Origin of the sequence: uncultured Halopseudomonas sp. (assembly GCF_963977355.1) — a bacterium.
Lineage (GTDB): Bacteria > Pseudomonadota > Gammaproteobacteria > Pseudomonadales > Pseudomonadaceae > Halopseudomonas.
The window spans coordinates 1-56,136 of record NZ_CAXBOV010000026.1 but is presented as its reverse complement, the minus strand read 5'-3'; the positions used below and the strand labels follow the sequence as shown (position 1 = coordinate 56,136).

General features: G+C 57.7%; 58 protein-coding genes, 1 pseudogene and 1 riboswitch (1 of these 60 only partly in view). Of the genes and pseudogenes, 21 read left to right on the top strand and 38 right to left on the bottom strand.

Annotation, left to right across the window (positions count from 1 at the left end; genetic code table 11):
- Positions 1-868 carry the 5' portion of an AAA family ATPase gene (locus AAC076_RS14140; RefSeq protein WP_339846810.1) on the bottom strand. 611 nt of this gene lie to the left of the window's left edge, so only the first 868 of its 1,479 coding nucleotides appear in the window; it begins with the start codon at positions 866-868; its stop codon lies off the left edge, out of view.
- 93 nt (positions 869-961) lie between these two features.
- Here AAC076_RS14140 and AAC076_RS14135 point away from each other — a divergent pair, with 93 nt between their 5' ends.
- Together AAC076_RS14135 and coq7 are read left to right on the top strand one after the other, a co-directional pair.
- Complete coding sequence (locus AAC076_RS14135) at positions 962-1,300, top strand: histidine triad nucleotide-binding protein (RefSeq protein ID WP_339846808.1); 339 nt, start codon at positions 962-964, stop codon at positions 1,298-1,300.
- A gap of 60 nt (positions 1,301-1,360) precedes the next feature.
- A complete protein-coding gene (gene coq7, locus AAC076_RS14130) occupies positions 1,361-2,008 on the top strand; it encodes a 2-polyprenyl-3-methyl-6-methoxy-1,4-benzoquinone monooxygenase (protein ID WP_339846806.1) in 648 nt (215 codons plus the stop codon).
- Positions 2,009-2,047: 39 nt separating this feature from the next.
- Here coq7 and AAC076_RS14125 read toward each other — a convergent pair whose 3' ends face one another.
- Positions 2,048-2,470 (bottom strand): OsmC family protein, encoded by a 423-nt coding sequence (locus AAC076_RS14125; protein WP_339846805.1) that lies wholly within the window; start codon positions 2,468-2,470, stop codon positions 2,048-2,050.
- Between the two features lie 167 nt (positions 2,471-2,637).
- Between AAC076_RS14125 and crp the strand changes: the two genes are divergently transcribed.
- The 3 genes and pseudogenes from crp (at position 2,638) to AAC076_RS14110 (ending at position 5,425) form a co-directional block, all read left to right on the top strand.
- Positions 2,638-3,282 carry a cAMP-activated global transcriptional regulator CRP gene (gene crp / locus AAC076_RS14120; RefSeq protein ID WP_339846803.1) on the top strand — a complete coding sequence of 215 codons (645 nt, stop codon included), beginning with the start codon at positions 2,638-2,640 and terminating at the stop codon, positions 3,280-3,282.
- A gap of 65 nt (positions 3,283-3,347) precedes the next feature.
- A pseudogene (locus AAC076_RS14115) lies at positions 3,348-4,729 on the top strand (adenosylmethionine--8-amino-7-oxononanoate transaminase); the annotation flags it as partial.
- Entirely contained in the window at positions 4,703-5,425 is a 723-nt protein-coding gene (locus AAC076_RS14110; protein ID WP_339846828.1) for a 16S rRNA (uracil(1498)-N(3))-methyltransferase, read from the top strand. The pseudogene AAC076_RS14115 and the gene AAC076_RS14110, both read left to right, overlap by 27 nt.
- A 28-nt stretch (positions 5,426-5,453) precedes the next feature.
- On the opposite strand, the gene AAC076_RS14105 is transcribed toward AAC076_RS14110, so the two are convergent.
- A complete protein-coding gene (locus AAC076_RS14105) occupies positions 5,454-7,649 on the bottom strand; it encodes an EAL domain-containing protein (RefSeq protein ID WP_339846801.1) in 2,196 nt (731 codons plus the stop codon).
- A 199-nt stretch (positions 7,650-7,848) separates the two neighbouring features.
- Complete coding sequence (locus AAC076_RS14100; protein ID WP_339846800.1) at positions 7,849-8,607, bottom strand: alpha/beta fold hydrolase; 759 nt, start codon at positions 8,605-8,607, stop codon at positions 7,849-7,851.
- 129 nt (positions 8,608-8,736) lie between these two features.
- Here AAC076_RS14100 and AAC076_RS14095 point away from each other — a divergent pair, with 129 nt between their 5' ends.
- The 5 genes from AAC076_RS14095 (at position 8,737) to AAC076_RS14075 (ending at position 14,893) form a co-directional block, all read left to right on the top strand.
- Complete coding sequence (locus AAC076_RS14095; protein ID WP_339846799.1) at positions 8,737-9,510, top strand: sulfite exporter TauE/SafE family protein; 774 nt, start codon at positions 8,737-8,739, stop codon at positions 9,508-9,510.
- Positions 9,511-9,576: 66 nt separating this feature from the next.
- Entirely contained in the window at positions 9,577-9,816 is a 240-nt protein-coding gene (locus tag AAC076_RS14090; protein ID WP_339846797.1) for an exodeoxyribonuclease VII small subunit, read from the top strand.
- Positions 9,813-10,700: a farnesyl diphosphate synthase gene (locus AAC076_RS14085; protein WP_339846795.1), complete on the top strand. Its 888-nt coding sequence runs from the start codon at positions 9,813-9,815 to the stop codon at positions 10,698-10,700. The genes AAC076_RS14090 and AAC076_RS14085 overlap by 4 nt, the downstream gene beginning before the upstream one ends.
- Positions 10,701-10,788: 88 nt before the next feature.
- Complete coding sequence (dxs, locus tag AAC076_RS14080) at positions 10,789-12,672, top strand: 1-deoxy-D-xylulose-5-phosphate synthase (RefSeq protein ID WP_339846793.1); 1,884 nt, start codon at positions 10,789-10,791, stop codon at positions 12,670-12,672.
- A gap of 49 nt (positions 12,673-12,721) precedes the next feature.
- Positions 12,722-12,938: riboswitch (cobalamin riboswitch) on the top strand.
- Between the two features lie 140 nt (positions 12,939-13,078).
- Complete coding sequence (locus AAC076_RS14075; protein ID WP_339846791.1) at positions 13,079-14,893, top strand: TonB-dependent receptor; 1,815 nt, start codon at positions 13,079-13,081, stop codon at positions 14,891-14,893.
- Between the two features lie 151 nt (positions 14,894-15,044).
- Here the strand turns inward: AAC076_RS14075 and AAC076_RS14070 are convergent, their stop codons facing one another.
- Complete coding sequence (locus AAC076_RS14070) at positions 15,045-16,115, bottom strand: helix-turn-helix domain-containing protein (RefSeq protein ID WP_339846788.1); 1,071 nt, start codon at positions 16,113-16,115, stop codon at positions 15,045-15,047.
- Positions 16,116-16,405: 290 nt separating this feature from the next.
- On the opposite strand from AAC076_RS14070, the gene AAC076_RS14065 reads away from it, so the two are divergent.
- Both AAC076_RS14065 and AAC076_RS14060 read left to right on the top strand, forming a co-directional pair.
- Positions 16,406-18,232, top strand: a complete 1,827-nt coding sequence (locus tag AAC076_RS14065) for a DUF1302 domain-containing protein (RefSeq protein WP_339846786.1) — start codon at positions 16,406-16,408, stop codon at positions 18,230-18,232.
- Between the two features lie 33 nt (positions 18,233-18,265).
- Positions 18,266-19,630 (top strand): DUF1329 domain-containing protein, encoded by a 1,365-nt coding sequence (locus AAC076_RS14060; RefSeq protein ID WP_339846827.1) that lies wholly within the window; start codon positions 18,266-18,268, stop codon positions 19,628-19,630.
- 54 nt (positions 19,631-19,684) lie between these two features.
- Here the strand turns inward: AAC076_RS14060 and AAC076_RS14055 are convergent, their stop codons facing one another.
- The 15 genes from AAC076_RS14055 to AAC076_RS13985 all read right to left on the bottom strand — a co-directional run bounded on the left by AAC076_RS14055 (position 19,685) and on the right by AAC076_RS13985 (position 32,182).
- Positions 19,685-20,542 (bottom strand): cobalamin-binding protein, encoded by an 858-nt coding sequence (locus AAC076_RS14055; protein ID WP_339846784.1) that lies wholly within the window; start codon positions 20,540-20,542, stop codon positions 19,685-19,687.
- Positions 20,542-20,967, bottom strand: a complete 426-nt coding sequence (locus AAC076_RS14050) for a hypothetical protein (RefSeq protein ID WP_339846782.1) — start codon at positions 20,965-20,967, stop codon at positions 20,542-20,544. Before AAC076_RS14050 ends, AAC076_RS14055 begins: the two co-directional genes overlap by 1 nt.
- Positions 20,967-21,578 carry a GTP cyclohydrolase II gene (ribA, locus tag AAC076_RS14045; protein ID WP_339846779.1) on the bottom strand — a complete coding sequence of 204 codons (612 nt, stop codon included), beginning with the start codon at positions 21,576-21,578 and terminating at the stop codon, positions 20,967-20,969. The genes AAC076_RS14050 and ribA overlap by 1 nt, the downstream gene beginning before the upstream one ends.
- Before the next feature lie 117 nt (positions 21,579-21,695).
- Positions 21,696-22,349 carry a TIGR02281 family clan AA aspartic protease gene (locus AAC076_RS14040; protein WP_339846777.1) on the bottom strand — a complete coding sequence of 218 codons (654 nt, stop codon included), beginning with the start codon at positions 22,347-22,349 and terminating at the stop codon, positions 21,696-21,698.
- Between the two features lie 23 nt (positions 22,350-22,372).
- Complete coding sequence (locus tag AAC076_RS14035; protein ID WP_339846775.1) at positions 22,373-22,858, bottom strand: phosphatidylglycerophosphatase A; 486 nt, start codon at positions 22,856-22,858, stop codon at positions 22,373-22,375.
- The gene (thiL, locus tag AAC076_RS14030; RefSeq protein ID WP_339846773.1) at positions 22,851-23,849 is read right to left on the bottom strand and encodes a thiamine-phosphate kinase; all 999 of its coding nucleotides are present in this window, start codon (positions 23,847-23,849) and stop codon (positions 22,851-22,853) included. The genes AAC076_RS14035 and thiL overlap by 8 nt, the downstream gene beginning before the upstream one ends.
- 25 nt (positions 23,850-23,874) lie before the next feature.
- Positions 23,875-24,354, bottom strand: coding sequence for a transcription antitermination factor NusB (nusB, locus tag AAC076_RS14025; protein ID WP_339846771.1), 480 nt, complete (start codon positions 24,352-24,354; stop codon positions 23,875-23,877).
- Positions 24,351-24,830, bottom strand: coding sequence for a 6,7-dimethyl-8-ribityllumazine synthase (ribE, locus tag AAC076_RS14020; RefSeq protein WP_150279325.1), 480 nt, complete (start codon positions 24,828-24,830; stop codon positions 24,351-24,353). Before ribE ends, nusB begins: the two co-directional genes overlap by 4 nt.
- 58 nt (positions 24,831-24,888) lie before the next feature.
- Positions 24,889-25,983: a bifunctional 3,4-dihydroxy-2-butanone-4-phosphate synthase/GTP cyclohydrolase II gene (gene ribBA, locus AAC076_RS14015; protein ID WP_339846769.1), complete on the bottom strand. Its 1,095-nt coding sequence runs from the start codon at positions 25,981-25,983 to the stop codon at positions 24,889-24,891.
- A gap of 37 nt (positions 25,984-26,020) precedes the next feature.
- Positions 26,021-26,686 carry a riboflavin synthase gene (locus AAC076_RS14010; RefSeq protein WP_339846766.1) on the bottom strand — a complete coding sequence of 222 codons (666 nt, stop codon included), beginning with the start codon at positions 26,684-26,686 and terminating at the stop codon, positions 26,021-26,023.
- 31 nt (positions 26,687-26,717) lie between these two features.
- Positions 26,718-27,977, bottom strand: coding sequence for a sodium:proton antiporter NhaD (nhaD, locus tag AAC076_RS14005; protein WP_339846763.1), 1,260 nt, complete (start codon positions 27,975-27,977; stop codon positions 26,718-26,720).
- 13 nt (positions 27,978-27,990) lie between these two features.
- Positions 27,991-29,124 (bottom strand): bifunctional diaminohydroxyphosphoribosylaminopyrimidine deaminase/5-amino-6-(5-phosphoribosylamino)uracil reductase RibD, encoded by a 1,134-nt coding sequence (gene ribD, locus AAC076_RS14000; RefSeq protein WP_339846760.1) that lies wholly within the window; start codon positions 29,122-29,124, stop codon positions 27,991-27,993.
- Positions 29,117-29,590: a transcriptional regulator NrdR gene (gene nrdR / locus AAC076_RS13995; protein ID WP_339846759.1), complete on the bottom strand. Its 474-nt coding sequence runs from the start codon at positions 29,588-29,590 to the stop codon at positions 29,117-29,119. The genes ribD and nrdR overlap by 8 nt, the downstream gene beginning before the upstream one ends.
- Positions 29,591-29,711: 121 nt before the next feature.
- A complete protein-coding gene (locus AAC076_RS13990; protein ID WP_339846758.1) occupies positions 29,712-31,196 on the bottom strand; it encodes an AMP-binding protein in 1,485 nt (494 codons plus the stop codon).
- Positions 31,193-32,182, bottom strand: coding sequence for a nitronate monooxygenase family protein (locus AAC076_RS13985; protein ID WP_339846757.1), 990 nt, complete (start codon positions 32,180-32,182; stop codon positions 31,193-31,195). Before AAC076_RS13985 ends, AAC076_RS13990 begins: the two co-directional genes overlap by 4 nt.
- 129 nt (positions 32,183-32,311) lie before the next feature.
- On the opposite strand from AAC076_RS13985, the gene AAC076_RS13980 reads away from it, so the two are divergent.
- From AAC076_RS13980 to AAC076_RS13950, 7 genes are all read left to right on the top strand, one after another.
- Positions 32,312-33,217, top strand: a complete 906-nt coding sequence (locus AAC076_RS13980; protein ID WP_339846755.1) for a LysR family transcriptional regulator — start codon at positions 32,312-32,314, stop codon at positions 33,215-33,217.
- Positions 33,218-33,279: 62 nt separating this feature from the next.
- Positions 33,280-33,933, top strand: coding sequence for a 50S ribosomal protein L11 methyltransferase (locus AAC076_RS13975; RefSeq protein WP_339846754.1), 654 nt, complete (start codon positions 33,280-33,282; stop codon positions 33,931-33,933).
- A gap of 81 nt (positions 33,934-34,014) precedes the next feature.
- A complete protein-coding gene (gene trxA, locus AAC076_RS13970; protein WP_339846752.1) occupies positions 34,015-34,896 on the top strand; it encodes a thioredoxin in 882 nt (293 codons plus the stop codon).
- An 86-nt stretch (positions 34,897-34,982) separates the two neighbouring features.
- Complete coding sequence (locus AAC076_RS13965; RefSeq protein WP_339846749.1) at positions 34,983-35,636, top strand: DUF2796 domain-containing protein; 654 nt, start codon at positions 34,983-34,985, stop codon at positions 35,634-35,636.
- Between the two features lie 82 nt (positions 35,637-35,718).
- The gene (locus AAC076_RS13960) at positions 35,719-36,432 is read left to right on the top strand and encodes an ATP-binding cassette domain-containing protein (protein ID WP_339846746.1); all 714 of its coding nucleotides are present in this window, start codon (positions 35,719-35,721) and stop codon (positions 36,430-36,432) included.
- Positions 36,432-37,694 (top strand): ABC transporter permease, encoded by a 1,263-nt coding sequence (locus AAC076_RS13955; protein WP_339846744.1) that lies wholly within the window; start codon positions 36,432-36,434, stop codon positions 37,692-37,694. The genes AAC076_RS13960 and AAC076_RS13955 overlap by 1 nt, the downstream gene beginning before the upstream one ends.
- A 28-nt stretch (positions 37,695-37,722) precedes the next feature.
- Complete coding sequence (locus tag AAC076_RS13950; protein ID WP_339846741.1) at positions 37,723-38,244, top strand: DUF3299 domain-containing protein; 522 nt, start codon at positions 37,723-37,725, stop codon at positions 38,242-38,244.
- A 28-nt stretch (positions 38,245-38,272) separates the two neighbouring features.
- On the opposite strand, the gene AAC076_RS13945 is transcribed toward AAC076_RS13950, so the two are convergent.
- From AAC076_RS13945 to AAC076_RS13920, 6 genes are read right to left on the bottom strand one after another with little or no spacing between them, the layout of a single operon-like run.
- On the bottom strand, positions 38,273-39,358 hold the full coding sequence (locus AAC076_RS13945) for a tetratricopeptide repeat protein (protein WP_339846738.1): 1,086 nt from the start codon (positions 39,356-39,358) through the stop codon (positions 38,273-38,275).
- On the bottom strand, positions 39,358-40,062 hold the full coding sequence (locus AAC076_RS13940; RefSeq protein WP_339846735.1) for an energy transducer TonB: 705 nt from the start codon (positions 40,060-40,062) through the stop codon (positions 39,358-39,360). Before AAC076_RS13940 ends, AAC076_RS13945 begins: the two co-directional genes overlap by 1 nt.
- Entirely contained in the window at positions 40,062-40,484 is a 423-nt protein-coding gene (locus AAC076_RS13935) for a biopolymer transporter ExbD (protein WP_339846733.1), read from the bottom strand. Before AAC076_RS13935 ends, AAC076_RS13940 begins: the two co-directional genes overlap by 1 nt.
- 10 nt (positions 40,485-40,494) lie before the next feature.
- Positions 40,495-41,010 carry a MotA/TolQ/ExbB proton channel family protein gene (locus AAC076_RS13930; protein ID WP_339846731.1) on the bottom strand — a complete coding sequence of 172 codons (516 nt, stop codon included), beginning with the start codon at positions 41,008-41,010 and terminating at the stop codon, positions 40,495-40,497.
- A complete protein-coding gene (locus tag AAC076_RS13925) occupies positions 41,003-42,346 on the bottom strand; it encodes a MotA/TolQ/ExbB proton channel family protein (RefSeq protein ID WP_339846729.1) in 1,344 nt (447 codons plus the stop codon). Before AAC076_RS13925 ends, AAC076_RS13930 begins: the two co-directional genes overlap by 8 nt.
- Positions 42,343-43,104 carry a DUF3450 domain-containing protein gene (locus tag AAC076_RS13920; protein ID WP_339846727.1) on the bottom strand — a complete coding sequence of 254 codons (762 nt, stop codon included), beginning with the start codon at positions 43,102-43,104 and terminating at the stop codon, positions 42,343-42,345. Before AAC076_RS13920 ends, AAC076_RS13925 begins: the two co-directional genes overlap by 4 nt.
- A 200-nt stretch (positions 43,105-43,304) precedes the next feature.
- Between AAC076_RS13920 and AAC076_RS13915 the strand changes: the two genes are divergently transcribed.
- Positions 43,305-43,970: an OmpW family outer membrane protein gene (locus AAC076_RS13915; protein WP_339846725.1), complete on the top strand. Its 666-nt coding sequence runs from the start codon at positions 43,305-43,307 to the stop codon at positions 43,968-43,970.
- 43 nt (positions 43,971-44,013) lie between these two features.
- On the opposite strand, the gene AAC076_RS13910 is transcribed toward AAC076_RS13915, so the two are convergent.
- The 4 genes from AAC076_RS13910 to AAC076_RS13895 all read right to left on the bottom strand — a co-directional run bounded on the left by AAC076_RS13910 (position 44,014) and on the right by AAC076_RS13895 (position 47,822).
- Positions 44,014-44,919 carry a sugar nucleotide-binding protein gene (locus AAC076_RS13910; protein ID WP_339846723.1) on the bottom strand — a complete coding sequence of 302 codons (906 nt, stop codon included), beginning with the start codon at positions 44,917-44,919 and terminating at the stop codon, positions 44,014-44,016.
- Between the two features lie 53 nt (positions 44,920-44,972).
- On the bottom strand, positions 44,973-45,650 hold the full coding sequence (locus AAC076_RS13905; protein ID WP_339846721.1) for a histidine phosphatase family protein: 678 nt from the start codon (positions 45,648-45,650) through the stop codon (positions 44,973-44,975).
- Between the two features lie 249 nt (positions 45,651-45,899).
- On the bottom strand, positions 45,900-46,397 hold the full coding sequence (ssb, locus tag AAC076_RS13900; protein WP_339846719.1) for a single-stranded DNA-binding protein: 498 nt from the start codon (positions 46,395-46,397) through the stop codon (positions 45,900-45,902).
- A 3-nt stretch (positions 46,398-46,400) separates the two neighbouring features.
- Positions 46,401-47,822 carry an MFS transporter gene (locus AAC076_RS13895; RefSeq protein ID WP_339846717.1) on the bottom strand — a complete coding sequence of 474 codons (1,422 nt, stop codon included), beginning with the start codon at positions 47,820-47,822 and terminating at the stop codon, positions 46,401-46,403.
- 212 nt (positions 47,823-48,034) lie between these two features.
- On the opposite strand from AAC076_RS13895, the gene uvrA reads away from it, so the two are divergent.
- The gene (gene uvrA / locus AAC076_RS13890) at positions 48,035-50,866 is read left to right on the top strand and encodes an excinuclease ABC subunit UvrA (RefSeq protein ID WP_339846714.1); all 2,832 of its coding nucleotides are present in this window, start codon (positions 48,035-48,037) and stop codon (positions 50,864-50,866) included.
- A 309-nt stretch (positions 50,867-51,175) separates the two neighbouring features.
- On the opposite strand, the gene rplQ is transcribed toward uvrA, so the two are convergent.
- From rplQ to rplO, 8 genes are all read right to left on the bottom strand, one after another.
- Complete coding sequence (gene rplQ / locus AAC076_RS13885; protein WP_339846711.1) at positions 51,176-51,559, bottom strand: 50S ribosomal protein L17; 384 nt, start codon at positions 51,557-51,559, stop codon at positions 51,176-51,178.
- Between the two features lie 26 nt (positions 51,560-51,585).
- Positions 51,586-52,587 carry a DNA-directed RNA polymerase subunit alpha gene (rpoA, locus tag AAC076_RS13880; RefSeq protein WP_150279298.1) on the bottom strand — a complete coding sequence of 334 codons (1,002 nt, stop codon included), beginning with the start codon at positions 52,585-52,587 and terminating at the stop codon, positions 51,586-51,588.
- 25 nt (positions 52,588-52,612) lie between these two features.
- Positions 52,613-53,233, bottom strand: coding sequence for a 30S ribosomal protein S4 (gene rpsD / locus AAC076_RS13875; RefSeq protein ID WP_339846707.1), 621 nt, complete (start codon positions 53,231-53,233; stop codon positions 52,613-52,615).
- Between the two features lie 13 nt (positions 53,234-53,246).
- A complete protein-coding gene (gene rpsK / locus AAC076_RS13870) occupies positions 53,247-53,636 on the bottom strand; it encodes a 30S ribosomal protein S11 (RefSeq protein WP_022962893.1) in 390 nt (129 codons plus the stop codon).
- A 20-nt stretch (positions 53,637-53,656) separates the two neighbouring features.
- Positions 53,657-54,013 carry a 30S ribosomal protein S13 gene (gene rpsM / locus AAC076_RS13865; RefSeq protein WP_150279296.1) on the bottom strand — a complete coding sequence of 119 codons (357 nt, stop codon included), beginning with the start codon at positions 54,011-54,013 and terminating at the stop codon, positions 53,657-53,659.
- 170 nt (positions 54,014-54,183) lie between these two features.
- A complete protein-coding gene (gene rpmJ, locus AAC076_RS13860; RefSeq protein WP_150279295.1) occupies positions 54,184-54,300 on the bottom strand; it encodes a 50S ribosomal protein L36 in 117 nt (38 codons plus the stop codon).
- Between the two features lie 24 nt (positions 54,301-54,324).
- A complete protein-coding gene (secY, locus tag AAC076_RS13855) occupies positions 54,325-55,656 on the bottom strand; it encodes a preprotein translocase subunit SecY (RefSeq protein WP_339846704.1) in 1,332 nt (443 codons plus the stop codon).
- The gene (gene rplO, locus AAC076_RS13850; protein ID WP_339846701.1) at positions 55,657-56,091 is read right to left on the bottom strand and encodes a 50S ribosomal protein L15; all 435 of its coding nucleotides are present in this window, start codon (positions 56,089-56,091) and stop codon (positions 55,657-55,659) included. It abuts the gene before it with no gap.
- Positions 56,092-56,136: the final 45 nt, after the last annotated feature.

Sequence of the window (56,136 nt, the reverse complement as noted above, 5' to 3'; positions counted from 1 at the left end):
CCCAGACGCCGGCGACAGCCTTGGCTGCCAGGCTCTTCCCGGCTCCCTGCACCCCCACCAGCATTACCCCCTTGGGCGCATCCTCGATATGTGCGGCGCTGAGGAACGCTGTTTGGCGTTCCATTAACCAGCGCTTGAAATGCTGCAACCCACCCACCTCCGCAAAGTGGGCGGTATTCTGCTCAAAACTTAAAACCCCCTGCATATCCAACAGGCCGAATTTTGCCTTGTTCAAGGCCGGAACATCTTCCTGGGTAATAGCGCCATCATCGGTAATCAGCTTGCGAGCCAGACGTCGCGCTTCCTCGTGGGTAGTGCCACGCAGATTGCGCACGACCTGTTCCAGCGTGCGGTTGTCCGTACGCACCTTGAGACCTTTATTCTGCTCCGTCCAGGCTGCCGCCTCCTCCCGGATAATGGCTGACAACTGCTCATCAGAGGGCATGCTCAATTCCACGCGGGCAGCCAGCCTGCTCAACTCCGGCGCCAGCTTGACCTCGTGACTGACCAGCATGATGGTGGGAGCCTGCTGGTCCGTATTCATCGCTATGAGCTTGAGCAGCCGAACAACCCTGGGATTTTCCAGAAACGGGTGCAAATCGCAGAACACATAGATGGACTGCTGGTTGTCCTTGCGCACACATTGCAGTGCCTTCTCGGGATCACAGGTATCCACTTCCTCGATTTCTTCCCCAAAGCCGAGTCTTTGCAACCCGTCAACGTGGTCCCAGGTAAACCAGGTACGCGCCCGCTTGACCGCTAACGCCGCCATGGTTTCCAGGACTCGTTGCTCTTCCCAGCTTTCGGTGATGATCAACTTGACGCGGCTGTCGAGCAGCAGACCCAGATCATGTATGTCGTTTTTCACCAGCGAATCCTTTTGCAGCAGTTCGATGTGATGCCATTCTAGCGCCAGATGGTTACACTGGAAGCACTTTAGAGATCAGCCAAGGAGTAGTGCATGGACTGTCTGTTCTGCAAGATCGTTGAGGGCAAGATCCCTGCCAGCAAGATTTACGAAGATGACCAGGTTATCGCCTTCAATGACATCAACCCCCAGGCACCCGTACATTTTCTGGTTATCCCGAAGCGGCACATCGCCTGCATCAGCGACCTGACCAAGGACGACCGGGATCTGGTTGGCCATATGGTTTTTATTGCCCAACAGGTAGCTGCTGAGCAGGGTTGCGACAACGGCTTTCGCACCGTTTTCAATTGCAACCAGGATGGTGGTCAAACGGTCTACCATATTCACCTGCATGTACTGGGCAAGCGCCAGATGACATGGCCGCCAGGCTGATCCAGCACTGACTGGCGCCTTGTGGCGCCCTGTTCCGATTTCCTGCACAGGAGCGATTCAATGAATACACCCCGTCGATACAGTGCCCTGGATCGCCTGCTTACCCAGGCGGATCAGTCATTGCGAACATTGGTGCCAGGCGCAGCCCAGGCGAACCGTCCGTCTCCATCACAGCATATGCCCAATGTGCCGATGGACGAACACGAGCGCCAGCATATAGCCGGCCTGATGCGTATCAACCATACCGGTGAAGTCTGCGCTCAGGCGCTATACCAGGGGCAGGCGTTGACCGCCAAACTTCCGGATGTGCGTGCCAAGATGGAGCATGCCGCCGCCGAAGAGATTGATCATCTGGCCTGGTGCGAACAGCGACTGAAGGAACTGAAAAGCCAACCGAGCGTGTTCAACCCGCTGTTTTACGGCCTCTCATTTGGCATGGGCGCTGCAGCGGGACTGATCAGTGACCGAATCAGCCTGGGCTTCGTTGCGGCAACTGAGCAGTTGGTTGAGCGCCATCTTGATGATCATCTGTCCCAACTGCCGGAGGAAGATATCAAGTCACGGGCCATTCTCGAGCAGATGCGCATCGATGAAATTGAACATGGCGCGCAGGCACTAGAGGCAGGCGGCATGATCTTTCCAGAGCCGGTAAAAAAGGCCATGACCCTGCTTTCCGGATTCATGACCAAGGCAACCTATAAAATCTGATGCGCGGCACAGGGCGGGCCCGTGTAGCACGGGTCTCGCTCAATCTACCTCGACAATTTCGTAGTCATGGGTGATCTCTACACCCGCACGACCCAGCATGATCGACGCAGAGCAGTATTTTTCCGCTGACAACTCTACCGCACGCTTTACCTGCGCTTCCTTTAGCTGTTTGCCAGCCACCACGAAATGTACATGGATGCGGGTGAAAACCTTGGGCTCGGTCTCTGCGCGTTCGGCGTCGAGCGATACCTGTACATCGCGTATATCCTGCCGCGATTTTTTCAGAATGCTCACCACGTCGTAACTGGCACACCCGCCAAGACCGATCAGCACTGTTTCCATGGGACGCACGCCCATGTTTCTACCCCCGGCATCGGGTGGACCATCCATCACAATTGTATGGCCGCTGCCCGACTCTCCAAGGAACATGGCACCGTCCACCCACTTGATTTGCGCTTTCATCTATATCTCCGGCAGGACAATCTGAGGCCGTGCAGAATAACACAGGCTTTAACCACTGAGACGTACACTGGCCATCATCGCAAAAACTGGACATAATCACTTTTGGTCTCGATTTGAGGCTTCCACAATTGCTCCGGCAACACTGCTTCGCACGACAGGATAACTACATGGTCGTAAACGCCCTGACGCCCCGTATAAAGAACCTCGACAGCTATCTGGCACATTGTCATTTGCGCACTTTCAACGCCCGCAGCACGATCATTCATGCGGGCGATCATTCCGACAGTCTGTTCTATATCATCAAGGGCAGCGTCACTATCCTGATCGAAGACGAACAGGGTCGGGAGATGATTATTGCCTATCTTAACCAGGGCGATTTCTTCGGCGAAATGGGGCTGTTCGACGATGTTAAACCTCAGCAGGATCGTAGCGCCTGTGTACGCGCCAAGTGCGAATGTGAAGTAGCCGAAGTCAGCTATAGCAAGTTTCGCGAGTTGAGCCAGCAAGACCCGGATCTGTTTTATGCTGTCGGCCGGCAGATGGCGGAGCGCCTGCGCAACACGACTCGCAAGGTAGGCGATCTGGCCTTTCTCGACGTGACCGGCCGGGTCGCTCGCACCCTGCTGGACCTGTGCCGCCAACCCGATGCCATGACCCATCCCGATGGCATGCAGATCAAGGTCACTCGGCAGGAGCTGGGCCGTATCGTCGGATGCTCCCGGGAAATGGTTGGCCGTGTTCTCAAGACGCTTGAAGAGCAGGGTCTGATCAACGTCAAGGGCAAGACGATGGTGGTTTTTAACACGCGCTGAGACACTGCAGCCCGGAACCGGCTGAGGTACAATCGCCTCCTTATTCAAATCTCGGAGAGGCGATAATGGGCTTGAACAATCAATGGATGCAGCGCGACCTGTCTGTACTCTGGCACCCATGCACCCAGATGAAAGATCACGAACACATGCCGGTTATTCCGATCCAGCGTGGCGAGGGTGTATGGCTCCACGACTTCGAGGGCAATCGTTATCTGGATGCTGTCAGCTCCTGGTGGGTCAATATCTTTGGCCACGCCAACCCGCATATCAATCAACGGATCAAGGATCAGCTCGACAGTCTCGAGCATGTAATTCTCGCGGGTTTCAGCCATCAGCCAATCATCGAACTCTCCGAGCGCCTGGTTGATATCACCCCTGCACCGCTGACGCGTTGCTTCTATGCCGACAACGGCTCTTCCTGTATCGAAGTTGCGCTAAAGATGAGCTTTCACTACTGGCTCAATACTGGCAAACCACAGAAGAAACGCTTCATTACCCTCTCCAACAGTTACCACGGCGAGACGCTGGCCGCCTTGGCAGTTGGTGACGTGGCGCTGTACAAGGAAACTTATCAGCCCTTGTTGATGGAAGTGATTACCGTCCCGTCACCTGACTGTTACGACCGAGAAGAAGGCGCCAGCTGGGAGGAGCACAGCCGCAAGATGTTCGAACACATGGAGCGCGCCCTCGAGGAGAACCACGAAGAGGTTGCTGCGGTTATCGTAGAGCCGCTTATCCAGTGCGCTGGCGGCATGCGCATGTATCACCCGGTGTACCTGAAACTCCTGCGTGAAGCCTGCGATCGTTACGACGTGCATCTGATTCACGACGAAATTGCTGTCGGCTTTGGTCGGACCGGCAGCCTGTTTGCCTGCGAGCAAGCCGATATCAGCCCTGACTTTCTCTGTCTGTCCAAGGCCCTGACCGCTGGCTACCTGCCGATGGCGGTATGCATGACCACCGACAAGATGTACGAGGCGTTCTACGACGACTACGTGACCATGCGTGCATTCCTGCACTCGCACAGTTACACCGGCAATCCGCTGGCCTGCGCAGCTGCATTGGCGACGCTGGACCTGTTCGAGCAAAATAACGTGATAGAAGCCAACAAATCCCTGTCAGCGCACATGACCCGCGCCACCGCCCATTTCGCCGATCACCCGCACGTAGCTGAAGTTCGCCAGACCGGCATGGTACTGGCCATCGAGATGGTCCAGGACAAGGCGAACCGTACCCCCTACCCGTGGCAGGAACGGCGTGGCATCCGGGTATATGAGCACGCGTTGAAGCACGAAGCACTGCTGCGCCCGCTGGGCAGCGTGGTGTACTTCATGCCTCCCTATGTGATTACGCCGGATCAGATTGATCATCTGGCCAGTGTCGCCTATGAAGGCATACAACTGGCCACACGGGACTGACGATGCGGGTCTCACGCTTTCATCTGGATGCACCGCTGGAGGCCGGCGAGCATCAGCTCGAGGGTGACCTGGCGCACTACATAGGCCGGGTTCTGCGCCTCGCGCCGGGCGCTGCGATTCAGGTATTCAACGGCTCCGGGCACGAGTGGCCGGGCGAAGTCACCGCGGTAGCAAAGAAGCAGGTTACCGTTCGCCTTGAACCTGCGCAGCCGGGGTTGTCGGAATCGCCGCTGAAGGTGCATCTGGGCCAGGCAATGTCCCGCGGTGAACGCATGGACTGGGCGATTCAGAAAGCCGTTGAGTTGGGCGCGAGCGAGATCACCCCCCTGTTTACCGAGCGCTGCGAGGTAAAACTTCAGGGTGAGCGCGCTGACAAACGACAGGCACATTGGCAACAGATTGCGATCAGCGCCTGCGAGCAATGTGGACGCAGCGTGGTACCCAAGGTGCATCCACCCACTGCTCTGAATGTCTGGCTCGCAGATCTTCAGGCGGACCTCAAACTGGTATTGCACCACCGTACCGAGCAAAGCCTGGAAAGTCTGCAGCGACCAGATGAGCTCGCCCTGCTGATTGGTCCCGAGGGTGGGTTGAGCATTGAAGAGATTGAATGGGCACACCATAGCGGATTCAAGTCGGCCCGCTTCGGCCCGCGCGTGCTGCGCACCGAGACAGCGCCCGTTACTGCGCTTACGCTTGTCCAATATCTGTGGGGCGATCTCTAGGTATCGCTGCGAGGAGCTGCGCCGGCGGTCAACGACTGATCATCAGGTCCATAGCGGCTACGTCCAGTGGACGCGCCAGCAGGAATCCCTGACCAAACCGGCAGTTTTCGGCAAGCAAAAAATCCACCTGCTCGAGGGTTTCTATTCCCTCTGCCACAACATCCAAACCCAGTGTGGCGCTCAGACTGATGATCGCTCGACAAATAGCCTGCTGGGTGGGGTTGTCGTGGGCTTCAACCAGAAAACTCCGATCGAGCTTGATGATGTGAATCGGAAAGCGATTCAGATAGCCCAGCGAGCAGAAACCCGTACCAAAATCATCCAGGGCGATTCGCACTCCCATGGCAGCCAGCTCTCTGAGACTGGACACACTGTGCCCCTCGGCATCCACCAGCAGGCTCTCGGTAATTTCCAGCACCAGGGACGTTGATGGCAGCCCTGTCTGATCCAGAATTTCTCTGACCCTCTGGCTGAAGCCTGCCTCCCTGAGCTGCAAACCCGAGAGATTGACCGAGCAACGAAGATGCGGCGCCCCATTGTTCTGCCATAGAACGGCCTGCCTGCACGCCTGCTCCAGCACCCAATAGCCGACCGAAATGATCTCCCCTGACTCTTCCAGCACAGGAATGAAGCTGACGGGCGATACCGGCTCGCCGTCATGGCGCCAGCGAAGCAGAGCCTCCACGGCTACCGGCAAGCTGCCCTCAGGCGCAAACATGTCCATCACGGGCTGATAGACCAGGCTGAACTCATTGCGTTGCAGGGCCTGAAGCGCATCCGTTTCAAGGCGCAAACGACTACGAACCTCATCCTGCATACTCTGATCGAACAGATGATAACGGGCTTTACCATTTTCCTTGGCGCGGTATAACGCCAGGTCCGCTGCCTGCATCGCATGCTCGGGACTCTGTTGCGGACCCAGTGCCGTGATACCAATACTCGCGTTGACCACCAGGTAACGGTCGCCAAAACGCAGTGGTTCGCGGAGTGAGCTGAGAATTTTGCGTGCAATAGCTTCAGCGTCTTCAGGAACAGCCAGATCATCCAGGAGCACGACAAACTCGTCGCCACCGAAACGGGCAAGACAGTCCCCCACCCTGACGCAATCGCGCAACCTGTTCGCTACGTACCTGAGCACCTGATCGCCAGCGGCGTGACCAAGACTGTCGTTGATCAATTTGAAGCGATCCAGATCAATAAACAGAAGGGCAGCAAAACGGGCCCCGGGCCGGCCCTGGCGCAACAAAAGATCTTCAAGATAACGGTTGAAGCGCCTGCGATTGAGCAATCCAGTCAACTGATCATGCTTGGCTGCATGCTCGAGTTGCTTCTGGCTCCGGCGCTGTCGGCTGATGTCGGTCTGGGAGCCAGCCAGACGTCGCCGGCCCTGATGATCAATCTCGACTACGCCCCGAACCAGAACCCAAAGAAAGTCCTTTTTTGCCGTACGTATACGGTATTCGTGGTAAAGCGACGGAGCTCTACCCTCAAGATGGGAGTCGATTGCCTGGTGCAGCCCATCAAGGTCATCTTCATGAACCAGGGAAAACCAACCCGCGGACTGCTGACCTACAGCCTCAGCCGAAAAACCGAGCATGCTCGCCCACCAGTCGGAGACATAGAGCGTATCGGACTCCAAAGCCAACTCCCAGATTCCGTCGTTGGCACCGCGCAGTGCATGGCTGAAGCGGCTCTCACTGGCGACCAAGGCACTATTGGTTGCCGCCAGGTAAGCTTCTGCCGCGAGGGTCACGTCAAAGAAAACGATTTTCAGCAAACTCTGGAAGGATTCCAGAGCCAAAGGCTTATCAGCCCTGTCAGCGGTCACCATACCCTGGAGCATTTCGCTCAGGCAAAGCCGATAACTACCGAGGTACCAGCGCAGATCAACGCCCAGCTGTTCATGCACCCGGCCGATCAGAGCGCGATCTTTGAGATAGTCCGAATCGATTCTGGCGCGAAACAGCTCCTGATAATATTGCTGTTGTCGCTTCCTCAGACGAGTAACCGTCGCCTCGTCGCGAAGTATGGCCGCTGGGTCGGCAAACTGATCGAGGTGCTCATACAGTTTCATAACCGCGTTATTGATTAATGCGTCAGCCCTGTCCTGCCAGTCATTCAGGCGCTCCTGATCTTCCCGGGTCCATTGGATAAACCTGAGCCGTTCGGCCAACTCCGCAGCATCTATCTCCGGTGCAGACCCATCTTCTTTTCCTGAGTGCATGGCAACCACTCCCATGGCCCTGTCTATCAGCCTGGCAACGAAATATCCGCGACTGATAGCTTCTGGCTATTATCCGGGAGATGCTAGCAAGATAGTGGCAGTCACCTATTGACCCAGCTCAAGCAAAGCGCCCTGAGCTAACAGCTGGCTCTGCCCCGCAACGGGTTATAGCGCTCTCTCTATCCCGGAGAGTACGTTGCTATAGATAACGGGCCGCCCAGGCAACCAGCACGTTGGCAACATAAATCGCATCCTCTGCCCGGCTGAGCATGTGGTCGGCATCATCGAGTGAAATAAAGCTCTTGGGGTGCATCGCTGCCTGATAGATCGCTGCGGCCTCGGACACATCAACCAGTTCATCGACCGGCGAATGAAAGATGATCAATGCCTTGCGCAGGCTGTTGATATGGTCCGCCGAGTTCCAGTGTTCGAGATCATCCAGAAACTGTGCCTTGACCGTGAAGGGACGACCCGCGAGATCCACTTGCGCGTGACCAACGCTCCGTATTTCCTCCCTGTCGCCAGCCAAGAGGTGACGAACGTGGGTAGCGGTTGAGGGTGCGGCGATGGTGGCAACAGCCTCGACGCTATCCATTTGCTGTGCGGCAGCCAACACAGCAGCGCCGCCCAGACTGTGCCCTATCAGTAAACGCGGTGCCCTGTGATGCTTTTCCAGATAATCAGCCGCCGCCATCAGGTCCTGAATATTGGAGGAGAAGTTGGTGTTGGCAAACTCACCATCACTGCTCCCCAAACCTGTGAAATCAAAGCGCAATACGGCAACACCCTGATCCACGAGCTGCCGGGCAATTCGCGATGCCGCGGCACTGTCCTTACCGCAAGTAAAACAATGGGCAAACAGCGCCATGGCGGAATACTCGCCTGAGTCAGGCATTTCGAGCAAACCTGCCAGCGCGTGGCCCTGGGCGTTGGGAAATTCAAAACGGGTTCGTTGCATGGTTTCTCCCTTTTAGTGCCCCCAGTAAAGCACGTCATGAATTACGGACACGACTTTGTGCCCAACGCTTTGTCTTTCCGCGCCAGGGCACAGGTATAATGGGTAGTTAACCCTGAGAGCAGGCTCGGCATGGATATCTGGCATATTGCGCTGATCATCGGCGGCGGTTTCGCAGGAGGCGCGATGAATGCCCTGGCCGGCGGGGGGACTTTCTTCTCCTTCCCCGCTCTGTTGGCGGCAGGGATTGCGCCCGTTAGCGCCAACGCCACCAACGCTATCGCGCTCTGGCCGGCGAGTCTCTCGACCGCCTGGGCGTTACGTCGTGAATTACGCGCCCTGCCGCTACGCAGTTATCTTCTGCCTCTGACTGTGGCGGCGCTGGTCGGTGGCCTGGGGGGTGGGCTGCTGTTATTGCTGACCAGCGATCAGCTGTTCTACCGGCTGATTCCCTGGCTGCTATTACTCGCCACATTGCTGTTTACCTTCAGCAAATCCCTGGCAAGACTGGTCACCGGCCAGCACATGCTGAAAGAATCTCCCCGTCTTGGACCCGTTGGTTTCCTGTGCCAACTGCTGGTATCGCTGTACGGTGGTTTCTTCGGCGCCGGCATGGGCATCATGATGATCGCCAGCCTGGCCATTGCCGGCCGTACCCGGGTGGTGGAAATCAATGCGATCAAAAGCCTGCTTTCATCAGTCATTTACAGTGTCGCCACCTTGACCTTCATCATCGCAGGCGCAGTACACTGGCCGGCATTGCTGATCATGCTACCCGGCACGGTGGTTGGCGGCTACTGCGGTGGCCGGCTGGCCCGCTGGCTTCCGGACGCCTGGCTGAGGGCTTTGGTAATACTGGTTGGCTGGAGCCTGAGCCTGCTGTATTTCTATAAAGTTTATGGCTGATTGACCGCCCCACCACCCTTGTATAATGTTCAGCCGATTACGATTCGCCAGATAACCGAGGTAAGCATGGCCAAAAAGAAAACCGCCGTGGATTTCGAGCAGTCACTGGGTGCCTTGCAGGTACTGGTCGAGCGGCTGGAAAGTGGCGAGCTGAGCCTGGAGGAGTCGCTGACCGCATTCGAACAGGGAGTGGCACTGACTCGTGAGTGCCAGCAAGCGCTAAGCCAGGCCGAGCAGAAGGTCAGCCTGCTGACAGAGCAGCAGGGCCAGCCAAGCATCGAGCCCTTTGACGGGTCTACTGAATGACCGACTTCAACCTGTATCTGGGCCGTTGCCAGCATCGCATAGATGGCTACCTGAACAACCGGCTGCAAACTGATCAAATGGGCCTGGAACGCCTGTTCAACGCCATACGCTACAGCGTGACCAATGGCGGCAAACGTATACGCCCGATGCTCGCCTATGCCAGCTGCGAAGCATTGCACGGCGATACGGCGCAGGCTGATGTAGTCGCCGCCGCAGTCGAAATGATCCACGCCTATTCGCTGATTCATGATGACCTGCCCGCGATGGACAACGATGACTTGCGCAGGGGTAAGCCGACCTGTCACCGCGCCTTTGATGAAGCGACGGCAATTCTGGCCGGCGACGCGCTTCACGCGATGGCCTTCGACTGGCTTGCAGCAGCTCCGGAACATGAACCCACAGTGCGACTGCACATGATTCAGCTTTTGGCCGGTGCTGCTGGTCCAGCAGGCATGGTAGGTGGTCAGGCGATCGATCTGGGCGCCGTTGGCCAGACCCTGGATATCGCCAACCTGGAAATCATGCACAGACAGAAAACCGGGGCTTTGATCCGTGCCTCTGTGCAGTTGGGCGCTTTGGCCAGCGGCCACGCCAGCCAGGATCATCTGCAGGCACTGGGTAACTATGCTGACTGTATCGGCCTGGCTTTCCAGGTGCAGGACGATATTCTCGATATCGAAAGCGAGACCAGTGTGCTGGGTAAGCAGCAAGGCGCGGACATTGCCCGTGACAAGCCAACATATCCAGCCCTGCTGGGCCTGGAGGGTGCTCGTCAGCTTGCAACATTGCTGCGCGATCAGGCAGTCGACGCATTGCAGCCAATTGGTCACGCCAGCGAGAGACTCCAACAGCTCGCCAACTATATTGTGCAACGGAATTTCTGATCGGCCCGCAGTCTTGGGCTATCCGCCCGCATCGGTTAAACTGCCGTTTTAATTGTGCCCGTCGTCCCGGCACCCAGAGCTCTGTTTGATGCCAAGTACTTTCCACGAGATACCCCGCGAACGGCCTGACACCCCGCTGCTGGACAGCATTGATAGCACGGAACGCCTACGCGAGCTGGATGAAGATCTGCTACCGAGGCTGGCGGATGAACTGCGCGCCTATCTGCTCTGGACAGTCAGCCAGACCGGCGGGCATTTTGGCGCGGGCCTGGGTGTTATCGAGCTGACTATCGCCCTGCATTACACCTACCACACCCCAGAGGACCGCATTGTTTGGGATGTGGGTCATCAGGCCTATCCGCACAAGATATTGACCGGCCGCCGGGAGCAAATGAGTACCCTGCGCCAGAAGGACGGCCTGGCGGCATTCCCCCGTCGCAGCGAAAGCCCCTATGACACCTTCGGCGTTGGCCACTCCAGCACGTCCATAAGCGCAGCTCTGGGCATGGCCATAGCCGCTGGGCTGCAAGGTCTTGATAGGCGCACCGTGGCTGTTATTGGTGACGGCGCGCTGACCGCGGGCATGGCATTCGAGGCACTGAATCACGCCTCGGATGTGGAGGCTGACATGTTGGTGGTACTTAATGACAACGATATGTCGATTTCCCGCAACGTCGGCGGCCTGTCGAACTATCTGGCCAAAATTCTTTCCAGCCGCACCTACTCGCACATGCGTGAAGGCAGCAAGAAAGTCCTGGCAAAAATCCCCTCTGCCTGGGAACTGGCGCGCCGGACCGAGGAGCATGCCAAGGGTATGCTGGTCCAGGGGACGCTGTTCGAGGAGCTGGGCTGGAATTATATTGGCCCGATCGACGGCCATGATCTCCCGACCCTGATATCCACGCTGGGCAACATGCGCGAATTGAAGGGCCCGCAGTTTCTGCATGTGGTCACGCAGAAGGGCAAGGGCTTCTCGCCCGCCGAGGCCGATCCGATTGGCTACCATGCAATTACCAAGCTCGAGCCCAAGCGCACCCATAGCGGCGCGAGCAAACAGAAGTTTTCCAGCGTGTTCGGTCAATGGCTCTGCGACATGGCAGCCGAGGACGAACGGCTGATCGGCATTACTCCGGCCATGAAAGAAGGCTCGGACCTGATCGCTTTCAGCGAGCGCTACCCGCGGCGTTATTTCGACGTTGCCATTGCCGAACAACACGCAGTGACGCTTGCGGCTGGCATGGCCTGTGAGGGTGCCAAGCCCGTCGTGGCTATCTACTCGACCTTCCTGCAGCGGGCTTACGATCAGGTCATCCATGACGTCGCTGTACAGAATCTGGACGTGCTGTTCGCTATCGACAGGGCCGGACTGGTCGGGGAAGACGGCCCTACCCATGCCGGCAGTTTCGACCTGTCCTTCCTGCGCTGCCTGCCAAATATGTTGATCATGGCGCCCGCGGATGAAAACGAAACCCGGCAGATGCTGACGACCGGCTTCATGCACGACGGTCCTGCGGCCGTACGCTACCCACGCGGAACCGGCCCCGGCGTACCCATCGAGCCCGAACTTGAGGCCCTACCCATAGGCAAGGGCGTGCTCACCCGCGAAGGCGAAGGGGTAGCCATTCTCTGCTTCGGCACCCTGCATGCAAACGCCCTGGTGGCCGCCGAAGCATTGAATGCCAGCGTCGCCAACATGCGGTTCGTCAAGCCGCTGGATGTCGAACTGATCCGTCAGTTGGCAGGCAAGCATGGGTTACTGGTGACGCTGGAAGAGAACACCGTGATGGGCGGCGCGGGTAGCGCGGTAAGCGAGTGGCTGACAGCCGAGCGCATCAATGTACCGGTACTGCATCTGGGTTTACCCGATCGTTATGTCGAGCACGCCAAACCAGCGCAAATGCTGGCAGAGTGCGGACTGGACGCCCAGGGAATCGAGGCTGCGATTCGCCTGAGACTGTCCCAGAGCGACTGATTCACGCGAGCGAGCTTGACCCCGCAGCACATTCCCCCTAGAGTCCACCCCGCTTCCAGTCGCACTGGGTGCCCCACAGGCCAACAGGCCTTGGGGTGAAACGGGAAGTCGGTGCAACCCCGACGCTGCCCCCGCAACGGTAAAGGATCGCGAGCCGCCACCATCGGCTTGCAGGTAGTGCCATACAGCCACTGCGCTTCACGCGCGGGAAGGCGGCATCACTGATGACCTGAGCCCGGAGACCGGCCCTGTGCGAAGCAGAACCCCATGGCAGAATTGCCGGGGCCTGCATTGCTGAGGTGTCGCGGAGGGCGTCACCCGGCCAGTGCATGGCTGTCCCTTCGCTGTACCGACAGAATCTGCTGGCTTCTCGCCCTCCTCAAAAGCGTTTCTTTTGAGGCTCAACATGAACAGATTTTTATTACTTGTACCCACTCTGCTGGCATCCGGCATCGCCCTGGCCAACAGCGCAGTGGATCTTCCTGACACCGTCATTACAGCTTCCCGTCAGGCACAATCCCTTTCCAGTACGCCCGCAGCAACAACCATTTTTACCCGCGCCGATATCCAACGATTGCAGCCAAACTCGGTAGTCGATCTGCTAAGTCGCGTGCCTGGCGCATCAATCACAACCAATGGCGGCCAGGGCAGCCTGACGGCTCTGTCACTGCGCGGCACCGGCAGCACGCAGTCACTCATACTGGTGGACGGCCAGCGTATAGGTAGCGCTTCGGCCGGCCAGGCCAGTCTGGAGTTTCTCAACGTCGACCAGATTGAACGTATCGAAGTTATCCGCGGCCCCCGGTCCGCCGTATACGGCTCGGATGCGATTGGTGGCGTAGTTCAGATTTTCACACGACAGGGTAAGGCTGGCCTGAACCCCCGCGCCAGCTTTGGTGTTGGCAGCAACGATACCTACCGACGCCACGTTGGCTTGTCCGGCGGCGATGAGCGCACCCGCTTTGATCTGGGCGCCAGTCTGAATGAAACCGGCGGTTTTGATCGTACCCGCCATGAAACTGCCGGAGACCAGGATGACGACGCCTATCGCAACCGCGCTTTCAATGCCAGCCTGATTCACAGCTTTACCGATGACCTGGAAGCGGGTGTGCGCTTGCTCGAGCAGAGCGGGAATACCGAATACGATCTGTTTGGTAACCCCGAAGACGACTTCACCCTTAGCACCGTCGCTACGCATATGCAGTGGCAGGTCAACCCGCAGTGGACAACACGCCTGGAAGCTGGCCACGCAGAAGACAAGCGTGACAGCAATTATGATTTCTTCAATTTTACCTATAACACCTACCGTGACTCTGCGAGCTGGCTCAACACCTTGCAGCTGAACGAACAGCACAGCCTGCAAACCGGTCTGGACTGGCATGAAGATCGGTTGCGCAGCACCGGGAGTTTTATCGAGACCGAGCGTTTCAACCGCGCCGCATTCGTCCAGCACCGCTTTGCCAGCGAGCAGTTCCAGACAGAACTTGGCTGGCGGCACGACGACAACGAGCAGTTCGGTCGCGCCAATACGTTCAACGCAGCGCTGATCATCCCTGTAGCGGACAATCAACAACTGGTCGCCTCCTACGGCGAGGGTTTCCGTGCGCCTACGTTCAACGATCTTTACACCAGCTTTGGTGCCAACCCCAATCTGCAGCCGGAGCGTTCGAAAAGCTATGAGCTGCAATGGCGTGGTCAGCTTCAGGATCTTCAACTGCAAGCCGCCGCATTCCGCACGGATATAGATGACCTGATTCTGCTCGATCCGTTTTTTGTTGCGCAGAACATCAGCCGCGCACGGATCCATGGCCTGGAGCTCAGCGCCACAACCGAGCTGGCTGGCTGGCAAACCACGCTGGCGGCTACCTGGCTGGACCCACGTGACCGCAGCACAGGCAATCTGTTGCCACGCAGGCCCAAGCGTCTGCTGAGCGTGGATGCAGACAAACAGTGGGGTGCATTGGGTATCGGTTTCAGTGTGATGGCCAACAGTGAGCGCTACAATGATCCGGCCAATCAACAGAAGTTGGCCGGATATGGCCTCGTAGAAGCGCGCGCCCACTGGATCATGACTGAAGCGGTGCGCTGGAATCTGAAAGTCGGCAACCTGCTGGACAAGGACTATAGTCTGGCCAACTACAACACCAACGGACAGACCTATTCTTACCGTGAGAACGATCTGAACGCACAGCTTTCAGTCAGCTGGACGCCGGAGTTCTGATCAGGCGTTACTCGCTGCCTTCGCTCCGGCGACGGCAGCTCTGACTAAGGATGCTCGACAATCGGGTCGCACATTCCAGCCGCCCTGCATAACACCAGGAATACCTCGACTGGTACCCGGCCGCCTCGGCGGGAAATGGCGTGACCCGCGCTCAAGCGAGCCGCCGCAATGGCGACTCGACGTGCCTGTGCACGGACACCGACGAGCTCTGGGGTAATCTGCGCCGATAGTCGCTGGGGCTAATACCGGTCCAGCGGCGAAAGGCACGGGTGAAACTGCTTGGGTCGAGAAAGCCGACCTCATAGGAAATCGCCGTCAGTGACTTGCGCGTATCGGCCAGAAGTCGCAGGGCCTCCTCACGGCGCGCCTGATCGAGCAATTGCTCATAAGTCGTGTTGTGCTGACGCAACAGCCGACGCAGGTGCCTGGGACTGACCTTCAACGGCTCGGCAATGTCCTGTTCGGTCAAATGACCACTACCCAGCCGCAAAACAATATCCCGCCGCACCCGATCAACCACATCGCTGGCCGGCATGCTGGCGATAAAGCCCTGCAGCGCACCGGCCATCCCACCCAACAATGCCGGCGTTGTTCCCGGGAGGGCCAGCTGCATCCAGTCGGCCGGAAACAGCAACCCGTATGCATTGCCATGACGGCAATCGGCACACCATTCCAACCGTCGGTAATTCACCCGCTCTGGCGCTGGAGAAATAAGCGACAGGCCCGCCTGGGCGTGTTCGGTGCCACTGACAAAGCGCTGCAACAGCCGTGCTACCAACCCCAGCAATGCCTCCTGTTGCTGCACATGGGGTTTTCCTCGAGGATGTAGCAGCAGCATGATGCGATTGGTCGAGCGCAGCTGTTCCAGGCGGGCCTGAGTGCTCAGCAAAGAAAAAAACCGCACTAGATGCCCAACGGCCGTACCCAGATCGGCACTGGCTGCGCCTGTCAGCTCAAGCATCTGCAAGGGCACAGGCAACACCGCCCCTCGAGCGCAACGCATACCCAGCAAAGTGTCACCGCTCAGGGTTTGGGCCTCCTCCCAGAACAGGCTGCAGCTGGCCTGGTCTATTGACTCCGCCCCCTGACATTGTGCCAGCAAGCGGGACGCCACCGGGGAACAGGACAGCGACTGGCCGTAAGAAGCCAGGCCCTGCTCTATAACGCCAATCCATTCCATGCGCTCGCGGGGTTCGTCCCCGACATCGTGTTGAATGTTCATCCGCTCTCCTTGCAACTAGATCATGGTCAAGCTCGGCAACAATCTAATATCTACAGAGCACTCTGTTATGCAGAGTAGGATAGCGTAGAAGAATAGACAAATTGATCTCCCAATTGCCCCCGGACCTCTCAGGACCGCAACTGAGGTCCCCCTCGGCCGGGTCCGATCAAGCGACCGCATGCACACTACCCAGACGTGAAAGAGCCCCTCGAAGCGGCCTTTCCCTTCTGCATACTCGCCATCCAGGCAAAGGTGCGGGTACTACAGGGTTACAACCAAGGAGCAGCACAATGACAAAAACAATCCCTGCATGGGCGCTGGCCGCCTTGCCACTGGCGATCGGTCTGGCCAGTTTTAGCGGCTCATCCAACGCAGTTGGTTTCAACATCGGCGAAGTGCGCGGTCAGTTCGACTCGCAGCTTTCCATTGGCGCCAGCATGTCGACCGCGGACGCCGAGAAAGACTATATCCACTTCGCTACGTCTGTTGATGGCGTTGACCAGAACGGCCAGGCATTGGCGCGTACTTCAGACGACAACCGTCTGAACTACGAAAGTGGCGACTTCTTTTCCAAGATCTTCAAGGGGTCGCATGACCTGCAGCTGTCCTACGGCGACTCCGGTGCTTTCTTCCGTGGCAAGTACTGGTACGACTTTGCTATTGAGGATGATGGTGTCAATTTCTACGAAGACGGCATCGAACAGGACGGTCGTAATCCCCTGCAGAAAGGTGCAGGCGTGGCATTGCTTGATGCCTTCGTTTATCACAACTACACCATCGGCAATAACCCCGGCAACGTACGTTTGGGTCGTCAGGTCGTCAGCTGGGGGGAAAGCACCTTTATCGGTAACTCGATCAACTCGATCAACCCCATCGACGTTGCTGCATTCCGTCGTCCCGGCGCCGAGTTGAAAGAAGGTTTGATGCCGGTCGAAATGCTGTATTTCTCCCAGGGTCTGACCGACAACCTGACCATGGAAGCGTTCTACCAGCTCAAGTGGCATCCGTTCATTCTGGATAACTGCGGCACCTTCTTCGGCGGCGATACCGTTGCCAAGGGTTGCAATGATCGCTTGGTCGTTTCAGGCGCCGACCTGCCCCAGGGTGATCCGGAGCTGGCCACCGGCGGTTTTGGTATCGCCGGCATCGCCGATTACATCGTACGCTCTGAAAAAGACCGCGACGCGAGTGACGACGGCCAGTTCGGTGTCGCTTTCCGTTACTACGCAGCAGCACTTAACGATACCGAGTTCGGCTTCTACGCCATGAATTATCACAGCCGCACGCCAACCTTCAACAACCGTTTTGCCGGGTTGCTGACAGGTCAGGGCGGTCCGGTTGTCGGTATTGATGGCGTTCCTGGTGCTGCTGGCTACTTCTTCGACTATCCGGAAGATATCCGTCTGTATGGCATGAGCTTCGCGACGATGGTTGGGCCGGCTTCGGTAGGGGGTGAAATCAGCTACCGTCCGAACATGCCAATGAATCTGAACACATCCGACATGAGCCGGACTGCGCTGTTGAACTCGGACAACATTCATCGCGGCGTAACTTACTCACCGGGTGACGTGATCGAGGGTTCTGACCGCAAGGAATACATCCAGGGTCAGATGACCGTGATTCACTTCATCGAGCGCGTACTGGGCGCCAGCCGGCTTGCCCTGGCAGGCGAAGTAGGCGTGGGCCACATCGGTGGTATCAGCAATGCGCCGGGTGAAACCAAATACGGGCGTGACTCCGTGTTCGGTCAGAGCCCGTTTGCCGACGGCACCTGTTCTTCGCAGGGTGACGCGGCCAACTCTGACAAAGTCAATTCCTGGTGCGAGACTGACGGCTTCTTCACAGACTTCTCCTGGGGCTACCGTGCTCGCGCGTCCCTTGCATACAGCAACGTGTTTGCGGGCGTTAACCTTACGCCCAACATTGCCTGGTCCCATGACGTAGAAGGTTATGGCCCGAGCTTTCAGGAAGGCAACAAGACTATCAGCATAGGCCTGAACGCCGATTACGCTAACAAGTACGAAGCCAGCCTGAGCTACACCAACTATTTTGGCGGCAAGTACAACATGAACGTTGACCGCGACTTCGCGTCCGTCAGCGTCGGCATGAACTTCTAAGACAGGCAACTGGAGATAAAAATAATGATGCAGATGCAAAAAACGCTACTGGGTGCCGGTGGTCTGGCTTTGAGCCTAATGGCAACCAGCGTCCTGGCCCAGAGCCTGACGCAAGCCGAAATCGATAAACTGGGTAACGAGCTGACTCCGGTTGGCGCGGAGCGATCTGGTAATGCTGGCGGCACCATTCCCGAATGGACAGGTGGTCTGGGCCCGGACGCAGGTAGGATTGTTGATGATAACTTCCAGTCCAACCCCTATGCTGACGAGCAGCCCGAGTTCGTGATCACGGCCCAGAACTATCAGCAGTACAGCGAGAACCTGACCCCTGGTCAGATTGCGATGTTCGAACGCTATCCGGAAACCTTCCAGATGTCGGTCTATCAGACGCACCGTTCAATCGGTTACCCGCAGGCTGTCTACGACCAGGTCAAGCGCACAGCTGGCCAGGCCAAACTGGTTAACGGCGGCGACGGTATCGACAACTTCTCCCACGGCACCTTTGCCTTCCCGATTCCAGAATCGGGTGTGGAAGTGGTCTGGAACCACAACACTCGCTACCGCGTGAACATCAAGCGCTGGTACATGCAGGCCATGCCGCAGACCAACGGTTCCTACACCCTCATCAAGCTGGAGGAGGAAGTGGGCTACCCGCAGCTGATGGATGATGTCGACGAGTCGACCATCCCCAACACCCTGCTGTTCTTCAAGCAGCGTGTAAACGCACCTTCGCGTCTGGCAGGTAACGTACTGCTGGTACACGATACCCTGGATCAGTTGAAAGAGCCGCGTATGGCTTGGGTTTACAACGCCGGTCAGCGTCGCGTACGCCGTGCACCGCAGGTAGCGTATGACGGTCCGGGTACGGCTTCGGATGGTATGCGTACGTCTGACAACTTCGCCATGTATAACGGTGCACCTGACCGTTATGACTGGAAAATGGTGGGCAAGAAGGAAGTATTCATTCCGTACAACAGCTACAAGATGACTCAGCGCGATGTGAGTTATGACGACGTACTGAAAGCCGGTCACATCAACCCCGAACACACCCGCTTCGAGCTGCACCGCGTTTGGGAAGTCCAGGGTAACGTGAAGGACGGTCAACGCCACATCTACGCCCAGCGTAACTTCTTCATGGACGAAGATTCGTGGATGATCACCCTGGCTGACCATTACGATGGTCGTGGCACGCTCTGGCGCGTAGGTGAAGGACACATCGCCCACAACTACGTGGAGAAGTTCCCGGGTTACGCCATCGAAACGCTGTATGACCTGCTGGCCGGTCGTTACATCGCCCTGGGCATGTACACAGAAGAAGTCTCTGCCCCCCAGTTCGGCTTCGAGCCCAGCTACAATCAGTTCACCCCGGCAGCCCTGCGCGCGGCTGGAGTCCGTTAAATCAAGGTACAGGTGTCAGCGTGACGTCTTTAGGGTGCCTTCGGGTGCCCCTTTTTATCGGGAGCCGCTCATTGTCTTTTCTGCAGCATTGCTCCAGACCAGGTTACACAACCCCTCCAGGCCCTCAGCCAGCTGCGGTGTCGGCTTCACCAGGCTGTCGCCGTCCAGGCTTTTCAAACCGTTGTTGCGCACCGCGCGCATTTGCGGGAACTGGCGCCAACGCTGCAACCAGGGATTGGCTTGCGCTGGCTCGTCCGCGAACACAATAATCAGATCGGGGTCGGCAGCAATCACGCTTTCACGCCCTACCTGCGGTGCGAGAACAGACAGCTCACCGAATATGTTGCGGGCACCACAGTGGCGCAGCGCATCGCCGATCAGCTGTTGGTCGCTTACGGTGTAAAGAGGATTGTCCCAAAGCTGCACGAAAACCCGCGGTGCGTCGTCGTTTATAGGGCGCTGCAGGCGCACAAGGGCCTGCTCGAAGTCGACCGCCAATTGCTCAGCCCGGCCGGAAACTCCGAGCAAAAGTCCCAGCTCACGGGTCATGCCTGCAATATCGGCTAGACGTTGCGGATCAAACCGTTCTACCTGCAAGCCCCAGTTCTCGAGCTGAGCAAGCAACTGGGGGTCGTTACCTGATGTCCAGGCCAGCACAAGATCGGGCTTCTGGGAGAGAATCAGCTCTCTGGAAAGAGTTTGATAACCGCCCACGCGCTTCACGGAGTCGAGTTTTTCATCCAGCAAGCCATCATCCAGAACACCTACCAGGCGATCGGAAACATCAAGCTGGACCAGCATATCGGTGAGAAACGGAGCAAGGCTGACGATACGCTGCGCCTCACCACCACTAGCGCTGGCCTGTCCGCTAGCCAGCCACAGGCAAACCAGCGCAGCCAGCCAGCGGCGCATTACTTCACCCAGGCAGCGGGCGGACGGTAAAGCAGCATGACGCCCATGCTGGCGAGCACCAGGAGGATCAGCGGAATGGTTTCGGAAGTGCAGACATAATGCAGCATGCCGACCCATGCAGGCAGTTTGGCGTTGAGCAAACCCAGTAACTGCTCCCTGTGCAGGGTTACCCAGGCATCGGCTGCTTCGGGGGCTTCACCCAGGCGATCAGCCTCGATCAAGGCGGCCTTGTAGCGGCGAAAACGCCACAGCGAGAGAAACAGTGTGGCCAAGCCCAAAACAAACAGCCAGATGGCACCGTTTTCCCACGCGCCAGGCTGGTCTTTCAACAACCAGGCCAGGGCTATGGGCAGGCAAAGCGTAACAATGCTCTGCATCCGCCAGTTACGCTGCAGGGCGCGCCAATGTTGGGTGGGATCGAACATTATTCTTTCTCCTCCTGATGCATCTGCCCCAGCATATGGCCAAGCTTGCCGGCCTTGGTTGCCAGGTACTTGCTGTTGTGGGGATTAAGGCCGAACTCCAGGGGCAGGCGCTCGGTTACCCTCAGGCCGTAACCCTCCAGGGCCTTGACCTTGCGAGGATTATTGGTCAGCAGACGCAGGCTGGATATACCCAGATGCTTGAGCATCGGCTCGCATATCCCGTAATCGCGCTGATCTGCACCAAATCCAAGCAGCTCGTTGGCCTCGACCGTATCCGCACCTCCGTCCTGCAGGTGATAGGCCCTGACCTTGTTCATTAATCCAATGCCTCGACCTTCCTGACGCAGATACAAAAGCGCGCCTCGGCCCTCTTCAGCGATGGCCTGAAGTGCGGCTTCCAATTGGAAGCCGCAATCACAGCGCAAACTGAACAGCGCGTCGCCTGTCAGGCATTCGGAGTGCAGGCGACCCAGCACAGGTTTGCCATCGGCAACGTCGCCCATGGTCAGAACGACGTGTTCCTTGCCAGTTTCCGGTTCGAGGAAGCCGTGCATGGTGAAGGTGCCCCAGCGGGTCGGTAACTTGCATGACGCAACAAAGGTGACTGACACACCAGGCTCCTGTCCGGTTGTTGCAATAAAGGGCCGCTATATTATCAGGAGAACGGCCATGCCGCGATGAATAGAGGCTCGGCGAATGTGACGTCATGTAGCCGGCGGACCCGGAAATCAGTGGCGACTCTCCAGAAGCAGGGTGTCACCGTTGTCGATCATGCGCACCCTGCTCAGATAACTGTTACCCAGCAGGACCTCTGTGGGGAAGGCGCCCTCCAGAACCACACCCTCGACATTGGTCAGCTCAATGTCACCGACCTTCACTCTGTCCAGCATGACCCGGAAGCCCTCCACCTGAGCACTGGCCGTACTGGCCATGATGGGCACTCCGTCCAATCGGTAATCGATACCCAGGCGATCGGCCTGAAACGAGCTCATCGCCACACTCGTTGCGCCGGTATCCAGCATGAACTGCACGTTCTGACCATTGATTGAACCGACGATACGAAAATGACCACCGCCGGTGCGGCCAATAGTTACCTGCTTGCGCTCCACAGCGGCGAAACCGTCGGTGTAGTCGCGCTGCAGGGAAAGCTGGCGGGTCTGACCATTGATCCGCAATGTGGCGGTACGGCTGTCTGAGGCAAGCAGTTCGACGCCCTGAGGCCCCGGCTTGCCGATTCGCAACATGTGTCGCTGGCCGTCGATGTTGACCACGGCTGCACCCGAAAACAGCCCGACAACCCTTACGCTCGGCTCGGCGCTGGCGATGCCAGCAGCCAGGCACAGGGCCAGGACCAGACATGCAATGACTTCTTTCCTTGGCATTGGCATTCTCCTTGAAGCGGTAATCAGATCAGTTGCTCAATCACAAACAGAACGATCAGGGCCATCAGTCCGGCCAGCACATCGTCAAGCATGATGCCCAGGCCACCGTGAACCTTGCGATCGACCCAACCTATCGGCCAGGGTTTGAGAATATCGAAGAACCGGAAGCATACAAAACCCGCGAGCAGCCACAGCCAACCAGGGGGCGCCAGCAGCATGGTCAGCCAGTAGCCGACAAACTCGTCCCAGACAATGCCGCCGTGATCGTGCACACCCATGTCCCTGGCGGTGCGTCCACAAAGCCAAATGCCCAGTAGCGCGCTACCTACCAGAACGGCCAGGTATCCGGCAAAGGGCAGATGCTGCCAAAGCGGTACAAAGGGCACTGCCGCCAACGTACCCCAGGTGCCGGGGGCGTGTCGTACCGCACCGCTGCCAAAACCGAAGGCCAGAAAATGTATGGGGTTGCGCCATACCGATGCAGGTGCGTGAACAGACCTTTCAGTCATTATTGTTCCTCTGAAAATGCTGATAACCGGCGGGCTCGACCATCTCACTCAGCTCCTGACCGTCATCCAGCCAAACACCGCTGCCGACCACGGCCTCGCCAATAACGGTCACGCCGAATCCCTGGGAAGCCCAGACCTCGAGACAGCGGATACTGGCAACCGGCAAAGTAAATAACAACACATAATCATCGCCGCCGCCCAGCATCCACTCCATGCGCTGTACCTGCGGCCAGGCTTGCAGCGCCGTCGAGCAGGGCAGATCTGCAACGCGAATGTGCAGTGCTACGTCACTGGCCTGAGCCAGATGACGGGCATCTGCGATCAGCCCGTCGGAAACATCCAGCCCTGCGCTGGCTACCCCGGCAAGCTCAAGCCCGAGTTCACACTGAGCCTGGGGACGCCAGAAGCGCTGAAACAGATAATCCCGCTCGGCGTCACTGACAGCGCCAGGTATGTCCTGACCCAGAACAACGGCAAGACCACCACCGCCGTCGCCCAAGGGGCCACCAACGCAAAGTAGATCTCCCGGCTGAGCATCACCGCGCCGCACCACATTACGCGGGCGCACTTCTCCCAGGACAGTAACGTTGATGTTGAGAGGGCCTCGGGTGGTATCACCCCCGATCAGACTGATGCGATGATCGCATGCCGCATCGGTAAGCCCTTGGGCAAAGCTCTGCAGCCAGTCCTCGTCCACCCCGGGCAATGTCAGCGCCAGAGTGAAGCTCAGCGGCCGCGCACCCATGGCAGCAAGATCGCTGACTGCCGCTGCGAGGGCACGATAGGCCAGGTTCGCGGGAATGTAGTCCGGGGGGAAATGTGTGCCAAGCACAACCGTGTCGGTAGAGACCACCAACTGCTTGTCAGGAGACGTAGTAAAGAGCGCTGCGTCATCACCAATGCCCAGGGTGACATGTTCCGAGCCACCCGCATTTGCCAGCGCCATGCTGCGAAAATACCGGCTAATCAGTTCAAATTCACCCAGCGACATGGCTGCGGCCTTTTACAGATGGCTATCAACGCCCCCGGCGGGACGCGTTGACCTCGACACTGCGCAAGCTTGGAGCCAGCTTGTCGAGAATGCCATTGACGTATTTGTGGCCATCGGTGGCCCCGAAGATCTTCGCCAGTTCAATGCCTTCGTTGATTACTACCTTGTAGGGTACATCAATCCGGTGCACCAGTTCGTATACCCCAAGGCGCAGAATAGCCATTTCGACGGGGTCGAGCTCATGTACAGGACGGTCCAGCACACTACCCAGGTGCTCATCGAGCTCCGTCAGGTTGCGGCCAACGCCGGTGAGCAGTTCGTGGAAATAGGCACCATCGACCTTGGCAAAATCGTTGTCTGCACGATACTGGGCTTCGATATCAGACAGGGGCAAGTCAGCCACTTGCCAGCCATACAGCGCCTGAACAGCCAGGCTGCGGGCTTTGCGGCGAGCCGAAGCCTTGGGCCGACCAGTACTGGCCGGCTGCTGGTCTGAATCGCTCACTTGGCCTCCAACTGCTTGAACAGGCTGACCATTTCCACAGCGGACATTGCTGCCTCGGCACCTTTGTTACCGGCCTTGGTGCCGGAGCGCTCGATGGCCTGCTCGATGCTGTCGACGGTGAGTACGCCAAAGGCGACCGGTATACCGTATTCCAGCGACAGGCTGCCGATGCCCTTGACGCACTCGCCGGCAACATATTCGAAGTGGGGTGTACCACCACGAATTACTGCGCCCAGTGTAACGATGGCATCAAACTGTTTGGTCTCGGCGACTTTCTTCACGACCAGGGGAATCTCGAACGCACCCGGAGCCCGCACGATAGTGATGTCTGCTTCTTTCACGCCGTGGCGCTTGAGCGCATCGATTGCACCGGACAACAGGCTTTCGACAACAAAACTGTTAAAGCGACCGACAACCAAGGCATAACGGCCCTGCACGGATACGAAATCGCCTTCAATGGTACGTATAGCTGACATGTTATCTCTCTCTTAAAGAACCGGCTGGGCACCAGGCGCAGTCGTGTATCGGGTGCGTTTATTCGCAGGGCAGATATTCTACTACTTCCAGGTCGAAACCGGATATGGCATTGAACTTCATTGGCTGGGACAACAGCCGCATCTTGCGTACACCCAGGTCACGCAGTATCTGCGAACCCGCCCCAACCGTATTGTAGGTAGTCGGCTCACGCTCAGGCGTGTCAGTGCCGGCAAGCTGATTGACATGATGCAGCAGCTCTTCCGAACCCATCTGGTTACCCAGCAACAGTACAACCCCATGTCCCTCTCCGGCCAGCTTGCTCATCGCGGCGCGCAGACTCCAGCGCCCTGGCTGACTGACCATAAACAGGTCCCGCAGCGGATCCATGTTGTGTACACGGACCAGAGTCGGCTCTTCCGGCTCCATCTTGCCCAGGGTCAACGCCAGGTGCACAGCGCCTTCCAGGCTGTCACGGTAGGTCACCAGATTGAAGCTGCCTATCTCGGTTTCCAGGGGCTGCTCGGAGATGCGCTTGACCGTGCGTTCATTGAGCAAACGATAATGAATGAGGTCGGCAATGGTACCGATCTTCAGATTGTGCTCACGGGCAAAGGCTTCAAGCTGTGGGCGACGCGACATACTGCCATCATCATTCATGATCTCGCAGATAACACCCGACTCGCCAAAACCGGCCATACGCGCCAGGTCGCAGGCTGCCTCGGTGTGTCCGGCGCGCGCCAGTACACCACCGGGTTGGGCCATCAACGGGAAGATGTGGCCAGGGCTGACGATATCATCGGCGACGGCACCCGGCGCCGCTGCTGCCTGGACTGTGCGAGCGCGGTCAGCTGCGGAAATACCGGTGCTGACCCCCACGGCCGCTTCGATGGAAACGGTAAACTTGGTACCAAAACCCGAATTATTACGTTGCACCATCAGCGGCAGATCGAGACGCTCGCAGTGCTCCAGGCTCATGGGCATGCAGATCAGTCCGCGACCATATCGGGCCATGAAATTGATGTGCTCGGCCTGACACGCCTGGCCCGCCATGATCAGATCACCTTCATTCTCGCGATCTTCATCATCCATCAGGATGACCATCTTTCCAGCGCGGATATCTTCCAGCAGTTCTTCTACAGTATTGAGTTTCATGCGGCCCTCCCGGGCTCCTTGTTCACGGCCTGAGATTTCAGGATTTCAGGTAGCCGTTTTCGGCAAGAAAAGACATGCTCAGGCGGCTATCGCGGTTCGGTTCAGCCGCCTTGTCACCCAGCAACAAGCGCTCCAGATAGCGGGCAATCAGGTCGACTTCCAGGTTCACCGGGCTACCAGCCTGGTAATCACCCATCACCGTTTCCTGCATGGTGTGCGGCACAATGTTCAGATCGAAAACGGCACCATCAACAGCGTTGACTGTGAGGCTGGTGCCATCGACGGTAATCGAACCTTTTTCGGCAATATAACGTGCGAGCGCTGCCGGCGCCTCGATCCGGAAATGCCAGGAGCGGGCGTCTTCTTTCAGAGACAGAACCTTTCCCACACCGTCCACATGACCGCTGACCAGGTGTCCACCTAGGCGTGACGAGGGCGTCAATGCCTTTTCCAGATTGACCCGGCTGCCTTCCTGGAGCCGCGACAGTGCAGTGCGGCGAATGGTCTCCTGGCTAACATCGGCCCAGAAACCGTCGCCCGGCAATTCCACCGCAGTCAGGCAGACGCCATTGACTGCGATGCTGTCACCTAGTTTGACGTCACCCAGGTCAAGACCCGCAGTTTTCACATACAACCGGACGTCGCCGCCGCGGGGCTGCATGCTCTGGATCTGGCCAACCGCTTCAATAATGCCTGTGAACATGTAATTGCCTCTTTTCCAGGGGTGCAGTCTACTAGCCGCTGACCAGCAGACCCAACCCGTAAACCGAGATATAGCCGAAGACGAAGGCCGCAAGCAGCAACCCGAAACTGCGCATGTAGGTCAGAAAGGTCAACCCGGGCAACTTGCTCATCGCGACTATCCCGGCAGCGGAGCCGATTATAAGCAATGAACCGCCTACTCCGACAGCATAAGTCAGCCCCATCCAATCGGCAGTGCTCATCTGCAGGTCGGCCTTGAGCAGAGCGGCGGTCAACGGCACGTTGTCAATCAGCGCCGAAAGAATGCCCATCAGCAAGTTGGCAACAATCACCGGCACCAGGTCGTAAAGCGCCGTCAGGCCTTGCAGTACACCGATAAATTGCAACATGCCAACCAGCAGCAGCACACCCAGGAAGAACAACAATGTCTCGAATTCGATTGCCCTGACGTACTCGAGAATCGGGTCGTTTTCGATGTCCTCGTTGAAAAACCGTGCAATCAAAAACATCAGTGACAGACCAGTCAGAAAGGTAAGAACCGGCGGTATCGAATACAGCAGACTACCCACAATGGTACCCAGAATAGTCAGCAGGAATAAAAGACCAATGAACTGGTCGACTCCGCGTAATGGTTGCAACGAAGCCTTTTCAATGACCACTTCGCCATTGAGGCCGACCGACAGCAACACGGCGAGCAGCAGTACCGCCAACAACGCGGGGCCGCTGAGCATCAAAAGGTGGGTTATCTCGACCTTGTCTGCGAGGAAGATCATCAGCGTGGTAACGTCGCCGGTAATCATCGCCACGCCGCCGGAATTCACCGCAAAAACCACCAGCGTGGCAAAACGCAGGGTCTTGCGTAATTCCATCTTGAGACTCAGTACCAGCGCCACCGACACCAGAGTAGCGGTGATGTTGTCTGCAATGGACGAAAATACAAAACAGAACAGGCCAGTAAGAAACAACAACTTCCGCTCGGTCACCCGACCAGGGAGGATGCTGTAGATGATATTTTCAATCAGTCCCTTCTTGTTCAGGTAAGCGACAAAGGTCATGGTCGCAAGCAGGAAGAGCCAGAGCCCGGCGATATCCGTGATATTTTCGTTTAGCGCCTCGTGGACCCTCTCACGAAAGACCTCGTCAGGTGCAGCAACAAACAGCACCACCCACGCCAGCGCGCCGAAAAACAGCACCACCTTGGCCTTGTTGACGTGAATCAACTCCTCGAAAACCACACCCAGAAACGCAGCTACTGCCATTACAATCAGCAACCATTGAACTGCCGTATGCATAGTGAAACACTCTTTAGAAAGGAAGAACCGGTCGCGCCGTGATTCGCCAGTCACGGCCGACAACCCGCATGTCGATGACATCAAGCTGCATGGCCTCGGCCATGCTGTTGAAGGGCAATTCCAACAAGGGTCGCGCCAGACTGCCCAGCAGCCTTGGCGCCATATATACAATCAACTCGTCAACCAGGCCTGCCTGCAGAAATGCTCCTGCCAGCCCCGCTCCGGTCTCTACCAGCACCTCATTGCAGCTACGTGTCGCGAGTAGCCGCAACAGCGCCTCCAGATCCACATACTGACCGTCCCCGCGAGGCAGGGTGAGCAGCTCTGCACCTGCGGCTCGGTAATCCTCAACCGGCGTCTCACCCAGACGGCAGGCTACCAGCACGGGGCCGGCCTGCTGGAACAAGCGGCTACTCAAAGGCACGCGTAGGCCGCCATCTACCAGCACACGCAGCGGCTGGCTTTCCGCCGCTGCAGTCGCCTGCGCATCCGGCAAGCCCAACTGCGCACTGCGTACGGTCAAAGCCGAGTTATCCAGCAGCACGGCATCGGCGCCGGATATGACTGCGCTACTGCGGGCCCGCAGTCGCTGCACATCGGCGCGAGCTTCGGGCCCGGTAATCCATTGGCTTTCGCCACTGGCCATGGCAGTGCGGCCATCCATACTCATTGCCAGCTTGAGCCGTACAAAGGGCAGACCGGTCTGCATACGTTTTATGAAGCCGGGGTTCAATGCGCCAGCCTCTGCTTCAAGCACGCCGCAATGGACATCAATGCCCGCTGCGCGGAGGCGCTCAAGGCCACGCCCGGCGACCAGCGGATTGGGATCCTGCATTGCAGCCACCACGCGCACAACGCCGGCGGCAATCAGTGCATCAGCGCAGGGTGGTGTACGACCGGTGTGGCTACAGGGCTCCAGGGTTACATAAGCGGTTGCACCCCGGGATTGTTCGCCCGCCTGCAACAGCGCATTGACCTCGGCGTGCCCTTCCCCTGCACGGACATGCCAGCCCTCACCCACGATCCGACCCTCGCGCACCAGCACACAACCGACACGGGGGTTGGGATCAGTGGTATACAGCCCTTTAGTCGCCAGTTGCAGCGCCCGGGCCATCATGCTCCGGTCGCTGATCGCCTGATCAGGCATCAGGCTCGTCCTTGTCGCGGCGCGACAGACGCTCGATCTCCTCGCGGAACTGGTTCAGATCCTGAAAGCGCCGATAGACGGAGGCAAAACGGATGTAGGCGACCTCGTCGAGCTGCTTGAGCTCGTTCATGACCATTTCACCCACGACCATCGCCGGCACTTCCCGCTCGCCGGTTGCGCGCAGGCGATGCTTGATATGCCCGATCGCGGCCTCAATCTGCTCAACGCTGACCGGACGCTTCTCCAACGCCCGTTGCATACCCGCGCGCAGTTTTTCTTCGTCGAATGGCTGGCGTCTGCCATCACCCTTGATGATCCTGGGGAGCACCAGCTCGGCGGTTTCAAACGTCGTAAAACGTTCCTGGCAGGCCAGACACTCGCGGCGTCGACGCACCTGATCACCCTCAGCTACCAGTCGGGAGTCGATCACTTTGGTGTCATGGGCGCCACAGAATGGACAATGCATTGAGATTTCCCGGAAGGATAAAAGCGCCTGTATCTTACTCCCTTGTCGGCCGGGATAAAAATGTCTCTTTACACTTCAAAACCGAAAAGATTGCGCAGATCCAGGCCTCCTGTTTCAAGCCTCAGTTGGGGGCAAAACGCTCCCGCAGCCGACGCTTGGCAATCTTGCCATTATCGTCGCGCGGCAAGGTATCGATAAGCTCCACTCTCCTGGGCACCTTGAAGCTGGCCAGACGGTCACGGATATATTGCTGTACCTGCTCCGCATCCAACAGGCCATCTGGCGCAGCCACAACAGCCAGCAAGGATTCACCATATTCGGCATCGGGCACACCCAGCACAGCACAGTCGATAACACCTGGCAGTGTTATCAGCACATGCTCGATTTCCGCAGGATAGATGTTCACCCCACCGGAAATCACCATGTCCGATTTTCGGTCACACACGTAGAGATATCCTTCCTCGTCCAGATAACCTATATCGCCCACCGTTACCAGATCATCCAGCCCAGCCTTGGCCCGGGCATCGTCATTATTCAGGTAAACGAAATCCGGTACCGCTGGCTGGCGCACATAGATCACGCCCGGCTCGCCTAACGGGCAATCATTACCCTGCTCATCGACAATGCGGATACGCGTCTGACCAATCGGCAAACCGACGCTGCCGGGTTTTCGCCGCGCAGAGACGGGATCCTGGATAGTGATCATGCCGGTTTCGCTCGAGGCGTAGGTTTCGTAGATCACCGGGCCCCACCAGTCGAGCATTGCCAGCTTCACATCAGGCGCACAGGGGGCACCGGTAGAGGCCACAAAGCGGACCGATGACAGGTCATACCTGGCCCTGATCTCCGCTGGCAGGCGCAGCAAACGCACGTACATGATGGGCACCAGAAACACGGTGTCGATCCGATACTGCTCGATCAGCGCCAGCGTTTGCTCCGCGTCAAAGCGGGGCATCACGACCATAAGCTCAGCCTGCAGAATCGATTGCTGTGCAAAGGAGCTGGGGGCACTGTGATAGAGGGGCGCTGACACCAGTGTCCGTACGCCAGGCTCAATACCCCAGGCTGCACGCGATAGCTCACGCATGGAGGCGGCCATGGCTTCACGCTCTTCAGCTGGCGGCGCCAGACGTTTTACCCCCTTGGGCCGCCCGGTGGTACCAGAGGTGTAAGCCATGTGTGCCCGCGGCGTGCGCGGTTCACCGACATAGGGCGACTGCTCGCTCAGCCAGGCTTCATAGGGCAGAGCTCCCGCGATCAAAGCAGCGCTGGCACCATTGACCAGGACCACTACGCCCGCAGGAACAACCCGCGCGATCTCGCCCAGCAGATCGGCCTCGACCAGTAACACCTTGGCCCCCGAGTCCTGCAACAGGAAGGCTACTTCATCGGCCTTGAAGTGCCAGTTGATTGGGCAGTAAAAGCAGCCGGCCGTCTGACAGCTTTGAATGGCATCGATAAACACCGGCCCATTGCGCAGCATCACGGCGATCACGTCGCCGTCCTCAACCCCCAGCCGAGCCAGACCACCTGCCAGTTGCAACGCACGCTGTGCTACCTGATCACCACTGCGGTCCAATTCACCGCAGATCAGGCGCGCAGTCATCCCTGCTCACCGTATGGGCTGGCAATCTGCTGCATCCGTTTACGGGCATCAGCATACTCCTGCTCGAGCTGGCTAACGGCTTCGGCGGTGGAGGTGATACCGCCAATGCTGCCAACACCCTGACCAGCGCCCCAGATATCGCGCCACGCCTTGCTCTTGTTACTACCGCCAGAGCCGAACTTCATGCTGGTCTTGTCGCCTTCGGGCAGATTCTCAGGATCCATGCCAGCGTTGACGATGCTGGGCTTGAGGTAGTTACCGTGTACCCCGGTAAAGAGATTGCTGTAAACGATGTCATCTGCGCTTGTATCGACCAGCATCTGCTTGTAGGCCGCGTCGGCATTGGCTTCATGGGTAGCAATAAAGCGGGTACCCATATAGGCCAGATCGGCACCCATGGCCTGCGCCGACAGTATCTGCTCACCCTTGGAAATAGAGCCAGAGAGGATGATAGGACCGTCATAAAAAGCACGAATTTCGGATACCAGCGCAAAGGGGCTGAGCTGACCGGCGTGGCCGCCCGCGCCAGCACAGACCAGAATCAGACCATCAACACCCGCCTCGATGGCTTTTTTCGCGTGCTTGACGTTGATCACATCGTGGAACACCAGACCACCATAACTGTGAATCGGACCGACCACCTCGTTGGGCGCGCGCAGACTGGTGATGACGATCGGCACCTTGTACTTCACGCACATCTCGACATCGTGCTGCAGACGATCGTTGCTGCCGTGCACAATCTGGTTGACGGCAAAGGGCGCGACGATCGCATCAGGGTTGGCCGCCTGGTACTCGGCAAGCTCGCTGGTAATGCGCTTGAGCCAGACCTCAAGCTCTTCAGCGGGCCGCGCATTCAGCGCCGGGAAAGAGCCGACCACGCCGGCTTTGCACTGGGCGATCACCAGGTCAGGGTTGGAGATGATAAACAGCGGTGAGCAGATAACCGGTAGTGTCAGCGAGTTCTGCAGAATGCTGGGAAGACTCATTGTTGTTCTCCTTGGGGCACGTCGGGCATGGGGTATCAGAATAATAAAGTGCAAAGACTATAGAAGCTGACTGACTGATCTACAATATCCGCCAACCAGCCCAAACCGTTTACAAATAGGCAACAATGGATGGACATCAAGAACCTGCAGTTTCTCAGCGCTGTAGTCGAAGCGGGCAGCATGAGCGCTGCCGCACGCCGCCTTGGCACATCACGCTCGCACGTCAGCCGCAGACTCAAGGCCCTGGAGCAGAGCATTCAAGTGCAGCTGTTTCGGCGTACCACGCGCCGGGTGGAGCCGACGCAAATCGGCTGGGCGCTTTACGAGCATGCGGCACGCATCAGTAAGGAGTTGAACGCCCTGCAAGCAACGGTAGACGACCTGGGCAAGAATCTGCGCGGACATATCCGCCTCAGCGTGCCGGTTGCACTGGGGCAGCAGGTAGTCGGCCCGCTGCTCTTGGAGTTTGCCAGCCTATACCCGGAGGTTAGTCTGCAAATAACCTTCAGCAATCGCATTTTCGATCTGGTGGCTGCGGAAATTGACGTTGCTATCCGCGTTACCACGACGCCGCCTGACGCCCTGGTGGCGCGTGATCTGGGCCCGGTTGACTGGGCGCTTTGTGCAAGTCCGCGTTATCTTCAGACGCATGGCACGCCGCAACAACCGGAAGACTTGCTGAACCTCGACATGGTCAGCGTCAACTCACCTGATCAGCGTCTGCCGCTGGAGCTGTTCGACGGTCGTGAAACTCGCACACTGGTGCTCCGGCCGCGACTGCAGACCGAAGACATGATGTTCCTCAAACGGGCGACCCTGGCAGGTATTGGCTGCGCCCTGCTACCGCTGTACAGCGTGCAGCAGGAGCTGGACAACGGCGAGCTGCAACGGCTGTTACCCTCGCTGCGCGTGCGGGTCAGTGCCTGGGGCGATCATCTATACCTTTTGACCGCGCCCAACCTCTACCCCACTTTGGCCACGCGGACCTTTATCGAGTTTCTGCACAGTCGCCTGCAAGTCCTGCTGCCGATCTGAACAGGCTGCGCGCAGGTCTTCAGCCGCACTACAATAGCCACACTACTACTGCGGATCACAGCATGACACTAGCCGCCCTGAATGCCGAGTTGCATCATGTTCTGACTGATGCACAACTGATAGCCACCCCTCTGCCCGGACTGGAAAAGCTGCAACTGTGGCTGCTCGATCCCGCCAACCTGGATCGCGCCTTCAGCAGCGAGGAAACCCGAAAACTGCTCGATCAGCCACCCTATTGGAGCTTTTGCTGGGGCAGCGGCCTGGCGCTGGCTCGCTGGATACTCGAGCATCCGCAACAGGTTCACGGTAAACGGGTGCTGGACTTTGGCAGCGGTTCAGGTGTTGTCGCCATTGCCTGCGCCATGGCCGGCGCGCAACAAAGCATAGCCTGCGATCTTGATCCTCAGGCGCTGCTCGCGAGCAGCCTGAATGCGGAACTGAACGACGTAGAACTGACCCTGGCAGAGGATTTTTTTGCCGTAACCGGCGATATCGATCTGATCATCGCTGCGGATGTGCTCTATGACAGCAGCAACCGCGTGTTTCTTGAACATTTCCGCCAGCGCGCCGGCTCTATAATGCTCGCCGACTCGCGGGTGCGTGACCTGCAGCACCCGAGCTACCGGCTTCTGGAGAGGCTACAGGGCCAGACCTGGCCGGATCTGGGCGAGCCCTTGGCTTTCCGGGAAGTAGCCTTGTATGGCAACACCCCATGAACAGCAGTCAGCCCAGGGCACCCTTGATTTCAGCGGCAGCGCGCCCCACTATCGCCTGATTCTCAATTCGATGGACGTTCCATGAGCCAGTCAGCCTATATTTTTGATGTCACTACCGAGACCTTCGACCGTTATGTCCTGGAGAACTCATTTCACAAACCGGTCCTGGTGGATTTCTGGGCCGAGTGGTGTGCCCCCTGCAAGGCGCTTATGCCAATGCTGGCCAGCATCACCGAGAGCTATGCGGGCGAATTGTTGCTGGCCAAGGTCGACTGTGATCAACAGGCCGAACTGAGCAAGCGCTTTGGCATCCAGAGCCTGCCGACCGTTGTGCTGTTCAAGGATGGCCAGCCCATCGACGGCTTCGCCGGCATCCAGCCCGAAAGTGCCATCCGGGCGATTCTCGAGCCACATCTGGGCACCGTGCCCGAGGCCGCTCCGGAACCTGAAGCGGATCTGGCCACAGTAGTTGCCACCCTCCTGGAGGAAGGCAATGCGACACAGGCAATCGCGCTACTTCAGCCAGCCATCAGCGAGCAAGCCGAGGACCCTCTTCTGCTTCTGCTTGGCCGAGCACTGGCGATGGATGGTCAGTTAGACGCGGCTGAACAGGTGCTGGATGCGGTAAAAAACAAGGCCGCACACAAGGCGGCACTGTCTGGCGCAAGGGCCCAGCTGACTTTTTTGCGTCAGGCGGTGGGGCTGCCGCAGCGTACCGAGCTTGAGCAGCGGCTCGAACAGAACGCCAATGACAGTGAAGCCACTTATCAACTGGCGCTGGTGGACCTATCGCAGCAACGTTACGGGGAGGCTCTTGCGGCCCTGCTGGCACTGTTCGAGCGTGATCGCGGCCACGCCGACGGAAGCCCTCACCGAACACTGCTGGAGGTATTCAATGCACTGGGTAGCGAACACCCGCTGACCATCCAATACAGGCGCAAGCTCTATCAGGTTCTTTATTGAGGCTCTCCAGCACAGGCTTCCGAGGGACTGGTAAGCCTCACACATATGTTATAGGATAACATCCTATAACATATTGGAGGCTGCACATGCGCTACCCTATCCTGCTTCTCGGTGGACTACTCAGTACGCTGGCCTTCGCCATTCAGGCCAATGACCACGACCATGATCACGACCATGATCACGACCATGATCACTCCCACAGCGAAGAGAGCGCCGCCAGTCTCTCTGCACATGAGCACGGCGTGGCAAGTCTTAATCTGGTGCTGGATGGCCAGCACGTCATAATCGAGCTCCAGAGCCCCGCTGCCAACATCGTCGGCTTTGAGCATCTTCCCACCAGTGAAACAGACCTTGCCACTGCAAAGCAGGCGCGCCTTCGTCTGGAACAGGCCCAGAACCTGTTCGTATTTACCAAGGCAGCAGCTTGCACATTGGAAGAGTCCGAAGCCGAAAGCCCTCTGTTTTCCGGGACCGGAACTGAGCCTGGGACAGAGCACGACGAGCACCATCAAGACCATGGAGGTGAACACCACGATGATCACGGCGTCAGCGAAGTTGCACATGCGGATATCACCGCTCAGTTTCATTTCGCCTGCGCCAATCCTGAGGCGCTCCAGGAAATTGACGTGAAATTGTTCGACGCGTTTCCCAACACCGAAAAACTCCTGTTGCAGGCCATTACGCCCAAGGGCCAGCAGGGCGGAGAGCTGACCCCGGCGCAGAGCGTCATACGCCTTTGAAGTCACAGCTGCGCACGTATCGGATATACTCGACACGTGCGCAGCTTCAGCTCCCTATTTCCCCATGCCCTCAGACAATTCAATGCAGCCATCCCTGATCCAGCTAGACGCAGTGACCTTCGCCTGGCCCGGCCAATCGCGCTTACTGGACATACATAGCTTCGCTTTGCATCGCGGTGAGTGTGTGTTCCTCAAGGGACCATCGGGTAGTGGCAAAACCACCCTGCTGGGCTTGCTTGGCGGAGTGCTGCTGCCTGATAGCGGTAGCATCAAACTCCTGGGAAAGAGCCTGCCTGAACTCTCGGCGGCCGGACGGGACCGGTTTCGCGCAGACCACACTGGCTACATATTCCAGATGTTCAATCTGCTGCCTTACCTCTCGTTGGTTGAAAACGTTACCCTGCCCTGTCGCTTTTCAGCTGTGCGCCGCGCACGGGCACTCGCACGCAGCGAAAGCCTGGAGCAGGCAGCTTTGGATCTGCTTGCCGGCCTGGGACTGTCTGATCCGCAGCTGCTGCGCAGGACAGTCACCGAGCTGTCGATTGGCCAGCAGCAACGGGTAGCGGCGGCCCGGGCCCTGATTGGCAACCCTGAACTGGTGATTGCCGACGAACCTACCTCCGCCCTCGATGCGGACAGTCGGGAAGCCTTTCTGCAGTTGCTGTTCGCCGAATGCGAGCGCGGCGGCAGCAGCTTGCTCTTCGTCAGCCATGACTCTTCGCTTGAGCCGCTGTTCGATCGCGCACTGTCGCTGAAGGACATAAACCGCGCGGCCACAACCGCAGAGGTGCTCTGATGTATCTGCTGCGTCTGGCAATCAAGAGTCTGGCCAATCGCCGTTTTTCCGCCATCCTGACGGTGCTGGCGATCGCCCTCAGTGTCACCTTGCTACTGGCCGTGGAAAAGGTCCGGACCGAGGCCCGGGCGAGTTTCACCAGCACCATTGCCGGCACGGATCTGGTTGTCGGAGCCCGCTCCGGCTCGGTGCAATTGCTGCTGTATTCGGTTTTTCGTATCGGCAACGCGACCAATAATATTCGCTGGGACAGCTATCAGCACGTTGCCGGTTTACCCAAAGTCGCCTGGGCAATTCCGATTTCGCTGGGTGATTCACATCGCGGTTTCCGGGTCATGGGTACTAACGCCGGCTACTTTGAGCATTATCGGCACGGTCGCGACCAGGCGCTTGAGATGGTCCGTGGCGCCCCCTTCGTGGATTTGTACGATGCCGTCCTCGGAGCTGATGTAGCCCGCGAACTGGGCTATGCGTTGAACAGCGAGATGGTGCTGGCACATGGCACGGGCGCGGTGAGTTTTGTCGATCACGGCGACAAGCCATTTCGGGTCAGCGGCATACTGCGCAAGACCGGTACCCCGGTGGATCGCACCATACATATCAGTTTGCAGGGTATGGAAGCGCTGCATGTGGACTGGCAACAGGGCATGCCCGCACGCGGCGCTGCAAGCGTAAGCGCGGAACAGGCCCGGGAAATGGATCTGACCCCCAAGGCAATCACGGCTGTACTACTGGGTCTGACCAGTCGCATCAGCACTTTTGCCGTACAGCGGGAGATCAATCAGTTCGGCGATGAACCGCTGCAGGCTATTCTGCCCGGAGTCGCCCTGCAGGAACTGTGGAGCCTCCTCGGCATCGCCGAAAAGGCGCTCTTTATCGTTTCGCTGTTCGTCGTACTCACCGGCCTGGTCGGTATGCTGACAGCCATTCTCAGCAGCCTGAACGAGCGCAGGCGAGAGATGGCTATCCTGCGTTCAGTTGGCGCACGCCCGCGGCATGTATTCAGCCTTTTGTTGCTTGAAGCTGCCAGCCTCGCTTTCGCCGGGATCATGATCGGGCTCGGCCTGATGTATCTGTGCCTTTGGCTGGCTCAGCCTTTGATCCTGTCACGCTACGGGCTGTACATCGCCATCACACCCCCAGGCACCTATGAATGGACGTTGCTCGGCGCTATTCTGGCAGCCAGTATCCTGATGGGCAGCGTTCCGGCCTGGCGTGCCTACCGGCAATCGTTGGCTGACGGCCTATCTATCCGCACCTGAAAACGGTACACATCTCACGGGGTAAAGCATGCGTCGTCTTGCCGCTATCATCACTGCCTGCGCGTTATCCCTCGGGGCAATGCAGGCATTTGCCATAGAAGAATTGAGCTGGGGTGATCTGGTACCCCCAGAAGCACTCGATCTGGCCGGCATGCCGCAGCCAACCCACGACCTCTCGGCACTTGCCGACACCCTGAGTGACGAGGAATTCGGTGACCCAGCAGTACAAATGCAACCTGCCGCCCCGGTGGTCGCCGCACTGGATGGTCGGTCCGTGAAACTGCCCGGTTACATCGTGCCCCTGGGTATCGACCCCGACGGATCAGTCAGTGAGTTTCTGCTGGTCCCCTACTTCGGCGCCTGCATCCATGTGCCGCCGCCACCTTCTAATCAGATCGTTCATGTGCGTAGCAAGAAAGGCATAGAGCTTGCCGCGCTTTACCAGCCATTCTGGGTCAGCGGGGCTATGCAGGTGGAGCATGTGGAGAGTGAGTTGGCCAATGCGGGTTACCGCATCTCCGAAGCCAGCGTGGAACCCTATAGCTACTGATTGCAAGTCGGGCAGCCGAGCGCTTCAGTCAACCGGAGCTCAGCGCTCGACGAGCGTAGCCCGCCCATTGTTCGATTATTTGCCGCTGAGTGGCCGAAGCGTTCGTCTGGGCTTGGGCAAGACTGTCCAAAAGATCCGCCCATTGCCCGCGCTCAAGCTGAATCGACGCAACACTCATCCAATGATCGGATCGGCCGGTGCGGCGGGCCAGGGCTTCCCAGGCCTCTTGCGCACGATCATGATCCCGGGCCTGCTGCCAGAGCTGAGCAATTCGTTCACTACGGCTGCGGCTAGCCGGCAACAGTGCTTGCTGAGTCAGTGCTTCCAGCAACCTTGCTGCTTGCCAGGGCGCGCCGGCTGCCACTTGCAAGGCCACCAGGTTTTCAAGATCAGTATCGCTCAAACCAATCCCGCCCTCATAGGCTAAACGCAGTGTGGCCGCTGCATCGATCTGCCGGAGATCAAGGCTCTGTATGCCCGCCAACTGCCGCCAGATTTCCGCATTGCCCGGCTCCCGGCGCAGTAAAACCCGGAACCATTTTTCCGCGGCCTGATAGCGCCCAAGCCGATAATTCATGCTGCCCAATAACTGATACCAGACGGAGTCGACCTCGGGATCAGCGCTAACCACCTGCTCGGCCAATGGGATGGCTTTGCTATAGCGTCCCAGCCGACTGTACAACTGCACCAGTAGCCTTCGGGTTTCCAGCGACAAGGTGCCGGAGCTCAACTCCAACTCCAGCAGGCTGACCGCCTCTGCGTCCTGACCCTCCTGCGCCAGCAGCTGTGCCAGATTGCGTCTATCCTGGCTGGCCGCTTGCGCTTCAAGCTGGTCTTGAGCTAGCGCCTTGCGCAACCATTCAATCGCCTCGGCATTACGCTCACGCTCGATAGCCAGGTACCCCAGTCGTTGCTGAACGAGTGCGCGCTCCAGCGTGCGGCTTTCAGTTTGTGACAAAGCGTTTTCAAGGCGCCCAAGAGCCGTGGCCAGGTCGCCACCTTGCTGGGCCTCCAGCGCACTATTCAAAGCCTGGAAAACAACGGGCTCAACGGTCTGCTGCGCCTGAGTCTGGCAACTGACAAGCACAACAAGAAGGCACAGCAGTCTGCGCATCACCGCCTCTCCTCCAGCTGAAACTGCAGGGTCTTGGTCACCTCTTGAGCGACCGGTCGACCGTTCTCCCGCCGCGGCTTGAAGCGCCACCGGCTGACCGCTCGACGGGCCTCACGCTCGAACACTCCCGCAGGACTGGCATCAACTACGCGCAGATTTTCCACACGACCGTCTGCGGTGATGGTGAACGCCAGTGTCACCTGCCCCTCGATCCCGGCAGCAACCGCACGCCGTGGATAATTGGGCGGGATATCGACCAGCGGGGTAACCTCTTCTGATAATGAAGGCGAAGAAGGCGCGGAGGCAGCGGAGGCAGCGGGCACTGAGGCGGATGCAGGATTCTGTACGAGCGGAGCTTCAGCGGCGGTGAGCCCCGCCAGCGTAGGTGCGCTGCTGAGCTGAATCGATGTCGGCAGAGTGGGAATGCTGATCTCCAGTCTCACCTCGGGCGCAGACTGGGGTTGCGATGCAGCCGGACTGGCCTGCGGCATTGGCTCTGGTGGTTGAGGACGCTCCGGGGCCTGACGCTGCTGTCTTTGCTGGCTTTCGCTGGCCGTATCACTGACCGCACGCACAAAACTCACCCGCGCCAGCTCCTCCTCGGCCATGGTGTCGTCCCGTGGAGGCATGACCAGTATGACCATAAGCGCAAACAGCCCAAGAGCTACGAGCAGAGCTCCGCCAAAACTCAACAAAAGACGCATCAGCGCGCTCCGGACGCCGCAGCAGTAGCCGCGAGCGCCACATCCTGCACGCCAGCCAGACGGACCTGATCCATCACCTGAATCACCAGTCCGCTGCGCGAATCGCGGTCAGCCTGAACCACAACGGTACTGTCGGGCTGGTCTACCAGCATGCGCTCAACCGCTGCGCGAACCGCTCGCACATCGACCTGCTGCCGATCGATCCAGATTTCTCCCTCTGGGCTCACCGCGATCAGGATATTGCCCTTGGGCTGTTCCGAGGCTGAGGCGGCCGAAGGGCTCTGCACGGTAATACCCGACTCCTTGATAAAGGAGCTGGTCACAATAAAGAAAATCAGCATGATAAAAACGATATCGAGCATCGGCGTCATATCGATACCGGCTTCTTCATCGCTACCTGCGTAGTGTCTGCGCATGCGCATCTAATCGTTCCTATTCAAATCGCAGGCGATCGTTGAGTCGCTGCAACGCCCGGCGCGCCTGTTGATCAAGCCTCGCCAGACAAAATAATCCGCTGATGGCGATCACCATCCCGGCCATGGTTGGCACCGTTGCCCGGGAGACTCCGGCGGCCATTGCGCGCGGGTTCCCGTTACCACTCAATGCCATTACATCGAACACCTGAACCATGCCGCTGACAGTGCCCAGCAAGCCCAGTAGCGGACACAGCGCAATCAACACCCGCACCATGGGTATATACCGTTGCAGCCGAATCTGCGCTCGGGACAACCAGGCCGCCCTAATATGTCGCGCCGCTGCACTGCTGCGATCCGCCCGAGCCAACCAGTCCTGCTGCAGATGTCTGGCCTCCCCGGGGAATACCCGGCCAAGGAACCACAACCGCTCAAGCATCAACGTCCAGAGCACGATAGTGACGCCCAGAATGCTCCAGAGCACCCAGCCTCCACTATCCAGAAAATCCCGGAGCTGCCAGAGCCCTTCAGGCATTCTCTTTCTCCTCGCCGCCCAGATGCAGCGCGATCAGGCCAGCACTTTGCTGCTCCAACAACTGGATCAGGGCCTTGCTGCGTGCGGCTACCAGGCCGTGCATGAACAACAACGGGATGGCTACCACCAGGCCGAGCACGGTCGTGACCAGCGCCTGGGAAATACCGCCTGCCATCAACTTGGGATCCCCGGTACCAAACAGGGTAATCGCCTGGAAGGTCGCGATCATGCCGGTAACAGTGCCCAGCAGACCCAGCAGCGGCGCTACGGCGGCGAGCAGTTTGATCAAGCCTTGCCAACGTTCCAGCGCTGGTGTTTCCTTCAGAATCGCCTCGTCGAGTTTCAACTCCAGGGTATCCAGCAGCTCGAGACGCGGATGACTGCCGATGACACCGAGCACCCTGCCAAGCGGATTGTCTTGCTTCAGGTTGTCGAGGTCGCTGATCTGACGGTCGACCCGAAAGCCAGTGCGCTGCAGCCAGGCGAGACGCCACAGGGCAAGTAGAAGACCCAGCAAACCGAGCGCGAGAATGACATAGCCAACCACTCCGCCTTGATGAACACGCTCGAGCAGCGATGGTGTCTGCTGGAGCTGCAGCAGCACATTACCCCGGGTAGGGTCGATATTCAGATCAGCCAGATCCTGTCTCGGCTGAGTAAAATCGGCTACCAGCCTGCGACCTTCGGGCTGACGTCCGGCAACCAGCAGCCGTTCGGCATCGGGCTGATACAGCAGGTAATTCTTACCCTGCAAGGCGGTAAACGGACCTACCCTTACTACCGGCAGTTCACGCTGCTGACCATCCTCACCGACCACCGGAGCAATAAAACGACTCACCTTGCCGCTGGCCGTCATATCCTCCTGCAACATGAACCAGAAAGCCTCGAGTTTTTCCACGGTGGGAATACGGCGACTCTCGGCCAACTGCTCAAGCATGGCGGTACGTTGCGGAAACTGCATATTGAGCAGAGAATCCTGCCACTGGCTGCGTGTGTCACCCGCAGCCTGGCGAACCACACCAAACAACTCGCCTAGATTGCCGCTACGTTGCGTCAACGTGGCTGCGCCTTCTTCAAGGGCAGCTTCCTGACGGCCAAATTCGGCTTCCAGTCGATCTGACTCTGCCTTGATCTCTGCCAGGGCCTGCTCCGCCTCGCGCAAGCGGTCCTGCTGCTGGTCACGCTCGGCAATGAAACGCCTTTCACGCTCACGCATGGCGGCCTGCTCGTTGCTGCGTACTTGCTGTATATCGCGCAACAGCGCATCCAGATCTGCCGGCTGGGCAAGTACCGCGGGAGGCAGCAGCAGGGTTATCAGCATCAGATAGCGTTTCATAGGTCGCCCTCCTGCTCAGTGACCGGTGGCAGGGGCAGGCGCAACATGACCGGGGTTTGTTGTTGACGGGCGATACTCAAACCCTGCTCGAGCGTTCGACGGTACCCTTCCGGCAGCGGCTTCCAGGCACTCGCCTCGGAATCCCAATAGCCCTGCTCGCGGCCGTCGAGACTTTGATAAAAAAGCATGACCCGTCCCAGGCGCAGGAAGTTGACAACCCTGACCTGCTCGGCCTCCCCAAGAGTGCCTCTCCAGGTCTCCAGGGTGCGCCCATAATCACTTTCAATCTGATACGCCTCAATCAACCGGCGGTACTTTTCAGCCACACTGACATCGGCGCTTTTGAGCAGCTCGTCCAGAAGCGCCAGACGATCTGCGCGCTCCTCGGGTAAAAACGGTAAATCCAGGGCAACGAAACGCTGCAGAGACTCATACATGCGCTGCATCAGCGGCAAGAGCTCACGCTGCGTATCCTCGATACTGGCCAATTGGGCCTCAAGCGCCTTTAGTTCATCGCTCTGGGCGCCAACCATATCGGCCAGGCGAGCGTTGTAGTCAATCAGTTGCTCGCGCTGTTCAATGGCCTGTAGATAGCGCTCCAGCGCCTGCCGAGTAGCGTCATCAAGCTCATCAATGCGTTGCTGCGAATCCCGCGCCTCTCGCACCAAGGCCTGGCTCTGCTCTAAAGCCTGATCCGTCGTGCCTTGCCCCATTGCTAACAGTGGCAGGACCAGAAGTACCCATAAAACCGCTCTCATCCAGACTCTCCGGAAGTGTTTTGCCCTTCACAGGACCGTTAAAAGAGAAGCATTATCATTTGAAAGGACCGATTGTTCAAGGCCCGCCCCACAACCTTGAACGAATAAGAGGCAGACCGTATGAATTTTGCTCCAGATCAATATCCGCCTGTCTGACAACGAATACAGTCTCGCCATACCACACGCAAGGGAGATTCATCATGTCACGCTTCACTATTCAACTGGCCGCCGGCCTTCTGCTCGTCCCCGCTCTGCTGGCTGCTTCCGTTGCCCAGGCTCACGAGGCCGGCGACATCATCGTACGCGTTGGCGCTGCTGTTGTTGATCCGCAGGAAAGCAGCGGAGACGTATATGTCGGTGGGGCCAACACTGGCCTGGAAGTGGGCGTTGACAGCAACACCCAGCTCGGCATCACCGGCACCTACATGCTGACCGACAATATTGGTGTGGGCCTGCTCGCGGCTACGCCGTTCAGCCACGATATCGAACTCAAGGGCGTCGGCCGTTTTGCCAGCATCAAGCATCTGCCACCGACTGTGACGCTGCAATACTTCCCGATGGCCAAGAATTCCGCGTGGCAGCCCTACGTTGGCGCAGGCTTGAACTACACCATGTTCTTCAGTGAAGACCTGTCCAGCGGTGCCGAGGGTGCGGGCTTCTCCAGCCTGGATCTGGACAACTCCTGGGGTTACGCGCTGGAAGCGGGCATGGATTACAAATTGACCGAACAGATTTATCTGAATGCGGCCGTCTGGTACGCGGATATTGATACCACCGCCAGCTTCCGTACCGCAGGCACGCCAAGCAAGGTAGATGTGGAAATTGATCCGATGGTCTACATGGCGAGCATTGGCTACAAGTTCTGATCTGACAGAGCGAACTAAAAAACGGCCGCAATGCGGCCGTTTTTTATTTCAGGGGCTCGATGTTTTCCAGTAGCAGTCCTAACTGGGCGCGCCAGGGCCGTGGCTTGACGCCAAATGTCATCAGGATCCGACGGCTGGTCAGGACTGCATTCTGTGGCTCCCAGCCCACTTCCGTCTGTTTGTCGAAGGGAATGGACCGGATAACCGGATCATGGTCCAGTTTGTTGCTGGCCATCAGCTCCTGGGCAAGACTTTTGGCAAAGCTGATCCAGCTGGATGGCTCGGTACTACCATAATGGTAGACACCGTACAGTGGCGCCTCGCAGTCGAGCTGCTTGAGCACCGCCAGCAAGACACGGGCAGCATCCTCCACGGGCGTGGGATTACCGCGCCACTCCTCAGCCAGCAGAACCGGCTGAGGCCCATGCAATTGCTCAAGCAGCTTCGCGAGCTGACCCTCAGCGGAACCATCAAGCAACCAGCTGAAGCGCAACACCGCGTAGCGGGGGCACTGCGTAGCAATCAGCTTTTCCAGTTCGCTCTGCACCAGACCCAGACCGTCTCCGGGCAAGCGCTCGTCTTTCTCTGTATAGGGGGCGGGCTTGAGCCCATCAAATACACGGGCGCTCGAGGGCTGAACCAGCAACCGCTTATCTTTGGCGCACAACTCCACCAGGACGCGAGTGAATTCATCCAGGGCAGTCAATTGCTGCGGATCAACAATACCTAGCTGAAATTGCTCATGAAAGTACGCCAGATTGATAACCGCATCCGCCTGATATTGATTCAGCCAGTCCGCCAGTTGCTTGGCCTGCCAGCCCGACCGGGGCCGGTCCACCGCCTGGACATCAATGCCCTCTTGCCCGGCCAGATGCACCAGCGCCCGGCCCAGCGACGAGTCTCCTTCCAGCAGCAATATGCGCATCCGCATGCTTTTACCCTGTTTCATATTGGTCTCTGACGCCCCAGGGCACTAAAGCGTACCCAAACGAGCAGGACGTTTCAGGCGTAGGTGATCAGCGGCTGATGCGCTGGATCATCCAGATGAGGGACGCCGTTGAAACTGCTCAGGCGCATATTGCGCTGATTGAAAACGCAGTGAATCAGCGCAGTGTTACGAGTCTGCAAATTGAGCTCGATCATCGTCTCGCTCGGCGCTCTCAACAACTGACTAACCAGCATCGCAATGGCACCACCCGAGCTGACGGCAAGTACTTGCTTGCCAACACATCGAGCCATGATATCCATCTTGACCCGCTGAACCCGCTCTGCAAAGTCTGCCCAGCTTTCTGGCAGCTCACCCTCAAGCTCGGAACGCGACCAAAGCAAGATGCCTTGCCTCAGACGCTTGAAGAAGTCAGCTACCGCGGGCTTTTCAGGCAAGGCCTGATCGGGAAACTGCGCAATGTAAGCCGCGAGGATCGCATGAAAGTCAAATTCATTGAGCTCCCTGAAGACCTCAAAGCAAGACTCATCAAGTCCCAGCGGCTGCGCAATACCCTGAGCGGTTTCCCGGTGCCGGACCATGTCGCCAATTAACACATGATCAAAGCGCATGCCCCGTTGCTGGAAATACTCCCCCAGCAATCTGGCCTGTTGATGCCCTTTATCCGAGAGCTGGTCGTAGTTACTGGAGCCGAAGGAAGCCTGGCCATGGCGAACAAAATAGATTTCGGACATCTTCAATCTTCAAATAGTGCCTTCTAGCCGCGTTCAGCAAAATGGGAACATTTTGTCCGGTTTGCGAGCCGCAGCCAAAGGCGATAGGTATAGGCTCCAAAAGCGCTTCGCGCCAGTGGCAGTCTGCAAACGAGGTACGTTAGCACAGTGCACCTGCCAAAGAGCAATATCCAACGTGGCCTGGAAACGCAAAAAGCCCCGCAAGCGGGGCTTTTCAGAAATCATCTCATCACATGCCAGAGATAACCTCTAGAACGGAATGTCGTCATCAAAGCTGTCGTAATCCGGCGCAGGCTGCTGCGGAGCAGATTGCTGGGGCGCCTGTTGAGCTGGGCGCTGGTTTGACTGCTGGGCTGGACGCTGTTGCTGCGGCCGGGGTGCCATCCCTTGCTCGCCACCCTGGGGCTTGCCATCAAGCAACTGCATCTGGCCGCCGATATCGACGACGATTTCGGTGGTGTAGCGTTTTACGCCATCCTTTTCCCACTCCCGGGTCTGCAGCCGGCCCTCGATATACATCTTCGAGCCCTTGCGCACGTATTCACCCACTACCTCGGCAATGCGGCCGAAAAACACTATGCGGTGCCATTCGGTACGTTCCTGCTGCTGGCCGGTCTGCTTATCCTTCCAACTGTCACTGGTCGCGAGAGTGATATTGGCAACCGCGTTGCCGTTGGGCAGATAACGCACTTCGGGATCTCCCCCGACGTTACCAATCAGAATTACCTTGTTGACGCCTCTGGCCATCTTTCAATCTCCTGTGTGCGGCGTGATGCTGGCTGGCAATACCAGGTCCGGGCTGCAAGCGGTGGCTACCGCATTTTCGAGCTCTTGACGATCCAGCACCTGCGTATCGACTTTGATATAAGCGGCTGCTTCTTCAGCCACGATGACCGCCTCCGTAACACCCGGTATGGCAAGAATGCGCCGGAGCAACGCCTCATCCCGTACAAGCTCTTGGGGCAACGGCAGACGAAAACTGGACACGTAAGCTGGTTGACGCATCTTAACACCAATCAGCAACCAGGACAGTCCGAGGGCTGCGCAGCAAGCAAATACTCCGCCTAGTCCGTAGGCGCCAAACACGGCGCCGCCCAGCACGCCGCCGAGCGCCGCGCCGAGGAACTGGCTGGTGGAATAGATCCCCATCGCAGTTCCCTTGCCGCCCGCCGGCGCTATCTTGCTGAGCAGCGAAGGCAATGTGGCTTCCAGAAGATTGAAGCCGATAAAGAATAGAACTATGCCAGATACCAGCCAGGGTAATGAATCGGCACTAAGCCAGAGCATTGGCTGAACCAGCACAAGCAAGGTAATAGCACCGAGCACTACCGCTTTGACCTGTCGCTTGCGCTCGGCAAAAATGATGAAAGGCACCATCGCGAAAAAGGATATCAGCAGCGCACAAAAATATACCCACCAATGATCGTCCCGGGGGAGTCCAGCGCGCTCTTGCAACGCCAGAGGGATTGCCACAAAACTCGCCATCAGAATCGCGTGCAACATGGCGATACCGTAGTTCAGCCGCAGCAGTTCCGGATTCCGCAGGCTGGGCCAGAAACTGTCGGCAATCACACCCGCATCCCTATGCTTCTCGGCGCGGGCGACCGGCGGCACCACCCAGATCACCAACACGATACCAATTGCGGCCAGGACCACCGTCGTATAAAAGACGCCTTCCAGCCCGGCCCGCGCGGCTATAACCGGGCCTGCCACCATGGCCAGAGCAAAGGATACGCCGATGCTCATACCGATCATTGCCATTGCCTTGGTGCGATGCTGCTCTCGGGTCAGGTCCGCCACCATAGCCATGACGGCAGCAGCAATGGCACCCGCACCCTGCACGATGCGGCCGATAATCACCCCCTGCATAGTGTCCGCCTGGGCGGCGACCAGTCCGCCAAGGGCAAACAGAATCAAGCCCCCGACAATCACCGGCTTGCGACCAATGCGATCAGATAGCATCCCGAATGGAATTTGCAGAAACGCTTGGGTCAGGCCATAGGCGCCGATCGCGATACCAATCAGCAAAGGCGTTGCCCCCGGGAGGCTACCACCGTAGGTAGCCAATACAGGCAAGACCATGAACAGTCCGAGCATCCGAAACGCAAAAACGGCTGCCAGCGAAGTCGCGGCCCGTTGCTCGCTGGATGACATGCGATCGGGGTGGTGCATTGATATTCCTGTTATATGAAGCGGTTAAAACGAAAGGGGCGGATTCTACCATGCTTACCCCTTGGCGGCAGTGTGACGGTCACCTACGGAAATAGACATGTGAAGTTGCAAAACCATTCAATCCCATAGGCTATCTTGGGTCCCGGTTTTTGCCGCTCAGAGCCCTGAGCACGTATACTGTTCGGCTTTGCTGGTCGCTGGGGAAATGTACTGTGGATACCATCCTGATTCGTGGGGCACGCACCCACAACCTGAAGAACATTGACCTTGATCTGCCGCGTGACAAGTTGATCGTCATCACCGGGCTGTCGGGCTCGGGCAAATCTTCACTCGCTTTCGACACATTGTATGCCGAAGGCCAGAGGCGTTACGTCGAATCCTTGTCGGCTTATGCCCGTCAGTTTCTTTCGATGATGGAAAAACCCGATGTCGATCACATCGAGGGGCTTTCGCCGGCAATTTCAATCGAGCAGAAATCGACCTCCCACAACCCCCGTTCAACCGTGGGCACCATTACCGAGATATACGATTACCTGCGTCTGCTGTTTGCCCGTGTCGGTGAGCCTCGCTGCCCGGACCATGATCTGCCACTGGCGGCACAGACTGTCAGCCAGATGGTCGACCAGGTTCTGGCCATGCCCGAAGGCAACAAATTGATGCTGCTTGCACCGGTCATGCGTGAACGCAAGGGCGAACACCTGGCTCTCCTCGACGAGCTCCGTGCCCAGGGATTTGTCCGCGCCCGTATCAATGGACGGGTACACGATCTCGACGAAGCTCCAGCACTGGAAAAAAACCGCAAACACACCATCGAGGTGGTCGTTGATCGCTTCAAGGTGCGTGGCGATCTGCAGCTGCGTCTGGCCGAATCCTTCGAGACCTGCCTGAACCTGGCTGATGGAATTGCCATCATCGCGCCGATGGACAGTGAAGAAGGACAGGAAATCACCTTTAGCGCTCGCTTTGCCTGCCCCAAGTGCGGTCATTCCATCAGCGAGCTGGAACCGCGCCTGTTTTCCTTCAACAACCCCGCCGGCGCCTGCCCCACCTGCGACGGCCTGGGTGTTAAACAGTTCTTTGATGCCAAACGTCTGGTCAACAGCGAGCTGACATTGGCTGAAGGTGCGATCCGCGGCTGGGACAGGCGAAACGTCTACTACTTCCAGATGCTGAGCTCGCTGGCAGATCATTATGGTATCTCTCTCGACGAACCCTTCGCCGATCTGGCAGAAAAACACCAGAAGCTGGTACTGCATGGCACGGGTACCGAAAAGGTTTCGTTCCGCTACCTGAACGACCGTGGTGACATCGTAAAACGCGAACACCCCTTCGAAGGTATCGTGCCGAACCTTGAGCGCCGTTATCGTGAGACCGAGTCGCAGAGCGTTCGCGAAGAACTGGCCAAATACCTCAGCACCCAGCCCTGCCCTGCTTGCCATGGTGCGCGCCTGCGCCGTGAGGCCCGCCATGTATTCATTGATGGCCGCAACCTGCCAGGCGTAACAACGCTACCGGTTGGTGAAGCAGCTGAATACTTCGGTCAGCTTTCGCTGGACGGTAGCCGTGGCGAAATTGCCGAGAAGATCCTCAAGGAAATTCGCGCGCGCCTCATGTTCCTGGTCAACGTTGGGCTGGATTATCTGTCACTGGATCGCAGTGCCGACACTCTCTCCGGTGGCGAGGCCCAGCGAATTCGGTTGGCTAGTCAAATCGGCGCGGGCCTGGTAGGTGTGATGTATATCCTTGACGAACCATCCATCGGGCTGCACCAACGTGACAACGAACGTCTTCTTTCTACCCTGGTGCATCTGCGTGATATCGGCAATACCGTAATCGTTGTCGAGCATGACGAAGACGCCATCCGTCAGTCAGATTACGTAGTCGATATAGGTCCGGGCGCCGGCGTGCACGGTGGCCAGATCGTAGCCCAGGGCACGCCTCAGGAGGTCATGGATAACCCTAATTCCCTGACCGGACAATATCTGTCTGGCAAGGTGAAGATACCGGTACCGACCAAACGACATAAGCCAAAGAAAGATGGATGGTTGCAACTCAAGGGCGCCAAAGGCAATAACCTGCAGAACGTCACCCTCGAGATCCCGACCGGACTTATGACCTGCGTTACTGGCGTATCCGGCTCAGGCAAGTCGACCTTGATCAACAATACCCTGCATCCGATCACTGCTACAGAGCTCAATGGCGCAACAACCCTGGAAGCGGCTCCCTACGACAGCTTTCATGGCATGCACCACCTGGATAAGGTAGTAGATATTGATCAGAGCCCGATCGGTCGGACGCCGCGCTCCAACCCAGCTACCTACACCGGTCTTTTCACACCGATTCGCGAACTCTTCGCTGGCACGCAGGAAGCCCGCTCTCGTGGTTACAAGGCCGGCCGATTCTCATTCAACGTAAAGGGTGGGCGTTGCGAGGCTTGTCAGGGTGATGGTCTTATCAAGGTAGAGATGCACTTTCTGCCGGATATCTATGTGCCCTGCGACGTGTGCAAGAGCAAGCGTTACAACCGCGAGACGCTGGAGATCAAGTACAAGGGCAAGAACATCCATGAAGTACTGGAGTTCACCATCGAGGAAGCTCGGGAGTTCTTCGAAGCCGTACCTGCCCTTGCACGCAAGCTGCAAACGCTAATCGATGTGGGTCTGTCCTACATCCGTCTTGGTCAATCGGCCACCACACTTTCAGGCGGTGAAGCCCAGCGGGTCAAACTCGCCCGCGAGCTGTCCAAGCGCGATACCGGCAAGACGTTGTATATCCTGGACGAGCCCACTACCGGTCTGCACTTCGCCGACATTCAGCAATTGCTGGATGTACTGCACCGCCTGCGCGATCACGGCAATACGCTGGTGGTTATTGAGCACAACCTCGATGTGATCAAGACGGCGGACTGGATTGTCGACCTGGGGCCGGAAGGCGGCTCACGTGGAGGTAAGATCATTGCCACAGGTACACCGGAAGAAGTCGCTGCAATGGCGCACTCGCATACCGGTAGCTTCCTCGGGCCACTCCTGAAGCGGGATAGCTGAACCTAGGAGAACCGCTCAAGTTGCGGCTTGCGCAGAACTGGACTGCGCAGGGGCGGCCAGCCCTTTCCATGACCGTCGGAGCACAGGCGACCGCCATGGATGGCGGAAGAGCAGAAAATGCAGGAGCAATTTTCTGTCAGTGTGACGACGAGCCCCAGGGATGGCTTGTAGCGTGTCATGCGCAGCGCCCTCGTGCTCAGCCCACACACAGAAATGCCGTCATCCACTACAGCATCAAAACTTTAACAGCTCGAATCACAGACACAAAAAAACCGGACACAAGGTCCGGTTTTTTCTAGCGCATAGCTATCACTCTTCGCTGGCAGCAGCCAGGTCAGGGCGATCGACGAGCTCGACATAAGCCATGGGCGCAGAATCACCAGCGCGGAAACCGCACTTGAGAATACGCACATAACCGCCGGGACGTTCGGCATAACGCTTGCCCAGTTCATTGAACAGCTTGCCAACAGCTTCTTTGCTGCGGGTGCGGTCAAATGCCAGACGGCGATTGGCGACGGTATCTTCCTTCGCCAAGGTGATCAAGGGCTCGGCAACACGGCGCAATTCTTTGGCCTTGGGCAGAGTGGTTTTGATCAGTTCGTTTTCGAACAGCGACACCGCCATGTTCTGGAACATGGCATTACGGTGCGAGCTGGTCCGACTCAGGTGACGACCACTTTTACGATGACGCATCTCTCAATTCCTCGGTGTCAGGACGATCAGGCCGAAACCTTGTCGTCCTTCTTCAAGCTTGCAGGCGGCCAGTTGTCCAGACGCATACCCAATGACAGACCACGTGAAGCCAGAACGTCCTTGATCTCGGTCAAAGACTTCTTACCCAGGTTAGGGGTCTTCAGCAGTTCTACTTCGGTACGCTGGATCAGATCGCCAATATAGTAGATGTTTTCGGCTTTCAGACAGTTGGCTGAACGTACAGTCAGCTCAAGGTCATCAACCGGACGCAGCAGAATCGGATCAATCTCGTCTTCCTGCTGCTCAACAACGGGCTCGTTCTCACCTTTCAGATCAACGAAGGCGGCCAGCTGCTGTTGCAGGATGGTCGCAGCACGGCGGATAGCTTCTTCAGCATCCAGCGTACCGTTGGTTTCCAGGTCAATAACCAGCTTGTCCAGGTTGGTGCGCTGCTCGACACGGGCGCTCTCTACAACGTATGCCACGCGGCGAACCGGTGTATAAGTCGCATCAAGCTGCAGCCGGCCGATTGAGCGGCTTTCATCATCGTCAGTCTGACGTGCGTCAGCTGGCTCGTAACCACGGCCACGGGCCACGGTCAGTTTAAGATTCAGCGAACCATTGTCGGACAAGGTAGCAATCAGGTGGTCAGGATTGATGATTTCGACATCGTGATCCAGCTGAATGTCAGCTGCAGTCACCTGGCCCGGTCCTTTCTTGGACAGGGTCAGGGTCACATGATCACGGCCGTGCATCTTGACCGCCAAACCTTTCAGGTTCAGCAGAATCTCGATGACATCTTCCTGAACGCCTTCGATGGCGCTGTACTCATGCAAAACGCCGTCGATTTCCGCCTCTACCACAGCACAACCGGGCATGGAGGAGAGCAGAATACGACGAAGCGCATTGCCCAGGGTATGGCCGAAACCACGCTCAAGCGGCTCAAGAGTAATCTTGGCGCGCGTGGGCGAGGTTTCCTGTACGTCAATATGACGTGGTGTTAGAAACTCGGTAACCGAACTCTGCATGGGGGCACCTTTTGCTGTCTGACGCTTACTTGGAGTAAAGCTCGACGATCAAGTTCTCGTTGATGTCGGCGTACAGATCACTCCGTGAGGGCAGGCTTTTAAAGACACCTTCCTTCTTCGCTGCATCTACTTCCAACCACTCGGATTGGCCGCGTTGCGCTGCGAGCTCAAGAGAACCGCCGATACGCAACTGGTTCTTGGCCTTCTCGCGAACAGCAACTACGTCGCCTGGGGAAACCAGGAACGAAGCGATGTTTACGGTTTTGCCATTGACGCTGATTGCCTTGTGGGAAACCAGCTGACGCGATTCAGCGCGAGTTGAACCGAAACCCATACGATATACGACGTTATCCAGGCGACGCTCAAGCAGTTGCAGCAGGTTATCACCGGTCGGGCCTTTAAGACGGGCCGCTTCCTTGTAATAGTTGCTGAATTGACGCTCGAGGATGCCGTAGATACGACGAACTTTCTGTTTCTCGCGAAGCTGGGTGCCGTACTCGGAGAGACGACCACGACGCTGACCATGCACACCTGGAGGGCTATCCAGTTTGCACTTTGATTCGATAGCACGGGCGCCGCTCTTCAAGAACAGGTCAGTGCCTTCGCGACGAGACAGCTTACACTTGGGACCAATATATCTAGCCATTTCCGTCTCCTGGTTACACGCGGCGCTTTTTAGGCGGGCGACAGCCGTTATGTGGGATGGGGGTGACGTCGGTGATGCCGCTGATCTTGTAGCCACAAGAGTTCAGAGCACGAACAGCCGACTCACGACCCGGGCCTGGGCCCTTCACGTTAACGTCTAGGTTTTTCAGACCGTATTCCAAAGCAGCCTGACCAGCACGCTCCGCTGCAACCTGGGCAGCAAAGGGGGTGCTTTTACGCGAACCACGGAAACCGGAACCACCAGAAGTCGCCCAGCTCAGAGCGTTGCCCTGACGGTCGGTAATGGTAATGATGGTGTTGTTGAAAGACGCGTGGATGTGGGCAATCCCATCGACCACCGTCTTTTTGACTTTCTTACGTACACGAGCAGCAGGCTTAGCCATATCTGTATATTCCTTCGCGTTTACTTACGGATCGGCTTGCGCGGACCCTTACGGGTACGGGCGTTAGTCTTGGTACGCTGACCGCGGACTGGAAGGCCCTTACGGTGACGCAGACCACGATAACAACCGAGATCCATGAGACGCTTGACGTTCATGTTGATCGCACGACGCAGGTCACCTTCAGTGTTGTTCTTGCCCACCTCGGTGCGCAGCAGATCAACCTGCTCCTCGCTTAGATCCTTGATTTTTGCACTGGGCGCAATGCCAGTGGCCGCACAGATTTTCTGTGCCTTGGTTTGACCGATACCAAAGATATAGGTCAATGAGATAACAGTATGTTTGTTATCCGGGATGTTGACGCCTGCAATACGGGCCATCCAAATTTACTCCGTCTGACAGCTACTCTGACTCAACCCAAACAACAAAGGTTGTGTGAAAAAGGGTGCAGTAGGGTAGCGCTAACATAAATAAAAATCAACCACCCGACCAGTTATCTGGCCGAGTGGCGGTTATCCTGAGACGTAGTCGACAAACAGATAGGGAAAAATTAACCCTGGCGCTGCTTGTGACGGGGCTCAGCTGCACAAATCACACGAACGCTACCATTGCGACGAATGATCTTGCAGTTACGGCAAAGCTTCTTGACCGATGCTCCAACTTTCATAACTGACTCCTAGAACCTGGCATCTCAGCGCAGCATACCGCTGCCACCATAGCCTTTCAGGTTGGATTTCTTCATAAGAGACTCGTACTGCTGAGAAACGAGGTGCGATTGTACTTGGGACATGAAGTCCATAACAACCACAACAACGATCAACAGCGAAGTCCCACCCAGATAGAAGGGCACATTGGCCGATACCACCAGGAACTGCGGCAACAGACAAACTGCTGCCATATACATGGCACCAAACATGGTCAGCCGGGTCAGTACGCCATCAATGTAGCGTGCCGACTGCTCACCGGGTCGAATACCAGGAATAAAGGCACCTGACTTCTTGAGGTTCTCTGCCACGTCCTTGGGGTTGAACATCAAAGCTGTATAGAAGAAGCAGAAGAAAACGATCCCTGCTGTAAACAGTATGATATTCAGCGGCTGGCCCGGAGCAAGCGACTGGGAGATGCTTTGCAGCCAACCCATGCCTTCACCCTGACCAAACCACGTACCCAATGACGCCGGGAACAACAGGATACTACTGGCGAAAATCGCCGGGATCACACCTGCCATATTCACTTTCAGCGGCAAGTGACTGGTCTGCGCAGCAAACACCTTGCGACCTTGCTGACGCTTGGCGTAATTGACGGTAATCCGCCGCTGTCCACGCTCAACAAAGACCACGAATGCCACCAGACCGATTGCCAGTAATGCGATAGCAATCAAGGCGAAGATGTTGATGTCGCCCTGCCTTGCAGCTTCGAAGGACTGCCCGATTGCACTTGGCAAACCAGCAACAATACCCGCGAAGATCAGCATCGAAATACCGTTGCCGATACCCCGTTCAGTGATCTGCTCGCCAAGCCACATCATGAACATCGCACCGGCAACAAAGGTGGTGACCGCTATGAAATAGAAGCCAAAACCAATATCGAATGCCACACCCTGACTGGCCAGGCCAACAGACATACCGACCGCCTGTACTAACGCCAAAATCAGCGTCAGATACCGCGTGTACTGGGCAATCTTGCGCCTTCCCGACTCACCTTCTTTCTTCAACTGCTCAAGGGTGGGGTTCACAGCCGTCATCAACTGCATGATGATCGATGCAGAGATGTACGGCATGATGCCCAGGGCGAAGATACTCATCCGCTCCAATGCACCACCCGAGAACATGTTGAACAGGCTAAGAACCGTCCCCTCATTTTGTCTGAACAGCTCGGCCAGACGATCAGGGTCGATACCCGGTACCGGGATATGCGCCCCGATGCGGTAGACAATGATCGCCAGGAACAGAAAACGCAGACGCGTCCAAAGTTCGGTCAGGCCGCCTTGTTTGATTCCTGAGAGAGCGCCTTGCTTAGCCATTTATTCCTCGAACTTGCCGCCAGCTGCTTCGATTGCTGCACGCGCACCTTTGGTGGCCATCAGCCCTTTGACGTTGACCGCTTTGGTCACGTCACCGGAGAGGACGATCTTGGCACGTACAAACTTGTTGCCAATGATATTGGCATCCTTGAGCGCCTGAAGGTCAATTACGTCGGCGTCCAGCTTGTTCAGCTCGCTGGTACGGATCTCCGCAGTGACCATGGCAATCTTGGAGGTGAAGCCGAACTTTGGCAGACGACGGTGCAAAGGCTGCTGACCACCCTCGAAACCGGGGGCAACGGTGCCACCGGAACGCGAGCTCAGACCTTTGTGACCACGGCCGGCTGTCTTGCCCAGACCACTACCAATACCGCGGCCGACGCGCAGCTTTTCACGGCGTGCACCCGGCGCGGAACTCAGATCATTCAGTTTCATGTCTTAACCCTCTACCCGAACCATGTAGGAGACCTTGTTGATCAT

Bases quoted from the DNA above. Each gene is read 5' to 3' on its own strand.
- AAC076_RS14125 (WP_339846805.1), bottom strand. From the start codon at position 2,470: ATGAAAGCGCAAATCAAGTGGGTGGACGGTGCCATGTTCCTTGGAGAG.
- AAC076_RS13905 (WP_339846721.1), bottom strand. From the start codon at position 45,650: ATGTCCGAAATCTATTTTGTTCGCCATGGCCAGGCTTCCTTCGGCTCC.
- AAC076_RS14065 (WP_339846786.1), top strand. From the start codon at position 16,406: ATGACAAAAACAATCCCTGCATGGGCGCTGGCCGCCTTGCCACTGGCG.
- rpsM (WP_150279296.1), bottom strand. From the start codon at position 54,013: ATGGCCCGTATTGCAGGCGTCAACATCCCGGATAACAAACATACTGTT.
- nrdR (WP_339846759.1), bottom strand. From the start codon at position 29,590: ATGCATTGTCCATTCTGTGGCGCCCATGACACCAAAGTGATCGACTCC.
- AAC076_RS14040 (WP_339846777.1), bottom strand. From the start codon at position 22,349: ATGCCAAGGAAAGAAGTCATTGCATGTCTGGTCCTGGCCCTGTGCCTG.
- rpsK (WP_022962893.1), bottom strand. From the start codon at position 53,636: ATGGCTAAGCCTGCTGCTCGTGTACGTAAGAAAGTCAAAAAGACGGTG.
- ribE (WP_150279325.1), bottom strand. From the start codon at position 24,830: ATGTCAGCTATACGTACCATTGAAGGCGATTTCGTATCCGTGCAGGGC.
- AAC076_RS14055 (WP_339846784.1), bottom strand. From the start codon at position 20,542: ATGCGCCGCTGGCTGGCTGCGCTGGTTTGCCTGTGGCTGGCTAGCGGA.
- AAC076_RS13895 (WP_339846717.1), bottom strand. From the start codon at position 47,822: ATGCACCACCCCGATCGCATGTCATCCAGCGAGCAACGGGCCGCGACT.
- AAC076_RS14075 (WP_339846791.1), top strand. From the start codon at position 13,079: ATGAACAGATTTTTATTACTTGTACCCACTCTGCTGGCATCCGGCATC.
- AAC076_RS13980 (WP_339846755.1), top strand. From the start codon at position 32,312: ATGGACATCAAGAACCTGCAGTTTCTCAGCGCTGTAGTCGAAGCGGGC.
- AAC076_RS13930 (WP_339846731.1), bottom strand. From the start codon at position 41,010: ATGCCTGAAGGGCTCTGGCAGCTCCGGGATTTTCTGGATAGTGGAGGC.
- AAC076_RS13965 (WP_339846749.1), top strand. From the start codon at position 34,983: ATGCGCTACCCTATCCTGCTTCTCGGTGGACTACTCAGTACGCTGGCC.
- nhaD (WP_339846763.1), bottom strand. From the start codon at position 27,977: ATGCATACGGCAGTTCAATGGTTGCTGATTGTAATGGCAGTAGCTGCG.
- AAC076_RS14060 (WP_339846827.1), top strand. From the start codon at position 18,266: ATGCAAAAAACGCTACTGGGTGCCGGTGGTCTGGCTTTGAGCCTAATG.
- dxs (WP_339846793.1), top strand. From the start codon at position 10,789: ATGCCAAGTACTTTCCACGAGATACCCCGCGAACGGCCTGACACCCCG.
- thiL (WP_339846773.1), bottom strand. From the start codon at position 23,849: ATGTCGCTGGGTGAATTTGAACTGATTAGCCGGTATTTTCGCAGCATG.
- AAC076_RS14035 (WP_339846775.1), bottom strand. From the start codon at position 22,858: ATGACTGAAAGGTCTGTTCACGCACCTGCATCGGTATGGCGCAACCCC.
- rplO (WP_339846701.1), bottom strand. From the start codon at position 56,091: ATGAAACTGAATGATCTGAGTTCCGCGCCGGGTGCACGCCGTGAAAAG.
- AAC076_RS13985 (WP_339846757.1), bottom strand. From the start codon at position 32,182: ATGAGTCTTCCCAGCATTCTGCAGAACTCGCTGACACTACCGGTTATC.
- AAC076_RS13955 (WP_339846744.1), top strand. From the start codon at position 36,432: ATGTATCTGCTGCGTCTGGCAATCAAGAGTCTGGCCAATCGCCGTTTT.
- AAC076_RS13975 (WP_339846754.1), top strand. From the start codon at position 33,280: ATGACACTAGCCGCCCTGAATGCCGAGTTGCATCATGTTCTGACTGAT.
- rplQ (WP_339846711.1), bottom strand. From the start codon at position 51,559: ATGCGTCATCGTAAAAGTGGTCGTCACCTGAGTCGGACCAGCTCGCAC.
- AAC076_RS14100 (WP_339846800.1), bottom strand. From the start codon at position 8,607: ATGCAACGAACCCGTTTTGAATTTCCCAACGCCCAGGGCCACGCGCTG.
- AAC076_RS13925 (WP_339846729.1), bottom strand. From the start codon at position 42,346: ATGAAACGCTATCTGATGCTGATAACCCTGCTGCTGCCTCCCGCGGTA.
- AAC076_RS13960 (WP_339846746.1), top strand. From the start codon at position 35,719: ATGCAGCCATCCCTGATCCAGCTAGACGCAGTGACCTTCGCCTGGCCC.
- AAC076_RS13945 (WP_339846738.1), bottom strand. From the start codon at position 39,358: ATGCGCAGACTGCTGTGCCTTCTTGTTGTGCTTGTCAGTTGCCAGACT.
- AAC076_RS13920 (WP_339846727.1), bottom strand. From the start codon at position 43,104: ATGAGAGCGGTTTTATGGGTACTTCTGGTCCTGCCACTGTTAGCAATG.
- AAC076_RS13950 (WP_339846741.1), top strand. From the start codon at position 37,723: ATGCGTCGTCTTGCCGCTATCATCACTGCCTGCGCGTTATCCCTCGGG.
- ribBA (WP_339846769.1), bottom strand. From the start codon at position 25,983: ATGAAACTCAATACTGTAGAAGAACTGCTGGAAGATATCCGCGCTGGA.
- rpoA (WP_150279298.1), bottom strand. From the start codon at position 52,587: ATGCAGAGTTCGGTTACCGAGTTTCTAACACCACGTCATATTGACGTA.
- AAC076_RS13935 (WP_339846733.1), bottom strand. From the start codon at position 40,484: ATGCGCATGCGCAGACACTACGCAGGTAGCGATGAAGAAGCCGGTATC.
- AAC076_RS14135 (WP_339846808.1), top strand. From the start codon at position 962: ATGGACTGTCTGTTCTGCAAGATCGTTGAGGGCAAGATCCCTGCCAGC.
- AAC076_RS14010 (WP_339846766.1), bottom strand. From the start codon at position 26,686: ATGTTCACAGGCATTATTGAAGCGGTTGGCCAGATCCAGAGCATGCAG.
- ribD (WP_339846760.1), bottom strand. From the start codon at position 29,124: ATGCCTGATCAGGCGATCAGCGACCGGAGCATGATGGCCCGGGCGCTG.
- coq7 (WP_339846806.1), top strand. From the start codon at position 1,361: ATGAATACACCCCGTCGATACAGTGCCCTGGATCGCCTGCTTACCCAG.
- AAC076_RS14050 (WP_339846782.1), bottom strand. From the start codon at position 20,967: ATGTTCGATCCCACCCAACATTGGCGCGCCCTGCAGCGTAACTGGCGG.
- AAC076_RS14110 (WP_339846828.1), top strand. From the start codon at position 4,703: ATGCGGGTCTCACGCTTTCATCTGGATGCACCGCTGGAGGCCGGCGAG.
- AAC076_RS14085 (WP_339846795.1), top strand. From the start codon at position 9,813: ATGACCGACTTCAACCTGTATCTGGGCCGTTGCCAGCATCGCATAGAT.
- trxA (WP_339846752.1), top strand. From the start codon at position 34,015: ATGAGCCAGTCAGCCTATATTTTTGATGTCACTACCGAGACCTTCGAC.
- AAC076_RS14090 (WP_339846797.1), top strand. From the start codon at position 9,577: ATGGCCAAAAAGAAAACCGCCGTGGATTTCGAGCAGTCACTGGGTGCC.
- AAC076_RS14095 (WP_339846799.1), top strand. From the start codon at position 8,737: ATGGATATCTGGCATATTGCGCTGATCATCGGCGGCGGTTTCGCAGGA.
- rpsD (WP_339846707.1), bottom strand. From the start codon at position 53,233: ATGGCTAGATATATTGGTCCCAAGTGTAAGCTGTCTCGTCGCGAAGGC.
- AAC076_RS13990 (WP_339846758.1), bottom strand. From the start codon at position 31,196: ATGACTGCGCGCCTGATCTGCGGTGAATTGGACCGCAGTGGTGATCAG.
- AAC076_RS13940 (WP_339846735.1), bottom strand. From the start codon at position 40,062: ATGCGTCTTTTGTTGAGTTTTGGCGGAGCTCTGCTCGTAGCTCTTGGG.
- AAC076_RS13910 (WP_339846723.1), bottom strand. From the start codon at position 44,919: ATGAAACAGGGTAAAAGCATGCGGATGCGCATATTGCTGCTGGAAGGA.
- rpmJ (WP_150279295.1), bottom strand. From the start codon at position 54,300: ATGAAAGTTGGAGCATCGGTCAAGAAGCTTTGCCGTAACTGCAAGATC.
- AAC076_RS14105 (WP_339846801.1), bottom strand. From the start codon at position 7,649: ATGCACTCAGGAAAAGAAGATGGGTCTGCACCGGAGATAGATGCTGCG.
- AAC076_RS14070 (WP_339846788.1), bottom strand. From the start codon at position 16,115: ATGAACATTCAACACGATGTCGGGGACGAACCCCGCGAGCGCATGGAA.
- crp (WP_339846803.1), top strand. From the start codon at position 2,638: ATGGTCGTAAACGCCCTGACGCCCCGTATAAAGAACCTCGACAGCTAT.
- AAC076_RS13915 (WP_339846725.1), top strand. From the start codon at position 43,305: ATGTCACGCTTCACTATTCAACTGGCCGCCGGCCTTCTGCTCGTCCCC.
- ssb (WP_339846719.1), bottom strand. From the start codon at position 46,397: ATGGCCAGAGGCGTCAACAAGGTAATTCTGATTGGTAACGTCGGGGGA.
- secY (WP_339846704.1), bottom strand. From the start codon at position 55,656: ATGGCTAAGCAAGGCGCTCTCTCAGGAATCAAACAAGGCGGCCTGACC.